The organism is Parasphingopyxis sp. (genome assembly GCF_028279465.1).
Lineage (GTDB): Bacteria > Pseudomonadota > Alphaproteobacteria > Sphingomonadales > Sphingomonadaceae > Parasphingopyxis.
This window is the reverse complement of the sequence record NZ_JANQNS010000019.1, coordinates 57,672-105,016: the sequence shown is the minus strand read 5'-3', so window position 1 is coordinate 105,016 and position 47,345 is coordinate 57,672. Positions and strand designations below refer to the sequence as shown.

Below are 47,345 nucleotides of genomic sequence, written 5' to 3'. Positions count from 1 at the left end.
GTCCGCACGAACCGGTCGAGCCATTTGAGCTCCGTGTCGGAAAAGCCCGAATAGGCTTTGCCGACCGGATAGAGCTCTCCGTCATCCGTCCAGCAGCCGAAAGTATAGTCGGAATAGAAGCTCGAGCGTTTGCCCGAACCGCGCTGCGCATACATGATCACGCAGTCGGTGATCAGCGGATCGCGCTTCCATTTATACCAGAGCCCGATCTTGCGGCCCGCTAGATACTTGCTGTCCCGCCGCTTGAGCATGACGCCCTCGATCGCCGCATCGCGCGCGCCCTCGCGCAAGGCCGCCAGCGCTGCGAAATCATCGGCCTCGATCGTCGAGGAGAGATCGAACCGGTCGTCGGGCAGGCGCGGCATAAAGGCTTCGAGCCGCTCGCGCCGCTCCGTCCAGGGCAGGGCGCGGAGATCCTCGCCGCCGTCGAAGAGAATATCGTAGAGCCGGACAAAGGCCGGATAATCCGCCTGCATCTTTGCCGAGACATTCTTCCGCCCGAGCCGCTGCTGCAGCGCGTTGAAGCTCGCTGCCCCGCCCTCGGCGCCGCCTTGTGCCTCACCGCGGACCAGCAGCTCGCCGTCCAGCGCGCCGGTCTCGCGAAAAGCCTGGGCGATATCGGGAAAGCTGTGTGAGATATCATCGCCCGTGCGGCTGAACAGGCGTGTCTCGCCCGCGACATGGACGAGCTGGATACGAATGCCGTCCCATTTCCATTCGGCGGCGAACTCGTCCATCGACACCGTCGTCTCGCCCAGCGGATGCGCGAGCATGAAGGGCCGGAATACCGGAATGTCTTCGATGGAAGGTTGCGCGCCGTCCTCGGCCCATTCGAACAGTTCGGGGTAGGGCGGCTTCAGCCCGTGCCACACCTCCTCCACGGCTTCGACATCGAGATCGAAAGCCTGGGCGAAGGCGGTCTTGGCGAGCCGCGCCGAGACGCCGACGCGTAGACCGCCCATCGCCAGCTTGAGCAGCGCATAGCGGCCCGGCGGATCGAGGCGGTCGAGCATATCGGCGAGCGCGGCGGGCGCATCGGCGCGACCAAGTGCGAGCAGCCTTTCGATCACCGCCGCAAGACCCAGATCGGCGCCGTCGCCCTCTGCCGGTTCGCGCGCCGGCCAGATCAGCGACACCGTCTCGGCCGTATCGCCGACATAATCGCGACTCATCTTGAACAGGACGGGATCGACACGCTCGCTGACAATGGCGTTGACCGCCGCGCGTTTGACGCCGGGTATGTCGACTGCGCCGGTCAGCGCGGCCAGCGCCCAGCCCCGGTCCGGATCGGGCGTGGATCCCAGATAATCGCCGATCAGTCGCAATTTGGCGTTGCGCGATCGCGTATAGACGAGCCGGTCGAGAAGCTGGGCAAAACGGCGCATGACCGATCATATAGGACCGGCCGAACGCGATCCGCTAGGGCAGGGCTAGTCGATCCGCGTCAGCGTAAAGGTTTCCACCCGCGTTTCGTCGCCGCTGCGCAGCCGCAGATAGATATTCAGCCCGTCCTCGCCGACGCGCTCATAGGTCAGGCTGGAGAAATAGGCGGTGTCGCCCTCGATCGCGACGAGCGGGAATTCGACGGCCGATTCCGCGCTATTGTCCTCCCAGCCCGACAGATCCCGGTTGAAATGTTTGAGCCGCAGCACGAGCGAGCCGTCGCGCTCCACGAACTGTAGGATTTCATAGAATTGCAGTTCGCCGTTACTGCTCTGATGGAAGACGCCGGCCATCTGGCCGTTAACGGCGGGCAGCCACGCCTCATGACTCTCGCCACCCAGCCCCGTGCCCTGCCAACGCCCCTCAAGCCAGGCGATCTGATCCAGCGTGGCGGGCGGCGACGCGCCGTCGCCCAGCGATCGCACATTTTCGGCCAGCAGCGACGACGGCAGCAGCAGCGCCATCAGGACGATAAGCTTTTTCATGATCCACACTCCCCTCGGTCTTGTTTTTATACCTCACCTTTATGCTGGGGCTGCGGTCCGGGCAACGAAAAAGGGGCCAGTCCAACAGGACCAGCCCCTCGGTTCTCGGTGATCCGCCGGTTCAGGCGGCGCGGCCGGCTTCGAACAGGAACCAGGCGCGTTCTTCGGCCTGATCCGTCCAGTCGTCGAGTAAACCGTCGGTCGCATTGTCGCCGGCCGCCTCGGCTGCTGCCTTGGCTTCGCGTAGCGCTTCGACCAACTTCAGATTGTCTTCGCGCAGCTCGGTCAGCATATCGCCGGGGCTGACATAATCTTCGTCATTATCGGCGATCGTCTGGTGCCGCGCGATGTCGCCGATCGAACGCAGCGTCGTGCCGCCGGTCTTGCGCACGCGCTCGGCGATGTCGTCGGTCGTGGCGAGGATCGCGGCCGCCTGGTCGTCGAGCATCAAATGATAGTCGCGGAAATGCGGGCCCGAGACGTGCCAGTGGAAATTCTTCGTTTTCAGATACAGCGCATAGCTGTCCGCAAGAATGCGGTTCAACGCACTGGCGACGTCTCGCAGCTTGTTGTCGTTGAGATCGGTCGGTGTCGCGAGATTGGCTTCGCCCATGATTTGCCTCCTGTTGATATGCGTTTTCGATACTCGGTATCTTCAACGCTCATATAGGCATTCAGGTCCGTCAAAACCCGTGTCTTTTGGGGCAAATCTCTTTCTGGCAGTGATCGACTGATTAGATCAATGCAAAAACATTGATCGCAATAATCGATGATATGAACAGGAACAGCGCGCCAATGGTGCGGCGGATCAGCGTCAGGGGCAGTGTCTCGCGCAGCGCCGTGCCGAGCAGGATGGCGGGTGCGATGCCGATCATGACACCAAGGCTGGCGCCCGCGGCCGTAAAGTGCCAGCTCGGCGAGGTGCCGCCGAAACCGGCGGTGATGAACTGCGTCTTGTCGCCGAATTCGACGGTGAGAAAGGCGAAAAAGCTCGTCAGCACGGCGCCGAGATTCCAATAACCATCGGCATCCGGATCGGAAAATGGCAGAAAGGCCGCGACTCCGGCGAAGAGGAAACCAAGCCCGAGAAAGAGTTGGATCGCGTCCGGCGTGATCATCGCGGTGAGCAGCGACCCGCCGAATGCGGCCAGGCTCATATGCACGATTATGGCCGCGCCGACGCCGATGAAGACCGGGATCGGCCGCGCAAAGCGGGCCGCCAGCAGCATCGCGAGAATCTGGGTCTTGTCTCCCCATTCGGCGAGCGCCGCGGCGAGCAGGGGAAGGAAAAATATGTCCATCGCGGGGCTGGTCTAGCCGGTGAGGCGCACCGAAATCGCCGCGAGCATCGCATCGCGCGCCTTGTCGCTATCCGCTTCGATACAGCCGGTCGCCAGTTTGAGCTGGTCAAAATAGAGGCCGAAGGCGGTCGCGTTGCGGTTGCGGGCGATGGACCGTTCGAACGCATGAGCGATGCCCTCTAGCGCGACGAGGCGATGGGCGACGGCCTGTGCGCGGATCTCGTCGATGGCTTCATGCAGCGCGGGCAGCGTCATCGACCGGCAATCGCGTTCGAGCTGTTCGATCTGCGCGTAAAGATCGGCGCCGATCGGCATCTGTGCGTCATTGTGAAGCTGCATCGCTATCGCTCCTTTATGTCCCGAAGCCCTTTCTGCGCCCTTATGGTTATCCAATCGTTAACGGGATTGGATTTCGGCGTGCTGAGCAGGCGGTCGGGTGCCGTGCTTCATCCGCTCTTTCGCGCCTGATTCATCACGAAAACCGCCCGATCGCCTTGACAATCGCGCCTCTTGCGGGCAGATGGCCGCGCTTCGGGCAGACGATGGCAGAATCTCCATCCGCGCGCCCCCGACATCGATTTTGTTGAAAAGGTAAGGGTCATGGCCAAACCGGCGACCGTGAAAATCAAACTTGTCAGCTCGGAAGGTACGGGCTTCTTCTACGTAACGAAGAAGAATCCGCGCAACCTGACGGAAAAGATGGTGATGCGGAAATATGATCCGATCGCGCGCAAGCATGTCGAGTTCAAGGAAGCCAAGATCAAATAGGCTTGCCTTCCCGGCGAACCCTGTCGGCGCTCAGATCGGTATTCAGGCCAGCGTTTTCACTTCCTCGATAAATTTGACGACCGATATCGGCTTGGAGACGTAGCTCTCCGCGCCCGCTTCGCGTATCCGCTCTTCGTCGCCCTTGGCCGCATAGGCGGTGACGGCCATGATCGGAATCGTCTTCAGCCCGGCATCGCTTTTGAGCGCGCCGATCAGGTCGAGCCCGCTGACATGCGGCATCTGGATATCCATGATAATCAGGTCCGGCGCTTTCGCCTTGGCCGTTGCCAGCGCCTCGCGGCCGTCGCTCAGCGGTTCGGGCTCATAATCATGCGCGCGCAGCAGATCGCAGAAAAGTTTTCGGTTGAGGTCGTTATCCTCGACAACCAGCACCTTTTTCGCCACGTCCCACCCCGATCGATTGTTCGGGAAAATGTCTAGGCGATGACGCAGGGCGATACAAACGCAGATAGCGATGCTGCAGCGCTGGCCCTGCGCGCGCTGGCCTGGACGCTGGGCGAGGAAGATCGGGCGCAGCGACTGCTTGCGCTGACCGGGCTGACCGCCGATCATCTGCGCGGCGCGCTCGGCGAACCAGCGACGCTGGCCGCGATCCTGCGCTTCCTCGAAGCCCATGAACCCGATCTCGTCGCTTGCGCGGAGGCCATCGGATCGCCACCTGAGGCGCTGGTAACGGCCCGAAGGAAACTGGAAGTATGAACCGTCCGCTCGTCATCTGCGATTGCGACGAGGTGCTACTGCACATGGTCAGCCATTTCGGCGACTGGCTGGATGAGGCGCATGATCTCGACTTCGTGCTCGAGGGCGGTAACTTCATCGATGCGGTCCGCCCGCGCGACGGCAGTCCGCCATTGCAGGGTGAGGAAATCTGGCCGCTGCTCAACGGCTTTTTCGATACTGAGATGCACCGCCAGACGATCGTTCCGGGAGCGAGCGAGGCATTGGTCTCGATTTCCGAATATGCCGAGGTCGTCATCCTGACAAACCTACAGGACGAGTTTCGCACCGCGCGCGCCAAACAGCTCCGCCGCTTCGGGATCGAATTCCCGGTCCACACCAACCAGGGCGGTAAGGGCGACAAGGTCGAACAATTGCTGGCCGACCATGATCCTTCGGTCGCCTTATTCGTCGACGATCTGGGCGTGCATCATGAGTCGGTCGCACGGACCGCGCCGGGCGTATGGCGGCTGCACATGATCGCCGAGCCATCGCTCGCGCCGAACGTGCCGCCCGCCGACCATGCCCATGCGCGGATCGACGACTGGCACGAGGCCCGGCACTGGATTATCGATCGGATTACGGAAGGAGAATCGGCATGAGCGGCACCATCGAAGCGCGGCTGGCCGAAATCGGCGTGACGCTGCCCAAGCCGGCAGCGCCCGTTGCCGCCTATGTGTCCGCCGTCGAGCAGAACGGTTTCTTGCACATTTCCGGCCAGTTGCCGTTCGACGATGCCGGCGAACTGATGCGCGGCCGGCTTGGCGAGGATCGCGACATTGCATTCGGCCAGCTGGCGGCGCGCGCCTGCGCTATGATGCTGGTCGCCCAGATGAAGGCCGCGCTTGGCGATCTCGACCGGGTCGAACGGATCGTAAAGCTCGGCGTGTTCGTGAACTCCGATCCCCGCTTCACCGATCAGGCGCAGGTCGCGAACGGTGCGTCGGAATTCATGCAGGAGATATTCGGCGAATCGGGTCGCCATGCGCGCAGCGCGGTCGGCGTGCCGGTGCTGCCATTGGGTGTTGCGGTCGAGATCGACGCGATCGTTGCGGTGACCGATGGCTGATCTTGGCTTCCTCACGCGCACGCCGCATGCCCATCGCGGGCTGCACGGGCCGGACGTGGTGGAGAATAGCCGTGCGGCGTTCGAGGCGGCCATCGCTGCTGGCCATGGTGTCGAAACCGATGTCCAGGTCAGCAAGGATGGCGTCGCGATGGTGTTCCACGATTACGAGCTGGATCGCCTGACGCGAAAATCTGGCCCGGTCATCGAGCGCAAGGCCGCGAAGCTCCAAAAGATAAAGTTCAAGGACAGTGACGAGACGATCCCGCGCCTGACCGAGATGCTGGCGCTGATCGACGGCCGCGCGCCGATACTGATCGAACTCAAGGCGAAGAGTCGCAAGGTGAAGAAGCTGTGCCGCTCGGTGGCCGAAGCGCTGGCCGACTATGACGGCGAGGCGGCGGTCATGTCGTTCAACCCCGAAGTCGGTCGCTGGTTCGCGCGCAATGCGCCCGACATCGTGCGTGGCCTTGTGATTACCGAGCATGACGAGATCGCGCTTGCGGCCCGGCTGAAAGGCGCGATGCAGCGGTCGCTCTCCGTGTTTCGGGCCGAACCGCATTTCCTCGCCTATGACATCCGCGACCTGCCTTCGGCTTTCGCTGATTCATTGCGTGAGAAGGGCGTGCCCGTAGTCACCTGGACGGTGCGGACAGAGGGCGAACGGGCCTGCGCGGCCGAGGGCGCCGACCAGATCATCTACGAGAATCCATGAGCGAGGGCGATCCCGAACCGCTTGTCGCGCGGATCGCCGATGGCGTCCGGTCGCTGGACGCCGCCCAATGGGATGCCTGTGCGGGCGAAGACAATCCGTTTCTCAGCCACGCTTTCCTCTCCATCCTCGAAGAATCGGGCAGCGTCGCGCCGGGCACGGGCTGGCAGGCGCTGCCGGTGTCGATTGCGGGTGCGGATGGAACGCTCGACGCCGTCGCGCCCGCCTATGCCAAGGGCCATAGCCAGGGCGAATATGTGTTCGACCATGCCTGGGCCGACGCCTGGGAGCGGGCGGGCGGACGCTATTATCCCAAGCTGCAAGTCGCGGTGCCGTTTACGCCGGTGCCAGGGCGGCGGCTGCTGGCGAAAGATACGGGCCGCATTCCGGCGCTGATCGCGGCGCTCGAAACCATCACGCGCGACAATGGCATGTCGTCGGCCCACGCGACCTTCATCACCGAAGACGAGATCATCTGGTTCAAAAATGCCGGCTGGCTGATCCGCGAGGGCACCCAGTTTCACTGGGAAAATGACGGCTATGCCGATTTCGACGCGTTTCTCGGCGCGCTCTCCTCGCGCAAACGCAAGACGATCCGCAAGGAACGACGGCGGGCCGTCGAAGGGCTGGAGATCGAGCATGTCACCGGCGCCGATCTCACCGAAGACCATTGGGATATTTTCTGGGATTTCTACCAGGATACCGGCATGCGCAAATGGGGGCGGCCATATCTGACGCGCGCCTTCTTCTCGCTGCTCGGCGAGCGGATGGGCGAGCGGACGCTGCTGATGATCGCCCGGCGCGACGGCGCACCAATCGCGGGCGCGCTTAACCTGATCGGCGCGGATACGCTCTATGGCCGCTATTGGGGCTGCCTCGCCGACGTGCCGTTCCTGCATTTCGAACTCTGCTATTATCAGGCGATCGACGTTGCGATTGCGCGCGGGCTGAAACGGGTGGAGGCCGGAGCGCAGGGCTCACACAAGCTCGCGCGCGGCTATCGCCCCGTCGCGACCTGGTCCGCCCATTATTTCCCGGATGTCGGTTTCCGCAACGCTGTTTCGGATTTCCTCGCCGCCGAACGCCATGCTGTCGAACGCGAAATCGCATTTCTCGGCGAAATGACCCCGTTCCGGAAAGACGGTTAGTCGAAGCCGGTTGCGGTTCGCAGCGGCCACTATGGCGGGTCGCGCCGCGATATGCTTTACGGTCCGGCAAACGGAAAATGGGGATGCCAATGTTCAAGCGATTTTTTGCGGCCGTTCTGCTGTTCTTCGCCGCACCCGCATTGGCGATGCAGGATACGGGTCCGGAACGCATTTTCACCGGCGCGGATCTGTTCTCGCTCGAAATCGCGGCCGATCCGCAGATCAGCCCGGACGGGCGCTGGGTCGCCTATGTTCGTCGCTCGGGCGATATCACGACAGACCGGTTCCGGCCGACCATCTGGATGATCGATACGCGCTCGGGCGATCAGATGCCGATTGCCGCCGGGCCGGGCTCTCATAGCAGCCCGCGCTGGTCGCCGGACGGCAGCCGCCTCGCCTATATCTCATCGGCCGAGGGTGGAGCCTCGCAGCTCTTCGTGCGCTGGATGGCAAGCGGGGAAGCGGTGCGACTCACGGGTCTTGCGAACGCGCCCGGCAGCATCGCATGGTCGCCGGATGGCAGCCGGATAGCCTATGACATGCTAGTTCCCGGCGCGCCGGAGCAAATCGGATCGGCGCCCGATACGCCCGAGGGCGCGGAATGGGCCGAGCCGCTCGAAGTGACGAGCGCGATCCGCTACCGGGCCGACGGGGCCGGCTATCTCCAGCCCGGATACAGCCAGATCTTTGTCATTCCCGCCGATGGCGGCGCGGCGCGGCAATTGAGTTTCGGCGATTTCCACCATGGCGGCCCGCTATCTTGGACGGCGGATGGCGGGACGATCCTGTTCAGCGGCAACCGGTCAGCGGACTGGGAGCTCGATCCGATCGAGAGCGAAATCTATACGCTCGACGTCGCGACGAGTACGATCAGCGCGCTCACGGATCGCGACGGGCCGGACTTTAGCCCCATCGTTTCCCCGGACGGGCGCTATATCGCTTGGCTCGGTTTTGACGATCAGCGGCTCGGCTATCACAATACGCTCTTGCATGTGATGAACCGCGACGGATCGAACCGGCGCGTGCTCACCGGATCGCTTGACCGCAGCGTCGATGCGGCGACCTGGTCGGCCGACAGCCGGTCTATCTATATCGCCTATGACGATCTCGGCGAGACGAAGGTCGCGCGCGTCTCTCTGTCCGGCGGCATCCGCACGGTCGCTGAAGGGCTGACCGGTGCGACGCTCGACCGGCCCTATTCGGGCGGCGCGTTCAGCGTGTCGGACAATGGCACGCTGGTGATTACGGGCGGCCCGGCGACTCGCCCGGCGGACGTGGTGCTCGTGCGCGGCGGCAACAGCCGGCAATTGACGCGGCTCAATGCGAATCTGCTCGAAACCAAGACGATGGGCGAAGTCCGCCGCGTCGAGACGACGTCTTCGGTGGACGGGCGCAGGATCGAATCCTGGCTGACGCTGCCGCCGACCCATGTCGAGGGCCAACGCCACCCGCTGATCCTCGAAATCCATGGCGGGCCGTTCGCCGCCTATGGCCCGCATTTCTCGACCGACAATCAGCTCTATGCCGCGGCCGGCTATGCCGTGCTGTCGGTCAACCCGCGCGGCTCGACCTCCTATGGTGCCGAATTCGCGAACCTCATCCACCATGCCTATCCGGGCGACGATTATCATGACCTGATGAGCGCCGTGGATGGCGTGATCGCCGATGGCTATGTCGATCCGGATCAACTGTTCGTGACCGGCGGTTCGGGTGGCGGGGTGCTGACGTCCTGGATCGTCGGCAACACCAACCGTTTCCGTGCCGCCGCGACCCAAAAACCCGTGATCAACTGGACGACCCAGGCGCTGGTTTCCGACATTCCGGTCTTCGTCGCCCAATATTGGTTCGGCGCATTGCCATGGGAGGATCAGCAATCCTATTGGGCGCGCTCGCCGCTATCGCTCGTTGGCAATGTCGAAACGCCGACTCTGGTGCTGGTCGGCGGCGAGGATGAGCGGACCCCAGTCAGCGAGGCGGAGCAATATTATATGGCGCTGCGGATGGAAGGTGTGCCGACGACGCTGATCCGCGTGCCGGGTGCCAGCCATAGCGGCCTCACCGCCCGCCCGTCGCAAAGCGCGGCCAAGGCGTCGGCGATATTGGCGTGGTTTAACCGTTATCGGACGGGCGAGGCCGACTGACCGGCTTGGGCCCCTAAACCTCCGCTAATGCCTGTGTGAAGTCGGCGATCAGGTCGTCAGCATCTTCCACGCCGATAGAGATACGCACGAGGTTATCGGTGATACCGAGCGCGGCCTTGCGTTCGTCGGGCACGGACAGGTGCGTCATCGCCGCCGGGTGGCTGGCCAGCGTCTCGGTGCCGCCGAGGCTGACGGCGAGCTTGGCGATCTTCATGGCGTCGAGGAAGCGGAAGCTCGCCTCTTCGCCGCCCTTGATGAACAGCGAGAATGTTGAGCCGGCACCCGTACAGTGGCGATCATAGATATCGCGCTGGCTTGTGCCTTCCTCAAGAAATCCGAGATAGCCGACGCCTTCGACTTTGGGATGATCGCGCAGGAATTCGCAGACCTTTTCGGCATTCTCGCCGGCCCGTGTCATGCGCAGTTCGACCGTTTCGAGGCTGCGGAGCAGCATCCAGGCGGTGTTGGGATCGGTGATCGTGCCGATTGTGTTGCGCATCGCGCGGATCGGATCGAGATGCGCCTTGGATCCCATCACGCCGCCCGCGACGAGATCGCTATGCCCGCCGACATATTTAGTGAGGCTGTAGATGGTGATGTCCGCGCCATGCTTGAGCGGCTGCTGCCACAAGGGTCCGAGGAACGTGTTGTCCATCGCGATCGGCGGGCCGTCTGCGCCAAAGGCCGTGTCGCGCGCCTCTTTCACCATCTCGATATCGACGAGCGCATTGGTCGGGTTGGCCGGGCTTTCGAGATAGACGATCGCGACCTTGCCCGATCCCGTCGTCATGCTCTTGGCTTTTTCGAGGATCGCATCGACCTCTTCGCGGCTGGCGCCGGCGGGAAAATCGAGAAAGGTAATGCCGAACCGGCCGAGCACCCGGTTGATCAAGGTTTCGGTCGCCGCATAGAGCGGGCCGGAATGGACGACGACGTCGCCCTGATGGACGTTGGCGAGCAGCACGGTGGCGATGGCCGACATGCCGCTCGAAAAGACGAGCGCTTCCTCGGCCTCTTCCCAGACCGAGAGCCGGTCTTCGCAGATTTCCTGGTTCGGCCCGTTGAAGCGCGAATAGACAAGGCCCTCTGCGCCGCCCGGGCGCTTGCCGGTAATCCCCTCGAAATGCCGCTTGCCGGCCGCGGCGTTCTCGAATGCAAAGGTCGAGGTGAGGAAGATGGGCGGCTTGAGCGAGCCTTCGGAGAGCACGGGATCGAAGCCATGGCCCATCATCAGCGTGGCGGGTTTCAGCTTGCGGTTGCCGATCTTCTCGATCTCGGGCTTGGGCTTGCGGCGCGGGGTCGTGCCGGTGAGGTCGCGCGGATTGGTTTCGGGTCCGTCGGTCATGCGGAGTGGCCTTCCAGTTTACGCTCCCAGGAAGGCAGGAGCTCGGTTTTCGGGCGGTCGGGGCCCGGGCGCCTAACCTCCGCAGGCGCGCATCTCCCTCAACCGGCCATAGCGACTACGCCCCATGTCACGAGGACGATCATCGGTATACCGCAAATATCGAGCAGAAATCCGGATTTCAACATGCTCGGCAGCGCGATGTGATTGGAGGCCCAGGCGATGGCGTTGGGCCCGGTGCCCGATGGCAGCATGAAGCCCCAGCTCGCCGCCATCGCGGCAGGCATGGCGAGCAGCATCGGGTCCGCCCCGGTCGCCACGATCAGCGCGGCGACGACCGGGATGACGGCGCTGGCGGTCGCGACATTGGAGGCGAATTCGGTGACGAGCACGACGAGTGCGGTGACGGCCAGCGCGATGATAATGACGTCCACTGCCTGAAGCGGCTCCAGCGCCTCGCCTAGCCAGCCGCCGAGCCCGGACGCCATGATGCCCGAGGCGAGCGCGAGGCCGCCGCCGAACAGCATGATCACGTCCCATGGTGCGCGATTGGCTTCCGGCCAGTTGAGCATCGGCCGTCCGCTGCCGTCGGGCAGCACGAAGAGCAGCAACCCGCCGAGAATAGCGATCGTGCCGTCATGGATCGCGCCGTCGGGCAGGTAATCCTTGATCAGGGGCAGTGCGACCCAGCCCGCGACCACGAGCATGATCACCGGCATCAGCCGCTTCTCCGCGCCTGACCATTCTCCAGGATCGCCGATGGCGGCTTGCGCGGACGCCGTATCGAATGCCGCCCGGCCGACGCGCTGCATGCGGATAAGGATGAACAGGCATAGCGGGATGCCGATAGCGACCACCGGCAGGCCGAACATCGCCCAGGTCAGGAAATCGATTTCCGTTCCGATGGTGCGGTTCATGAGGCCCGCGGCGATGGCGTTGGTCGGCGAACCGACGAGCGTCCCGATCCCGCCGATCGATGCCGAAAAGGCGATCCCCATGAGCAGCGCGCCCGCGAACCCTTTCGTCTCGCCCTCTGCCACGCCGCCCGCCGCCAGTACGGCGATGGCAATCGGTACCATGATCAAAGTCGTCGAGGTGTTGGATACGATCATCGAGAGGATCGCCGTCGCGGCCATGAAGGCGAAGAGCAGGCCCCAAGCCGTCTTCCCCGCGCGTCCGATAATCGCGAGCGCGAGGCGGCGATGGAGCCCGGTGCGCTCGATGGCCAGCGCAAGAAACGCGCCGCCCAGGATCAGGAACAATATCGGCGAATAATAGGCGCTCGCTACCTCGCCGGTGGTCATCACACCCATAAAAGGGAGGCTAACGAAGGGCAGCAGCGCAGTAGCCGTCAGCGGCAGCGCCTCGGTCATCCACCAACTCGCCATGAGAACGACCAGTGCGGTCACGCGCCACGCTTCGACGGGCATGCCGCTGGGCGCCGGAAGCATCAGTAGGATCGTAAACAGCGTCAGGCCGCCGAAAAATCCCGCTCGTTTCGCTGTCATCCGGCCCTCCGTCGTCGATCGCCTACCATTGTTCATGCCGTTCGCAAAAGCGCGAACGGCACAGGCTTACAGCGCGATCACCGACAATTGCCGGCCATAATCGGGTTCGTTCCGGTGCGTCGCGCGGCGATAGCTGAAGAAACGGTCCTCATCGGCATAGGTGTCGAGGCTCAGCGCTTCGACCGTTTGCACGCCGGTAAAGGCGAGCCAAGCCGCGACATAAGCTTCGAGATCGAAATAATGATGGCCGGGCGCGCCGTCGCGAAAATATTGCTCATTCTCGGGTTCGATGGTTTCGAAGCGCTTGCGGAAATCATCGTCCACTTCATAAGAACCGCGCCCGATACACGGGCCGATTGCCGCCGCGATCCGGCTCCGCTCGGCGCCCAGTTCCTCCATTGCATCGACGACCGATTTGGCGACACCCGTCATTGCGCCTTTCCAGCCGGCATGCGCTGCGCCGATCACGCCGGCATGCTTGTCGGCAAGCAGGATCGGTGCGCAATCGGCGGTCAATATGCCGAGCGCGAGGCCCGGTTTATCGGTGACCATCGCATCGGCCTCGGGCCGGTCATCGTCCGGGAAGGCATGGGTCACATGGACCGCATCGGACGAATGGACCTGATGCAGCGTCACCAGTGTCGCATCGGGCGCAACGGCTTCGACGGCGCGCCGCCGATTCGTATCGACATCCGATTTGATATCGTCCGATCCCAGCCCGACATTCAGGCTTTCGTAGATACCCGCGGATGCGCCGCCCGTGCGCGTCAGAAAGCCATGGGCGACGCCATCGAGCGCCTCGGCGCGAACGACTTCGATTTTTGCGGCCATGAATCTCCTGCCCGCTATGGATCGGGCCGGTCTTCTTAGCGGCGTTTCCCGCCGTTGCAACGCGCGGATTCAGAAAGCGGCGGGTGCGGGCCAGTCCGGACCGATCATCGCCAGCGCCTTGAAAAGCGTGCCCATTTCATCGGGCCGGGTCAGGCGATCGCGGGCCGCGACGAGTTCCGCCTGCCGATGCGGGGCGGCTTTGACCAGCGCCGCCGTCCGCGCGCCGATGCCGAGCGATTCGAGCCATTGGCCCTGCCCGATCGGACCGTGGACGGTTGCGCCTGCCGAGCGTCCGATCGTTTCCAATACGGCAAAATTCACATGGGCCGTCAGATCGCGTTCGCCCGGTTCGGCGAAGATATCGGCATGCGCATGGCGCGATACGGCCTGCAGCGTGTCGCCCGTCGCGAGTCCCTCATAGCCATAATCGACGATCAGTGCGCCGCCGCCCTGTTTGGCGATGCGTTCGGCCAGCGCGCGGGCGGCGCTTTCGATGGCCGGCGAGGTCTCGATCAAGCTGCCCTCTGGCGCGTCGCGCAATGGTTCGGGCACGAGATCGTCGAGGGCGGGGCCGGATGTGACGGGCGTGAAATTCCCGTCCCGGTAATCGACCATCACCTCATGCCATCCGCCATCGGTGCGCATCACCTGCCGGATCGGCAGCGCATCGAAAAACTCGTTGGCGACGACCAGCAATGGGCCCAATTCAGGGAGGCTGTCGATATCGTCATGCCAGCGCGCGGTGGGGAGGCGCGTCGCCTGATTTTGCCGGAGCACAGGGCTCGTTTCGATCAGATGGATCGGCGGCTCGAACCGCGCGGCGCGCATGGCCCTCAGGGCGTCCTCGGCTAGCGTGCCGCGACCAGGGCCAAGTTCCACATAGTGCGCGTTCTGTGACGATCCTGCGCGCGTCCAGAGATCGGCGAGCCACAGCCCGGCCAGCTCGCCGAACATCTGGCTGATCTCGGGCGCGGTCACGAAATCGCCGTCCGCGCCCAGCGGGTCGCGCGTTGCATAATAATGCGCATTGGCCTCGGCCATATATTGCGCGAGCGAGATCGGCCCGTTGGCGGCGATCAGCCTTGTCAGCCGTTCGGCGAGCGGTTTGGCCTCAGTCGGCATCTGCCGCGGGCACGGGCTTGACGGTTTCGGCGCGGCCTTTTGCGGTCGCGATCAGCCAGATGCCGGCGATCAGCATCGGGATCGTGAGCCATTGCCCCATGGAGAGACCGAGGCTGAGCAGACCGAGATGGTCGTCGGGCTGGCGGAAGAACTCGACGATGAACCGCGCGGCGCCAAGGCTCGTCAGGAACGCGCCGACCAGCATGCCTGGGTAGCGGCGCGCATCCGTCTTCCAGAACAGGAACCAGAACAGCAAAAAAATGCCTATTCCCTCGAGCCCGGCCTGATAGAGCTGGCTCGGGTGCCGGGGCGGACCCAGCACGGCATTGCCATTCTGCACCTCCACGAAACGCATCGCCCAGGACACCGTCGTTTCGCGACCCCATAACTCGCCGTTTACGAAGTTCGCCATGCGTCCGAAAAATATGCCGAAGGGGATCGTACAGGCGACATAATCATGGATGCGCAGCCAGCTCAGATTGTTCCGGCGGGCCATGAAGAGGATAGCAAGGCTGACCCCGATCACCCCGCCATGGAAGGACATCCCGCCGTCCCAGACCCGGATGATATCGGCCGGATTTTCCAGATATTCCATAGGCTTGTAGAAGATCACATAGCCGAGCCGCCCGCCGAGCAGGATGCCGAGCGTTGCGTAGAAGACGAGATCGTCGGCATGGCGCTTGGCCATCGGCGCGCCGGGCTGGGCGATCAGCTTGAGCAGATACCACCAGCCGACGATGATGCCCGCAATATAGGCGAGGCTGTACCATCTGAGCTGGAAGAAACCGAGGTCGAGCGCGATCGGTGAAAGCCCGAGATCCTCGAACCTCAGATAGTCGTTCGTCAGTGTCGGTGTTGCGGCGAGTATCGGTGCCAGAAAGTCCAAGGCTTTCCCCCTTGCGTTTTTGCCCTCATAATGGTGGCGGACGAAAACGGAAAGCGCCGTCGGCAATCGGCGCGGGAGAGAGTAAAATGGCAACCCAGGCACCCGAAGTGGAAGCACCGGCCAAATCCTTTACCCGGATGCAGGACGGCAAGCCCGAACATTGGATGGTGATCGCGAAAGAGCATCAGGATCACTATAAGAGCGATGCGCCCAAGCGCATTCTCAAGCATCTCGAAGATTTGGGCGAACTGACGCTCGGCTTCGGTTGCGATCAACTCCAGCACAGCCTGATGACGGCGACGCTCGCCCGGCGCTCCGGCGCGAGCGACGAGGAAGTCGTGGCCGCGCTCTGCCACGATATCGGCAAGACGATGTCGGTGCCCAATCATGGCGCGATCGCCGCGGAAATCCTGAAACCCTATGTGAGCGACGATCTCTACAACGTGATCAAATATCACCAGGATTTCCAAGGCGCCTATTATTACAACTATCTTGGGCGGTCGACGACGCTGCGCGAGGATCACAAGGACAAAAGCTGGTATCCGCTCGCTTGCAAGCTCGTCGACGAATGGGACGCTCCGGCTTTCGATCCCGATTTCGAGGTGGATAGTCTGGAGAGCTTCGAACCCGAAATCATGCGGGTCTTCGGCACACCGAAAATGATGTGACGCAGATCGGACTGCATCGTGCGAGGCTCCGGCAGTCTCGGCGATGATCAAGGGGGTAGCAGTATGTCCAACTTTGCCATTGCCGTCAGTTGCGCAGCAGGCCTCTTAATGCTCGCCGCGTGCCAGACCACCCCTACGGCCGCGCAGCTTGAGCGCGGCTATGTCACCGATTTCGCCAGCTGCGCCGCGGCCGGCAATCCGGTCGTCCGGGGCTATCCGCGCCGCTGCCTGCATAACGGGCAATATTTTATAGAGGATAGCTGACATAGCGACCGAAGCGCCGGTCGGCGGGGATATAGCCTCGCCAGTTGCCGCCCGGCCTGCGGCGCATCACGGTGAAGGCGGCGCGATGGGCAAGACCGGCTTTGCCTGGGCGATCTTCGAATGGGCGCGCAATCCCTATTATATCCTGATCGTCATCTACATCTTCGCGCCCTATTTCGCGCGCGATATCGTCGGCGCGGATATATTGGCGAGCGGCGAACTGGACGGGATGGACGCCGAAACCGCGCAGCAGACGGCCAATGCCCGGGGGCAGGCGGCCATCGCCTCCGTCACCAAATGGGCCGGGCTGATCGCCGCGCTGACCGCGCCCTTTCTCGGCGCCGCGCTCGATCGCGGTGGGCGGCGCAAGCCGATCCTCGCCGTCATGCTCGGCACGATCGCCGTCATGTCCTGGCTGCTCTGGTATGCGATTCCGGGCGAGGAGGGCCTGCCGACCGGTATGGTGATGGCGATCCTCGTCGTCGCCTATGTCAGCTACACCTATTCCGAGGTGACCCATAATTCGATGCTGCCGGCGGCCGGGCGGCCCGAAGCGCTGCCGATGATCAGCGGGCTGGGCCTCGGTCTCGGCAATCTCGCGGCGACGCTGATGTTCATCGCGCTGGTCGGGCTGTTCGCGCTGCCCGGGTCCATCGGCTGGCCGTTTGCCGAGCCGCAATTCGGCTTCGATCTGGAGCGCTACGAGCATATGCGCATTGCCGGCCCGCTATGCGCCGTCTGGCTCGCGCTCTTCGCCATTCCATTCTTTGCCTACGCCAAGGATCCGGGGCGGCCCGGCGCAAGCTGGACGATGGCGACGATCGATGGCGCAAAGAGCGTCGTACGGACCGTGCGTGAGGCGGCGAAATATGCGCAGCTGATGAAATTCCTGATCGCTCGGATGTTCTACGCCGATGCCATGGCGGCTTTGCTCGCGCTCGGTGCGGTCTATGTCTCGCTGTTCCTCGGCTGGGGATTTCTGGAAATGACCGGCTATGCGATTTTCGCGTCGGCCTGGGCCTTCCTCGGCGGGCTGGTTGGCGGCTGGCTCGACAATAAGGTCGGCGTGAAGATGGCGCTGATTATCGAGATTCTCGGCATGGTCGCGGTGCTTGCGCTGCAGCTTTCAGTCACCAACGAGACGCTCTTCTTCGGCTTGGTCGACAATTATCAGGTCTGGGAGGGGCTCGTATTTCAGGACTTGTCCGATCTCGTTTATCTCGGTCTTGCCGCCGTGCTGGCAGTGACCGCGACGGCGAGCATCTCCTCAAGCCGCACGATGCTGGTGACGCTGGCGCCGCCCGGCCGCGCCGGCGAGTTTTTCGGGCTGTACGCTATTGCCGGTACGATAACGGTGTGGCTCGGCCCGCTGCTCGTCCAGGTCTTCACGACGGCGTTCAACAGCCAGCGGATCGGCATGGCATCGATCGCCATACTCTTCGCCATCGGCCTCGCATTTCTGGCCTTTGTGAAAGTCGAGGCGGCGCAAAAGGCGTGATCCCGCGCGGCCGTACCCGCGATGCGTAACCCGTTTCCTGCCCTGTTCTCCGGGGCGGCTAGCGTCATCGTGCGCCAGTCTCTACAGAGCCTTGCATGTCGGAGAAGTCCCGCTTTGGAATCACGCGCCGCCGCGTCCTGATCGGGGGCGGGGTCGGTGCCGGCCTCGCTATCGCCTGGGCCGTCTGGCCGCGTCATTATGTCCATAACCTCATCGCCAATGAGGGCGAGACGATCTTCAACGCGTTCCTCAAGATTGGCGAGGACGGCAATGTGAGCGTCGTCGTGCCGCAGGCCGAGATGGGGCAGGGCGTCTGGACCGCGCTACCGCAGGCGCTGGCCGACGAATTGGGCGCGGACTGGCGCACGGTTGGGGTGGAAACGGCGCCGATCAATCCGCTCTACGCCAATGATTTTCTCGCGACAGGCGAATCCGCGGATGGGTTCTTCGGCTCGGTCGGGCAATGGGCGGTACGCGAATATGCGGTGCGCAACGCGCTGATGATCACGGGAGGATCGACCTCGGTACGCGGTTTCGAACAACGGTTCCGCGAGGCCGGAGCAGCCGCCCGCGCTGTGCTCTGCAAGGCGGCCGCCGCGCGCTGGGACGCGGATTGGGAGGCCTGCGATACGGCAGACGGTTTCGTGGTGCTGGGCGAGCAGCGCCTGCGCTTCGGCGAACTGGCCGCCGAGGCTGCCGACTATTCGCCGCCGGGCACGCTGACCTTGCGGCCACCGTCCGGCCGCCCGATCACCGGCCAGTCCATGCCGCGTATCGATCTCCCGTCGAAAGTCGACGGCTCGGCGCGTTATGCGGGCGATGTGCGCCTGCCCGAAATGGTCTTTGCGGCCGCGCGACAGGCGCCGTCCCGTCAGCATCGGCTCGCGGCGGTGAATCGGGACGCCGCCAATAATGTGTTCGGCGTTACCGCAATCGTTGAAAATCCCCGTTTCGCGGCCTGTGTCGCGACCAACTGGTGGGCCGCCAATCGCGGTGTCGAGGCGCTTGCGCCGGAATGGGAAAGCGAGCGCGATGGCGTCGTCGACGATGCGAGCATCGACACAGCGCTGCAGACGGCGCTCGACGGCGATGGCGGGCGCCGCTTTGTCAGCGAAGGCGATCTGTCGGCCGCGTTCGGTACATCGGGCGCCCATCGCGCGACCTATGATGTCGGCCTCGCGCCGCATGCGGCGATCGAACCGCTTACCGCCACCGCACGTGTCGAGGATGAACGTATCGAAGTCTGGGCGCCGACCCAGGCACCGGGCCTGATGCGCACGGCCGTCGCCGAAGCGATCGGCTATAGCGAGAATCAGGTGACCATCTATCCGATGCTCCTAGGCGGCGCGTTCGGGCGCAAGATCGAGCATGACGCTGCGGTGCAGGTCGCCATCATAGCGCGGCGGATGAATCGGCCGGTACAGCTGACCTGGTCGCGCGAGGAGGAAACACGCAGCGATTATTTCCGCCCCGCCGCGCGCGGGCGGCTGACCGCCAAGCTCGCGCCGGACAATTCGATAGCGGCCTGGCACAGCCGCATAGCCGTGCCGTCTACGAATAACCAGATGTTCGCGCGGATCATGCCGAATATGTTCATGGGCGATGTCGATGAACCGGAGGCCGGCGCGGTCGAAGGCGCGCGCCCGGCCTATGCCATCCCCAATATCGCGGTTGAACATATGCCTGTCGATATCGGCGTCGAAACCGGCATTTGGCGGTCCGTCGGGCATAGCTACACCGCCTTCTTCACCGAATGCTTTATCGACGAACTGGCGGTCAGGGCAGGCATCGAGCCCTTGTCTTTCCGCATCGCCATGCTCGGCGATGCGCCGCGGCTGGCCCGGTGCCTGACGATCGCGGCGACGCTGGGCGGCTGGGACGGCGGCGAACAGGGCGGCGGTATGGGGCTTGCCGCGCATAGCTCTTTCGGCAGCCATGTCGCGATCGTCGTCCGGCTCAGTATCGGCGACGATCAGCGCCCGGTGCTGCAGAATATTGCGGCGGCCGTGGATTGCGGCCGCATGGTCAATCCCGAGATCGTTCGTCAGCAGATCGAGGGCGGTATCATATTCGGCATGTCGCAGGCGTTGGGGCGCGCGATCGGCTATACCGATGACGAGCCGACCGCGATGAACTTCCCCGATCTCGGCTTGCCGGTCCTGGCCGATATTCCGGACATCGAGATTGAGCTGATCGACAGCGACGAGGAGCCGGGCGGCGTTGGCGAGATAGCCGTACCGCCGATCGCGCCGGCGATCGGCAACGCGATTTTTGCTGCAACCGGCCAACGGCTCCGCTCGATCCCCTTCGTCGTAGGCGGGGTGGCATGACCGAGAAACCCGATTTTCATCCGGATATCGCGCCGCCCAAGGTCGGTGTGCTGCTCGTCAATCTCGGCACGCCGGACGAGCCGACAGTCCCGGCCGTGCGGCGTTATCTCGCTGAATTTCTGTCCGACAAGCGGGTTATCGAAATTCCCGACATCATCTGGAAGCCGGTTCTTTATGGGCTGGTGCTGAGCACGCGGCCGCGCCGGTCCGCAGCCGCCTATGCAAAGGTCTGGATGGAGGAAGGCTCGCCGCTCGCAGTCTACACAAAGCAGCAGATGGAAGGATTGCAGCAGAGCCTCGGCGACACCGTGCATGTCAGCTATGCCATGCGCTACGGTCGGCCGGGCATCGGCTTCCGTCTCGAACAGATGAAGCAAATGGGGTGCGAGCGGATATTGCTCGCGCCACTCTATCCACAATATTGCGGCGCGACGACGGCGACCGCCGTCGACGAAGCGGGCGACGAGATTTCCGAGATGCGCTGGCAACCGGCGCTCCGGACATTGCCGCCCTATCATGACCACCCCGCCTATATCGATGCGCTGGCTGAGTCTGTACGTGCTGGTCTCGCGGCGCTCGATTTCGAGCCGCGGGCGCTGATCGCGAGTTTTCACGGCATGCCACGCCGGACGCTCGAGCTGGGCGATCCCTACCATTGCCAGTGCCAGAAAACGTCCCGCTTGCTGAGTGAAAAGCTGGGTCGGCCGCTATTCACCAGCTTCCAGTCCCGTTTCGGCAATGCGAAGTGGCTCGAACCGGCCACGGCTGATCTGCTTGAAGCCTTGCCCGAAAAGGACATTCGCAAGGTTGCGATTTTCGCGCCCGGCTTTTCGGTTGACTGCCTCGAAACGCTGGAAGAACTAGCGATGGAAGGACGCGATCAGTTTCGCGAGGCTGGCGGCACCGATTTCGCCTATATTCCCTGTCTTAACGCGAGCGAGCCGGGCATGAAGATGCTCGAAACGATTATCCGTCGCGAACTGTCCGGCTGGCTAGACTAGCCAGAGGCGGCGCGGAGCACTTTCGGTTTCGATTTCTCCGTCGGTTCCTTCAGGCGCTCGAGATCGAAATTACGGGCGAATTCGATGCCGATCCGTTCCTTGTCCGACCAGCGCACGGTGCTCTTGAACATCTGACCTTCGATAATCTCGATAAGGATGTCTGTGCCGTCTTCGATATCGCCGAGCCCTTCGATCATGGCGCCGGTCGCTGAGATGTTACGAATGACGCCTTTCCGGCTGCCGCCGTCAACTTCAAGATTGGCCGTCCGCAGAATCCGCCGGCGCGGGCTGCGGCTGGCGCGATGGCCTTGAGCCGTGGCGATACCCTTGTCGTCGCCCAGTTGTTTGAGCACGTCTTCATGCGCCATCGGCTTGCCGTAAATATAGCCCTGGATATGCGAGCAGCCGAGCTGTTTGACGAGTTCGATCTCGTCTTCCATTTCCACGCCTTCGGCGGTGGTTTCCATGTACAGCGTTTCGGCGAGCGAGACGATCGCCTTGATAATCGCCGCGTTGCGATTGCCGACGACGGCGGCGCCGCGGATGAAGGATTGGTCGATCTTGATCTTGTCGAACGGCGCGGTTTTCAGATAGCCGAGTGCTGAGTAACCGGTTCCGAAATCGTCGAGCGCGAGGCGTACGCCGATCCGTTTCAGCGTTTTGAACATGGTGATCGGATCGGCGCTTTCGTCGAGGAACACCGATTCTGTCAGTTCGAGTTCGAGCCGTTCGGGCGCGAGATTGGAATTCGCCAGGGCGCTCGTTACGACTTTCGGGAAATTTGGGTTGGCAAACTGGATCGGCGACACGTTCACGGCGACCCGCGCATTGCCCGGCCATTTGGCTGCATCCTCGCAGGATTTACGCAAAATCCACTCGCCGATCTGTTCGATCAGGCGGATATCCTCGGCCACGGGAACGAAATCCTCCGGCGAAATCGCGCCGCGGCTCGGATGGTTCCAGCGGACCAGCGCTTCATAACCGACGATCTTCTCGGTCGTCGTGCTGACCTGCGGCTGATAGGCGACATGGAGTTCGTCTTTGGACAGCGCGATGCGCAGATCGTCTTCGACCCGTTTGCGCTTCTTCGCGCCCGCATGCATTTCCGTTTCGTAGAAGCGATGGACGCCGCGTCCGTCGGCCTTCGCAGCATAGAGCGCCAGATCGGCATTACGAACCAGTTCCTCCGATGTCGTCCCGTTATACGGCGCGATCGCAACGCCAATGGAGCAACCGATCGTCAGCGTCACGCCGTCGATCATATAGGGTTGCGACAGCTCCGATATGATCCGTTGGGCCAGTTGGGCCGTTTTCTTGGGATGGGTATATTCCGGCAGTACGACCTCGAATTCGTCGCCGCCAAGCCGGCCAACCATACCGAGATCGCCGACGACGCGGAACAGGCGCTTCGACACCTGTTTCAACAATTCGTCGCCAACTGGGTGCCCCATGGTATCGTTGACGGCCTTGAACCGATCGAGATCGAGAAGGAACAAAGCAACCTCGTCCGACGTGTCCTCCTTGTCGCCCAGCGCTTTATCCAGGGCGAGCCGCATTTCCTGGCGATTGGCGAGACCGGTTAACGCATCGTACCGCGCCAACCGATTGGCTTCTGCCTCGGACCGGCGTTTTTCGGTAAGATCGGTGCCGCTACCGGCATAGCCGCGGAATTGGCCGATCTGGTCGATGATCGGGCGGCCCGAGATCGACCACCACAATTCTTCGTCGTCGAAATTCGCCTGAACCGTTACGTCTGTGAATGCGCTGCGTGTTGACAGATGGAAACCCAAAGTACGCTCGCCGTCCAGCGAACCACCGTCAGTACGGATCAGAGAGGTAAAGGGTTTGCCGATCAGTTCATGACCCGGACGGCTGAGCGCGCTGACCAGCCGGGGCGACAGATAGACCAGCGTGCCGCTACGATCGGTTTCCCAGAACCAGCCATTGCCATTGGCTTCGAATTCTTCGAGCAGCCGGTTCGCGCGCAGCGCCTTGCGGTCGGTCTTTTCGCGCATCGCGCTTTCGCGAATATCGAATCCGGCATTAACGAGACTCGCGATCCAGAAGCACATGAAGATCACGATACTGACGACCACGATCTGATAATCGCCCGAATGTGCGGCCCCGGTAATGATTGTCGAACCGAAGAACATGAGCGCGGTCGCCTGCAAGGGCATCAGCGCCGTGAGCATGAGGATCGCGCTGAGGCTCAATGCGACGAAGCACACCCAACCCGTCATCGTATCCATCAGCGGTGCGATCTGCCAGCTCAGCAAGGCCAGACTCGCGCCCAATATGACGCCGACCGGCAAGGAGGACAGAATGACCAGATGCGGCTTGGCGCGTTTGAAGATGCGGCTGCGGCTGACCAGCAACATGGTGAGGCTGAAACCGAAGAGTATGCCGGCGTAAATGCCCGCCGGCGCGGCAAGATGATAGGCGCCGCCAGCGATTGTAACGGTCAATGTAACGGCTATGGCCGCCAGCTGAGCGTAGATGGCCGCCGGCCACAGGGCGGTGGCCCGTTGCACCTTGCGCAACTGGTTTTCGATTTCGAACGGACTCTCGGAGGCGGCAAGCCCGAGGCTTACCGCCCAGCTCGGCCGCCGATTATCTTCGGTTTCGCTGACGATCGTTCGCAAATCCATGGGCTTGAGGTAACGAATATTGGTGACCTTTCGCTTGCGGCCTATGGTTAACGCGGCGCTGACGGAATCGCTGTTTCGGGCCTGTGAATTGGCGAAACTGGGTTAGCGCTTGCGCCATGGTGAACCGCTATCCTAAACGGTGCGAAAAGCAGCCAGAACAGGAAGAGGATTGGATATGGAGCGTGTTGCGATTGTAACGGGCGGAACCCGCGGTATCGGCGAAGCGATCAGCGTCGCCCTTAAGGATCAGGGCATGACGGTCGTCGCCAATTATGGCGGTAACGATGAGAAAGCGCGCGCCTTTACGGATCGGACCGGGATTGCGGCCCATAAATGGGATGTCGGCGATTTCGATGCGTGCCAGGAGGGTTGCACTAAAGTGGCCGAGGAAGTCGGCCCCGTCGATGTGCTCGTCAACAATGCCGGGATTACCCGCGACGGCACGCTCGCGAAGATGAGCTATGACGATTGGCACGAAGTGATGCGCGTCAATCTCGGGGGTTGCTTCAACATGGCTAAGGCCTGCTTCCCGGGCATGCGCGAGCGCAGCTGGGGCCGGATCGTCAATATCGGTTCGATCAACGGGCAGGGCGGTCAATATGGTCAGGTCAATTATGCCGCGGCCAAGTCCGGTATTCACGGCTTCACCAAGGCGCTCGCGCAGGAAGGCGCGAAAGCCGGTGTAACGGTCAACGCACTCGCGCCCGGCTATATCGATACGGATATGGTCGCCGCCGTACCCGAGCCGGTGTTGGAGAAGATCGTCGCAAAGATCCCGGTCGGAAGACTGGGGCAGGCGGAAGAGATTGCGCGCGGCGTCGCGTTCCTGTGTTCGGAGGAAGCGGGATTCGTCACCGGATCGACCATGTCGATCAATGGCGGTCAGCATATGTATTAATGCAGTTGGGCGATCAGGCTCCGGGCCGGTACGATATCTATCGGCCGCCGGTAAAGCGCAGCATCACCATTGCCGGGCACCAGACCTCGATCACGCTCGAGCCTCTGTTCTGGAACGCGCTGGAGAACGCCGCCGCCAAGGCGAAACTTCCGCTGAACGCCCTCGTCGCCAAAATCGACGCTGACCGGCTGGAGGCCGAGCATCCACCCAATCTCGCCAGCGCCCTGCGCAGTTGGCTCTACGCCAACGCAATTGGGGGCTAAGCTCTAGCCTTCGCGCTTGAGCAAGATACGAGCCTGCGCGGCAATCTGCGCGAGCATCGCCGCGCTCGGCGCCGGCGCGAGCCGCGCCCGGTCGATCACTTCGGTAAACTGGCGGATGCGGGGTCGCTGGCGCACGAGCCAACTTTCGACATCGGCCACCGGGTCGGTCGTCCGATTCCGCGCGAGAAAATCGAGCCGCAGCTGTTCGAAATCCCGGCTCAGCCCGGCTGCCAACAGGCGTTCCCATGGGTCGCTGGTCCCGAAGCGGACCGCGGCCGCCTTGGCCCAATCGAGCCCGAGCGCTTCGCCGAGCCGCGTATAGGCGCGCGTCACATCCATTTCGCTGACCTCGAGCCGCGCGGCGAGAGCGGAGGTGCCTATCGCACCGTCGAGATCGTAGAGCCGCACGATCCGGTCGATGAGCGCCGGATCGACATCGATATCGGCGAGCCGTTCGCGCATGGCCGCTGACTGGTGGCGCGCTTCTTCCTTGAGCAGATCGTCCGCGGCTTCGTCGAGCCGGGCGATGCCCGGGGCCAGCATCTCGGCGATCGCGCTCGGCATAGTCGTTGCTTCGCTGTTGCGGATGATGTCCGAGAGATGAAGGCGCAGGCTCATCCGTGCGCTCGAGAACAAGCGGAAGCGTTCGGCCTCGCTGATCTGGGCTTCTTCGATGGCCTCCCAAAGCGATTCCAGTTCGAACAGCGTGTCAGCGGCAAAATAGGCATTTGCGACCTGGGACAGGCTGACGCCTTCTTCCTCGGCGAGTTCGAATGGCGCAACGATGCCGATCCGGTTGATCACGCGGTTCGCGATCTTGGTGGAGATGATTTCGCGTCGTAGCCGATGATGCTCGATCGCATCGCCGAACCGTTCACGCATTGCGGTCGGGAAGGCTTGGCGCAGCAACGGCTCGAGGATCGGATCTTCGGGTAGTTCGGTTTTTTCGACCGCATCCTGCAGATTCAGCTTGCTGTGCGCGAGCAGCACGGAAAGCTCGGGACGGGTCAATCCGCGATTGTCCTGGCTGCGGCGCAGAAGCTCTTCGTTGGTGTCCAGCCCCTCGACATCCCGGTCGATCCGGCCATTGGCCTCCAAAATCTCTATGACCCGCACCTGACTCGGCAAAGCGTCATGCCCATCATTCTCCGCAAGCGATAAAGCGAGCGTTTGCAGCCGGTTATCCTCGAGTACGATATCGGCAACCTCGTCGGTCATCGACACGAGCAGCGCGTTGCGATCCTCGAACTCCAGCCCGCCTTCGAGCATCAGCCGGTTGAGCGGAATCTTGATATTGACCTCATTGTCCGAGCAATCGACGCCCGCGCTGTTGTCGATAAAGTCGGTATTGATCCGGCCGCCATATGTCGCGAATTCGATGCGGCCGGCTTGGGTCAGGCCGAGATTAGCGCCTTCGCCGATCGCCTTCGCGCGCACCTGTTTGCCATTGACGCGGAGCTTATCATTGGCTGGATCGCCGACCTCGATATGCGCCTCGCTTGAGGCTTTGACATATGTGCCGATGCCGCCGAACCAGATCAGATCGATCTCCGCCTTGAGGATCGCCGAGATCAACTCCGAAGGGCGCATGACTTCTTCGCTCACGCCCAGCATTTCCTGTACTTCGGGTGAGAGCGGAATTTCCTTCATGCTCCGCGCGTACACACCGCCGCCTTCGGAAATCAGCGCCGCGTCATAATCCTCCCAACTCGACCGGGGCAGTGCGAACATGCGCGCGCGTTCGCCCCAGCTCTTGGTCGGGTCAGGATCGGGATCGAGGAAGATATGGCGATGGTCGAAGGCGGCGACGAGCTTGATCGCCTTGGAGAGCAGCATGCCGTTGCCGAACACATCGCCCGACATATCGCCGCAGCCGGCGACCCGGATCGGGTCCGTCTGCACATCGATGCCCATTTCGAGGAAATGGCGCTGGACCGAAATCCAGGCACCCTTGGCGGTAATGCCCATCGCTTTATGGTCATAGCCATAGCCGCCGCCGCTCGCGAAGGCGTCGCCGAGCCAGAATTTGCGCTCCTGCGCGATCGCGTTGGCGACATCTGAGAAGCTGGCCGTGCCCTTGTCCGCAGCGACCACGAAATAGGGGTCTTCGCCATCGCGTACGACGACGCGGTCGGGATGGACGACGTCATTTTCGACGAGATTGTCGGTGACCGACAGCAGCGTGCGGATGAAGATGCGATAGCTCTCCGTGCCTTCCGCGATCCAGGCATCCCGATCCTCGGCCGGATTGGGCAGCGCTTTCGGGAAGAAGCCGCCCTTGGCTCCGGTCGGAACGATCACGGCATTCTTGACGAGTTGAGCTTTCATGAGGCCGAGAATCTCCGTCCGGAAATCGTCGCGTCGGTCGGACCAGCGCAGGCCGCCGCGTGCGATCGGCCCGCCGCGCAAGTGAATGCCTTCGACCCGCGGGCTGTAGACCCAGATTTCGCGCCAGGGGATCGGCGCAGGAAGGCCGGGAATGCTCGCGCTGTCGAGCTTGAATGCCAGCGCCTCGTTGGCCGCCGACGAGAATGCGTTGGTCCGCAGACACGCGGAGACAACAGCGCGAATCGCACGCAGGATCGTATCGTCGTCGATGGCAGCGACGCTGGTCAGAGCGCTATCGATCCGCCGATTGATCGTCTCGATTTCCGTCCCCCGGTCGCCCTCGAAATCCGGATTATGCAGCGTATCGAACAGAGCAATGATTGCGCGGGTGATATCGGGCTCGTCGCGTAGCGTCTCGACGACCGTCGCGAGGCCGTAGCTCAGGCCAGTCTGCCGCAGATAGCGGAACCATGCGCGCAGCAGCGTCACATCGCGTGGGTTCAAGCCGACCGATACGATCAGCTGGTTGAACTCGTCATTTTCCGCGCGGCCTTCGAGCACGGCCGATAGCGCGCCTTCCTTGATCCCCGCCTTTTCGATCAGCTCGTTGAGGTCAGGGACATCGTCGATCTCGAGCAGGAAATCGTGGATATAGCCAAGCGCGCCGCCATCGAGCCGCGTGGGGATTTCCTCGAGAACCCGGAAGCCGAAATTCTCGAGCACGGGCACCGTTTCCGACAGCGGCATGGACTGGCCGAGCCGGTACAGTTTGAGCCGGAGCTGCGAACCCTTGTCGCCTTCCAGCCGGTAGAGACGAACGCCGCGCTGATGTTCGGTGAGGCCACGCAGCCGCAATATATCCTTGGCGGCCTCGGTCGCGCCATATTCGCTGCGATAGCCGTTCGGAAAGGCGTTGGCATAGGCGAGCGTCAGACGCGCCGCGCGCGCCGATGGCAGTCGTTCGTTGAGTTCGGCCTCGACGGCTGGCGACCAGCCCCGGACCATCTGCTCGATTTCCGCATCGAGCGCTTCCGCGTCCGCTTCGATTGGCTGTTCGCCGATATCGAGCGTATAACGAATGAAAGCGAGATCGCCGTCGCCAAGCTCGATCGACCAGCTCGACATCATCGCGCCGGTCGCCTCTTCCAGACGCCGTCCGATGGTCACGCGCCGTTTCGTCGACATCTCGTCGCGTGGCATCCAGACAAAGGCGAACAGATGGCGGCCCATCGGGCCCTTGACCAAGAGCAGCTTGGGGCGCGGCCGGTCGGCCAAGGACATGGCCGTGAGCGCGGCCTGTTTCATCGATTCTGCATCGAAGGCGATCAGGATGTCGTGCGGCAGGCGCGACAGCGCATGTTCGAGCGCCTTGCCCGCATGGCTGTTCGGCGCGAAGCCGAGATCGGTCTCCAGCGCTTCGAGCCGCTTGCGTAGCACCGGGATCTGATCTGCCGGCGCATTGAGCGCGGCGCTCGTCCAGAGCCCGGCATGGACCGAGAGTTCGGTCAGTTCGCCATCTTTGTAAATCGGCACGATGGCGAGATCGAGCGGGACCCGGCGGTGCACGGTCGAGATACGGTCGGCTTTGGACAGCAAGGGCGCGGCGCCGCCTTTCTCGAAATAGCCGAAAGCCGCCTGGCGCGTGCGCGGGTTCCAGCAGGACGGGCCGGGCGTGCGGAATATACCGAGGCCATGGCCGCGTTCGCCGTCGCGATCTTCAGTATAATGGCCGATCTGCGTGAAATGATGGTCGGCAAACCAGGTGAGCAGCGCCCGGCCTTCGTCATTATCGATGTCCGCGCCGTCCGCCTTCAGCCGGTCCTGCATCGCCGGCCAATCGCGCACGGCCGCGCGGACGTCGAGCAAGACCTGGTGGATATCGCCGAGCAGTTCATGCCGCGTTCGCGCGTCGGCCCGGTCGATTTCCAGATAGACGAAGGACTCGCGAACCGCCGTGTCGCTTTCGGAAGCGAATTCGACGATATGGTGCCGATCGTCGCGCAGGATTCCGACAATCGGATGGAGCAGCCGCAAGACGGTAAGGCCGTGCGCGCCGACCGCACCGGTGATCGAATCCACGATAAACGGCATGTCGTCATTGACGATCGCCATGCGCATGAAGCGACGGCCCATCTCGTCAGTGATCGACTCCAGGCTGACCTGCGCCATGCCGGGCAAACGCTCGGCCGCGGTCGCGGCGACGAAGCGCGCGGCTTCCATGGCCTCGGTATCGCTGAAATTGTCGGTTTCCCCGGGCAGCGCGCCATCGACAAGGGCTTCGGCGATGGCTGCGATAGGGGCTTCGGTCTGCTCGCTTTGCGAGTCGTTCGGCACCTGGTTCATGGGCCGCATATGCGCCCCAAAACCGGCCTACTCAAGCTTTGAGTGACGGTGCGTTTTCAATTGCAATCGGCCGTTTCGGCCGCTGGCAATCTATCCCGCGATCTTGCGGATCGCCTTGTCGGTCAGCGCCCGATCATGCGGCACAGATCCGATCACGGCCAGCCGTCCGTCAGGCAGACGCCGCGCCATCAATAGTGCGAATTCCTCGTCGCTATCGGTTTCGCCATCCAGTTCGACATAGGCCTGGACCGGGGCATTGCGGAGCGCTTCGCGAGCCACCTCCAGCGTGTCGGGTTTCGACGCCGGACGGCGCGCTGCGCGCTCGGCTGCCACGATAGCTTTCAGGCCACCCTTATGACGTTTCAGATAGTCCCCGAATGCGCCGGCGGCGATATGCTCGCGTTTCGCGTGCGACAGGGCGGTGGCGAACTCGGTCAGTCGTGTCTTGTCATAATCGATTCCGAAAACAAGCTTCACGATCGGCGTCATCGGCGCACGATCCTGAACCGTGATACCGGCGTCTTCAAGAATGTCCTGATAATCTTCCGGTTCGGCTTCGGCGGTCAGCGCGAAATCATAGGCGCGGCCCAGCGCTTCGTAGAGCGCAGCGCGGCTGCGTTGGTCGGCGGCCTTGGCCTGTTCGGCGCTTTCACGCGCCGCGACCAGATGGTCCGCCAGGCTTTCGGGTTCGTCCACACTAATTTCGTCCACGCTGTCCGGCGCTATGAAGGCGCCCTCGGAAGGATCGGCCAGCGGCCCGGTATCGGGTTCGAAACCGGGTACCGGGCCGTCCGCCCAGACGGGGGCCATATCGTCGACGGGTGGCAGATTGGCCGTTAACGCCCGGTCGACGGCCTCGTGCAGATCGGCCTCGACATCGGCGGCGGCCACCTCTTTCCAGTTGATGACGCCGTAGATGAAGTCGATCGTATCGTCGTCCGAAGAGAAGGGCATGAGGATACCGCGATACAGCGTGTTCGCGCCATGGTGATTTTCGAATTCGGCCTCGAAGCCAACCGGCGCCTGGTTGGCGATGATCTGCATATAATGGTCGGTCAGCCGCGACAGCAGCGAGCGCGGCGGCACATCGGCGATATTTTCGATACCGTCCTCGATATCGCATTCGGCGCGCAGCGCGCCGCCGAGCCAGGCGATGGACGGATTGCCGACGCCGCCGGTGAAATCGAGCAAGACGCTATTGGGTCCGAAATCGCTGATCGATGCGGGGTCGAGATCTTCGATAGAGGGGTAGGCGCGATCGCGCAGTAAAGACGCCCAGTGATTGTAGGCGCGCACATGCATCCGCCGTTCGTCGGTGCCGATTTCCGGCGGCGCTTCGATCGCGGCATCGTTTTCCGCATCGGCGATACCGGGCTCTTCGGTGTCGAAAGGCCGAGGGTTTTCCATAGCGTTTTGCCCTTGCGCAAATGGTTTACAGAAGCCTTATGCACCGGGATGGTTTATGAATGGTAAATAGGCGCGGGGCCGGACGCGCTTGACACCGGCGCAAAACCCGCTTGTTTCGCCGCGCCACCCTTGGTAAGGCCCACCGCCCGTTCAGGTCATGGGCCGCTTTAGCTCAGCTGGTAGAGCACATCATTCGTAATGATGGGGTCGCGTGTTCGAGTCACGCAAGCGGCACCACCCAGTCTATTGGATATGTGGTGGCACCGATTTATCGTTGACCTCAGACTCTCAACCCGGAAATTTCAACCTCTCTGCGACGTTTTTCTGAGCCGTCTCATCGGCGGAAATCACGCCGACAACGGCCGCTCGGAATCGCTGATAAAAAAGAAGAGAGTGGCGTTCGCTCGGGGCGAAGTCAGCACAGTTAGCAAGTCGGTTTGAAAGCGGGCTTCAGTTTCTCAATCGGATGGTGTTGCCTCCATTTACAGGGCTGACCCGCACGCATTCATCAGCTTCCAGAATAAGCATGGTCGATTCTACTCGGCCATTGCTCTGGCTGATCGAGTCAAATGCACCTGGATGGAAAGCGCGGCAGGCAACGCCAAATCCCGATAATTTCCGCTTAGATAGAACCGAAACAAGAGTGGCCGAATATACGAAGCACCTTTAGATAGTCAGTCTTTATGACGTCTATCGAGGCCGTTAAGCGATAGACGATTGCCGCGTTGGTGATAGGCTAAGCCAAATTTTTCCAAAATAGAAAATTTTTCTTGGATTATCTCTTTTGTAACATTAGGCTCGGGCGATCTCTTAAGCAGTGCATGGTCGTCAAACGGGAGGCGAGGGCTTGTGCCAATAGATTTTTCTGCCGCCGTACATGCCAGTTTAGATGAAACCGTCATACGCTGTGATGCTTTCTGGGGCGGTCAACATCGTAAAGCTCAGTCCGGACAGACCATGTCATGTCATTCGCCGATCGACGGTTCGCGTATCGCCGTCATCGCGGCTTGCGGGCCCGAAGATGTAGAAGAAGCAGTTGCGGTCGCTCGCAGGGCATTCGAATCCGGCATCTGGAGAAATCTTCCGCCGAGCGAACGCAAGTTACGGCTGATGGCTTTTGCCGAAGAAATCGAGAGCCGGTCGGAAGAGCTTTCGCGGCTGGAAACGCTCGATATGGGCAAACCCATCCGCAATGTGCGCGCCGTGGATCTGCCAGAAACGGTGAAAACATTCCGTTACTATGCCGAAGCTCTGGACAAGATTTACGACGAGATCGGTTCCTCGCCGGCCGATGCCGTTTCGATGATCGTACGCGAGCCTTTGGGTGTGGTTGCTGCGATCACGCCCTGGAATTATCCGCTGATGCTGGCGGCCTGGAAAATCGCGCCGGCCCTGGCCGCGGGCAATAGCGTCATCCTGAAACCGGCCGAACAGGCCAGCCTGACGGCCTTGTGGCTCGGCGAACTTGCGGCACTGGCAGGCATTCCCGACGGCGTGTTTGGAGTGCTGCCTGGCGATGGCGAAGTGGTCGGAAAAGCGCTGTGTTTGCACGATGATGTAGACGGTGTGGCGTTCACCGGTTCGACCACAGTCGGCAAGCAGGTTATGGGCTATGCGGGGCAGTCTAATCTCAAGCGCGTGGCGTTGGAATGCGGCGGCAAAAGTCCGCAAATCATATTTGCCGATTGTCTCGACCTTGACGCGGCCGCCGAAGCGGCGGCTTGGGGGTTTCTCTACGATCAGGGCCAGAATTGCACAGCCGGTTCCCGATTGCTGGTAGAAGAGACCATCAGCGAAGATTTTTTGGCCCAGGTTGCCAGCATTGTCGCCGGAATTGCACCCGGCAATCCACTCGATGAGGACACGGTTTTCGGGGCAATTGTCGATGCCGAGCAGATGAATACGATCCTCGACTATGTTGATGCGGGTGAGCAGGAAGGAGCCGTAACAGTTAGCCGAGGCGGTCGTGCCCTAGCGGAAACCGGCGGATATTATCTGGAGCCGACAGTCTTTGGCGGGGTCGACCCATCGATGACGATCGCGCGCGAGGAAATTTTCGGTCCAGTGCTTTCTACGTTTACGTTCCGCAACTTCGATGAAGCGATGAAGCTCGCGAATGATAGTGCATACGGCCTGGCCGCCGGTGTCTGGACGCGCGATATCGACAAGGCCCACCGTGCGGTACGAACTGTGCGAGCTGGCACAGTCTGGCTGAATTGCTGGGACGAGAGCGATATCACCACGCCATTCGGCGGCTTCAAACAATCCGGAATCGGTCGTGATCGGTCCTTGCACGCTTTCGACAAATATACCGAACTCAAGACCGTATGGCTGGCGCTGGGGTCACCGGCATAATGGCGGACCATGCCGGCGATACGAAAGACATTCTTTTTCCGCCGATCGAGGCTCGGGAAACCGGCACTCTGGCGGTCGACGATATTCACACGCTTTACTGGGAAGAGAGCGGGGCGGCCGACGGTGTTCCACTGATATTTCTGCATGGTGGGCCCGGCGGTGCGTTCGGCTCCGATATTCGCCGCTTCTATGATCCGACCTTCTACCGCATCCTCTACATCCATCAGCGCGGCGCAGGGCAGTCCCGGCCGCTGGGCGAAACACGACAGAATACGACACAATTTCTGATTTCGGATCTCGAACAGTTCAGGGTCGCGCGCAATGTCGAACAATGGGTTGTTACGGGCGGGTCTTGGGGATCGACGCTTGCGCTGGCTTATGCCCAAGCGCATCCAGATTCCTGCCTGGCTTTGCTGATATGCGGGATATTTCTCGGTCGCCGTGAGGATATTGACTGGTTCTTCCGCGGGGCACGGGATTTCTTCCCTGAGGCCTGGCAAGCGTTCAGCGATTTCCTGCCTGAAAGCGAGCGCGCGGACTATTTTTCCGCTTATGCGCGGCGGATTATGGACGACGATCCGGCTGTCCATCGCCTGGCTACGCTCGCCTGGTCGGCATATGAGGGGTCGATTGCCTCGCTCATACCCAAACCGGCTGTGCTCGATACGTTTCAGGATCCCGATTTTGCACTGGCCTATGCACGGATGAACATTCACTATTTTGCGAATGGCTGTTTTCTGGACGACGCGCCGATCCTCAGCCGGATCGATCGTATCCGCCATCTGCCCGCGTTGCTCGTCCATGGCCGCTATGATCTGGCGACGGCCTATCGCTCCGCCGTCGAACTCCACCACGCGTGGCCGGAAGCCGAATTGATCACCGTTCCCGATGCCGGCCATAGCCGTTTCGAGGTGGCGAATATGCGCGCGTTGATAGACGCGCAAGAACGGCTCAAACAGCTATTGCCCGCAGGATGAGGATTGATATCGGAGGCATCCGCCTATTCGTCGATATCGGCGGTTTTGCGCTCGTTCCCGATGGTCCGGTCCTGCGAGAGCGTCCAACGTTGCTGCTCGTGCATGGCGGGCCGGGCTTCGATCATAGCATCCAGAAGAGTTTCGCCTCGCGGCTTGCCCGTTTCGCGCAGGTTATCTGCTACGATCAGCGCGGCCACGGCCGTTCTGATCGTGCAGGCCCCGAAAGCTGGACGCTTGACGATTGGGCCGACGACATAGTTCGTCTGTGCGATGCGCTGGAAATTTCGGAGCCTGTGGTTCTTGGCTCGTCCTTCGGCGGCATTGTAGCGCAAGCCTATGCGATCCGGCATCCGGGACATGCCGCCAAGCTGATCCTGCATACGACGACGCCGCGTTTTGCGCTCGATCGGATTGCAGCCCAGTTCGAAGAACTGGGAGGCCCGAAGGCCCGCGCTATTGCCGAAGCACTTTGGAGCGATCCCGGCGATCCGGCGTTACTCGAGCCGTATCTGGAAATCTGTATGCCGCTCTACAATACCGTTCCGCGCGATCTCGCCCTGACGCGCAATTGGGGGATCGTGACGCCGGATGTTCTCACCCATTTCTACCAGTTGGGCGGCGAGGGACATCGTTTCGATTTCCGTACTGAACTACGCACCGTTAGATCGCCAACGCTCGTGCTTGGCGGAGTCGAAGATCCGATCTGCCCCATTGCTGACAGCGATGACATCGCCGCTGCCCTGCCGGCCGCGCTTTGTAGCTATCGACGCTTCGAAAATTGCGGTCATGGTATCAATTGGGACGATCCCGAGGGTTTTGAAACCGTGATACGCGACTTCGTAGTGGAATGAGGCGAGAAATCGCGGATGTTCAGCCCCAAAGCGCCGCATCCGGCACGCTGACGAAGCCGTCGCGATAGCTTAGCCCGGGATTGCGGTCGCCCACCAAAGCCAACGGTCCATCAAGATCGACGAATTTCGCGTATTGGGCAACCAGCAGGCCCGGCGCCATCGCAAGAGATGTGCCCAGCATGCAGCCGACCATGATCTTCATGTCATGAGCCCGGGCCGCCGTTGCCAGTTCAAGCCCAGGCCGTAAGCCGCCTGTCTTGTCGAGCTTGATGTTCACCAGATCATATTTGCCGACCAGGGCCTCCACGTCAGCCGCGACGTGACAGGATTCATCGGCGCATAGCGGGATCGGGCTCGTGAAGTCACGCAAGGCGTCATCCTGTCCGGCCGGTAATGGCTGCTCGATCATTTCCAGGCCAGCGTCCCGCAGGGATCCTACATAGTCGCGTAGCTGATCGATGCTCCATCCCTCGTTGGCATCGCAGATGAGGCGTGCATCGGGCCGTGCGGCGCGGACGGCCGCTACCCGGCCGAGATCCCCGTCCGGCATCCCGAGCTTGATCTTCAACAGATTATAGGTCGGCCATTTTCGCGCGTCCGCCGCCATCTTGTCCGGTGTGTCGAGCGGAACGGTCTTAGTTGTCTGTACCGGCCCTGGTTCTGGTTCGCCCAGTATATCCCAAGCCCGCTTCCCGGCTTGTTTGCACGCCAGATCGACCAGTGCGCAATCCACCGCATTGGCCGCGGCTCCTCGCAGGTCCATGCCCGGCGCCGACGGCTTTTCTTCGCCCTCAAGACGATCCCGACAGGCTTCGATAGCAGCGACCACTCCTTCGCAGCTTTCTCCATAATGATCGGTCGGTGTCGATTCCCCGCGTCCTTCCGCACCGTCCTGGGTCAAACGGACGACCACAACCTCCGCGCTGTGCGAAACGCCGCGGGAAATGGTGAAAGGTTGTTCGAGCGGCCAGTCTTCGACGGAGACCTCGAGGGTGCGATAACGGGTCACAGAAAAGCCTCCACTATTGGTTCCACACCGGTCCGGATCGGATCGACGCAGGGCAGGTTAAATTGCGATTGCAGGTCTTCGATAAGAGTTCGGCCAGCAGCGTCGTCGAGATTCGCCGTATTGATCGAAAGACCCGCACACCGAATGTCTGGACTTGTGGCCCGGCCCAACCGCTCAGTCAGTTCGATTATCTCCGCGATATTGGGAAGCGGCGCCGATACCGCCGTCATCGTCTTGCGTGTGGGTTCGTGACACACGATGAACAGATCAGGTTGGAAACCGTGCAACACGCCGAGTGAAACTGCGGCAAAAGCCGGATGCATGAGCGATCCCTGCCCTTCGATAATGTCCCAATGGTCCACCGCGGCGGCCGGTGATTGGGCTTCTGCGGCGCCGGCGATGAAGTCCGACACCACCGCATCCATCGCCACGCCATGACCATCGATCAGAATTCCGGTTTGACCGGTCGCACGAAAAGTGGCCGCAACACCGCGGCGCAAAAGGGCCGAATGGATTGCCAGAGCGGTAAACTTCTTGCCCACGGCGCAATCCGTTCCGACGGTCAAAAGCCGCTTGCCCGTGCGCCGGGCGCCAGTGGCGACAGCGAAGTTCTCGCGCGGATGTCGGACATCGATCAGGCGACGGCCTGTACGGGCAGCCGCCTCGGCAAGCGCCGGGTTATCGGCAAGGCGGACGTGCAGGCCACTGGCGATATCAAGGCCAGCATCCAGCGCTTGGATAAGCGGTACGACGTACGCTTCAGGCAAAGCACCCCCCGGTGGTGCAAAGCCGATGACCAGCGTATTGACGCCACTCTGTGCTGCTTCGCCGATTGACATATCCGGCAGGCCAATATCGACCCCGCATCCCGGCAGGCGCAGCTGTCCGGCGCAATCGCTGGGTCGCCACTCCACCAGACCGAAAGCGGTCTTGGCCATGATAACGTCTTGGGCATTGCCCAGGAACAGGAGATAGGGAGATTCAATCCGCTCAATCTCCCGCATATCGCGCTCCCATCGCAGTGCCGGTGTTGGAATATTTTTCGCGCAGCGTCCTTTTCAGCACCTTGTCGAGACTGCCGCGCGGCAGTTCTGTCTCGATGAAGACCGCGCTGATGCGCTGAAGTTTGCCGAGACGCGCATTGGCCCATTCGAGCAGTGCTGTGTCTTCCGTCGCCACGCCCTCGCGCAGCACCACGGCCGCAGCAGGCGTTTCCCCCCAGTCGGCGCTTGGCAGTCCGAATACGGCAGCTTCGGCGATATCGGGATGGCCGGACAAAACCTGTTCAAGATCCGACGCGTAGATATTGAAGCCGCCGGAGATGATCATGTCTTTCTTGCGGTCGGTGATCTGCAGGAAACCGTCTTCGTCCAGGCATCCGATATCGCCCGAGCGGAAATAGGACTGGCCCTCCGCATCTCGCCAGAGCAACGCTTTGCTGGCCTCGGGGTCGTTATTGTAACCCTTCATGACGTTGGTCGCGCGGCCCACTACTTCGCCCCGCTCGCCGGTCGGCAACACGGCGCCATCATCGTCAATGATCCGGATGTGGTCAGGCGGGTCGGCCCGGCCAACCGTGTGCAGCTTGTCGGGATGTGCATGCGCAAGCAGCATCGTGAACGGAGCGCCTTCCGTCATGCCGTAAATCTCCAGCAGCCCGCCGGGCCATTGGTCCAGCAGTGCGCGCTTGAGTTCCGGTGACAGATAGGACCCTGCGCTCCACTTCAGCGCGGGCGACAATGTGGCGAGCTCTGCTGCCGCATCGGGATCGCCCAACAGGCGCGCAATCTGGGTTGGCACCAGATAGACGTTATCGGGCTCGAAGGCTCGGCATTTGTCAATCAAAGACGCAGGGGCGAACTTGCCCGACAGGCAGATGCTGCCTCCCGCCCAGAGCGTGTAGATAATCGCGCCAAGGGTCCAGTTGGAATAGAGCGCCGTTGTCACGAGCGTGCGAACGCCAGTAGGGAATGCGATCGGCCCAAGCATTTCGGCCGCACCAGCTCGCAACCCGTGGCTGTGCACGATCCCCTTCGGATGCCCTGTCGTGCCGGAGCTGTAGATGATGTTGAATTCGTCGGCCCGGTTGATGGCGATGCCCGGTGGCGTTTCCGCATGGTCGCGCAGATAATCCGCCATGCTCAAAAACGGCGACACGTCAAAATCCAGCGCCACTATGCTCACATCATTTTCGGCCAGCCTTGGCGGCAAGAGATCCAGACACATCTTTGAGATGAACAGACTGCGCGCGCCACTATCGACGATGATCCGTGCAATAGCATCGGCGCCGACCAGTGTCGGAATCGGGATGGTCGATGCGCCCGCCTTGAGAATGCCTAAGATCGCCAGCACGCCAAATATGCTTTGATCGGAGAGCACGGCAACGCGGTCGCCCTTGCATGTACCATTGGCCAACAGAGCATTGGCAATCCGGTTCGTCCGTCGATCCAGTTCCTGCCAGTCGATGCGGGCTGCAGTATCTTCCAGCGCCAGTTCGCCCGCGCGCTCCACGCCATGCTCATAGAGCCTGTCCGCCAGAGTGGCCGATGACGGTGTGCCAACCATCAGGCCCGCCCCAATATAAGGGCCGAGGTCGGCGCGGGGCCGGGACCGCCGGTGACCAGGCAAAGCGCCGCATTCTCGACTTGGCAGGTCGATGTGCCGCGCATCTGGCGCACACCTTCGACGACATGGTTTAGGCCATGGGCATATGCCTCGGAAAGATTGCCGCCATGGGTGTTGACGGGTATTTCGCCGTTCGGCCACGCGATCGCTCCACTGGCGCAGAAGGGCCCGCTCCCGCCGCGTTCGCACAGGCCGAAATCCTCCATCGCCATCATCGCGACGCCTGTGAAATTGTCGTAAATCTGAGCGACATCGATATCGCTCGGTGAGAGGCCGGCCTTGCCATATAGCGCTTCGGATAGCTGCGCCGCTCCGACACTGGCGAAACTTTCGAGCGGCATATTGAAGCTGCCCAATGGGCCCGACGACCAGCCATCGCTGCTGCCATGTACGGACGACAAGATTGGAACTGCGACGCCGGGAAGATCCCGTGCCCGCTCCCAGCTGGTAACGATCACGGCGCAGGCGCCGTTAGTTTCAAGGCAGCAGTCGAACAATCGGAACGGATCGGCGATCATTCGCGATGCGAGATAGGACGCCATGTCCATCGGACGGCTCCGCATAATGGCGGCCGGATTGCGCTGGGCATGAGTCCGACACGCAATGGCAAAGGCTCCCATCTGCTCCGCTGTCGTTCCATATTCGTGCATGTGGCGACGGACGGCGAGCGCCAGCAGTTGCGGGGCAGCGAACAGTCCGAACGGATGGATGAAGCTCGCGTGCCGCCAGTTCGGATCATATTGACCGAAACGGCCGGCATGACCCTGCGCCAGAGACCGCATCGCGACGACGTAATGCGCCTGCCCGCTCTTGACCGCCATCGCCGCCAGATCAACCGCACCGCATGAGCCGCCGCCGCCGCCGGACCACAGCATCGCGCTCATGCGCAATTCTTCGATACCGAGCGCCGCCTGGATCAGCGGCGGTTCGTTCGCATCCTCGCCGAACGAAGTAATGCCATCGATGTGCGTTACGTCGATCCCGGCGTCCGCGGCCGCAGCCATAATCGCCGTGCAGGCAAGGCCGAGTTCGCTATCGTGTGCGGGGTCGTTCCATTTGGTATACTCAGACTGTCCGATACCGACGATCATGGGCGTATCGGCCTTCATGTGCGCGCATCCCTACTAGGGCGGAAGCGCGGAACGATGAAATCCGGCCGAACTTCCTCCCAGACCAGCGACAGTTGCATCCCGATCGCCAGATCGTCGGGCGCGCAATCGATGATGTTACTGACCAGTCGGACCGATTGCGTCGCCGGGAAGATTACGATTGCGGCATTGTAGGGTGTGACGTCCGCAAGCGCCTCATGGTTCGCCTGATGGATGATCGTGTAGCTGTAGATTTCGGGATCATCGCTCGCCTCGACCCAGGCGATGCTATCGCTCTGACAACGCGCGCAAACCGGCATGGGGGGATGGCGCACAGTTCCGCAATCGGCACATGACTGGAAACATAAGCGCCGCTCAGAGCAATGACGCCAGAACGGTTCCTCCCAAGGCTCAGGCTGCGGACAGGGCGTTTCGATTGGCAGATAAGTCATGCCTGCCCCCATCCAGTCAGGCGGACGCCCTGTTTCTTCAGTTCCGCCAACGCGGCATCGAACGCGGCAATCGCCTCGTCCACAATGGCGTCGTCATGAACAGAGCTCAGCAAGCCGCCCGGCCAGGGATTGGCATCAATGCCATTTTCCAGCAGGCGGATCCTTAGCGCGTTGATGAGTTCCGGATTGCGCATCAGCAGATCGTCGGGCGATGTTAGCGCGGCATCGAAACCGAACTGATCGATCGGCTGACCCTGAGGGTTCAGGAAGATGTGCAAGTCCGAGTCTTCGCCATAAGCAGCCCAGGCGATTTCCCGAGAGCAGAATATCCGATTTAGGCCATCGCGAAGCCGGGCCGCCGCAGCATTGGCGGAATCGATCGCGCGGCCGTCTGCGACAAGCTCCAAAGTCGCAAGGCCGGCTGCCGCTGCCACGGGATTGCCGTTGCCTGTGCCCATATGGGAAACGCTTGGGCGATCCGCGTTGTCTCGTGGCCGGTTGTCCAGGCTATCAAGATGGCTACGCCGTCCGGCAAGCGCACCGCAAGGCAAACCGCCGCCCAAAATTTTCCCGAGGATGGTCAGATCGGGCGCGATGCCGTAAGCACCCTGGGCGCCGCCTGGCGCAAATCGGAAACCGGTAATCGTCTCGTCAAAGATGGACAGGCTTCCAGCATCAACCGCCGCGTCGGTAATGGCGCGCAAATCGGCCTCACGCATCGGGATCTTGCCAAAGCCGGCGCCCGTAGGCTCCATGATTACAGCGGCAAATCGTTGCGTTGCTAGCGCATCGATAATCTCGTCGAGCGACTCCGCCTCGCCAATGACCGTTTTTTCCGTTTGCTTGGATGCGCTTAGAATCTCCCGGATCGGAAGACATTGGAGCAACGCGGGAGCGATCCATCCGTAATAATGCCCTTTTGGAACTAGGATGGCGTTGCGGCCTGTCACCGTCCTTGCGACAGCGAAGGCGAGCGCGACCGCCTCATTGCCGGAAGCCGTGAAGACAATCTGTTCGGCAGCGGGCATCAGTCGGCGGATCGTTTCCGCCCAGCGAATCTCCATGACTGACGTTGCGCTAAAATTGACGCCGGCAGCTAGCGCTTCGCTTGTTGCATTCAGCACATCGGGATGACCGTGGCCCAGCAACAGGGCACCGTTACCGCATTGCAGATCGATATAGCTCCGCCCCTCTTCATCGGCCTTGTACGCGCCACTTCCACTGCGAACGAAGATGCCATGCGGCTCCAACTGCCTACCGTCATGGCTTGCTCCACCGGGCAGGATATTTGCTGCCCGCGCAGCGAGCTCCGCGGAACTGCGAGGCAAAGATCGGCCCATGCCATTCATCGCCGCGGCGCACTTCGCACTTCAGAATTCGCCAAATTGGAAAATTTTCCGATTAAGCGATCCAATCTCAGGAACGCGCGTTCATGCATCTCAGAGCTGCTCATGGAGATTTTGGCGCTACGCGAGAGCAAGGCACGAAACCGCTGGAATACAGTCGATTCTCCAGTATCATTCTGATAATAAACCGGTATTAGGTGAAAGCCCCCCGATAGCCATCGCAAATGTGTTGCGCTCATGAGACACTCCGGAGGGCACCAAGTTTTTCCATTTAAGAAAACTATTGCTAATTAGTCAATATTGTCAGATCATGAAATTGAAGGGGTCGCAAGCAGACCGCCGTATTGCTGCAATCCTCTTGGCGACGGCGGGGCTGGGCTGCGCTCTGAGACGGGAAATCGAGACGGGGAGGAACAGTCCATGACCGCGAGAAAACAAGGGCGGAAACTGATTCGGCGCGCGGCGTTTGTCACAACGGCCATGGGAGGGCTCCTGACGTCCCAGCCGCTATGGGCGCAGGTCGATAGCGGAGGCAGCGCGGATGTCACGACCAACTCTCAATCGAACAATCCTCCGATTATCGTAACGGCCTCGCGCCGCGATGAAACGCTGGCGGAAATCCCACAAGCGATCAGCGTGCTCGGCGATAACGTGCTCGAGGATGTGAATGTTGACGACCTATCAGGATTTGCCGCCTACGTTCCCGGATTGGAAACGCAAGCCTTTTCGCCAGGCCGCAACCGGATCACAATTCGAGGCATCTCGCCCGATGAGCAAACCGGCGTCACCACCATCAGCTACTATCTCGACGAAATTCCATTGACTGCCGCTGGCCAGCGCAGTCAGACGACCGTGCGTCTCTACGATATCGAGCGTATCGAAGTCCTGCGAGGACCCCAGGGCACGCTTTATGGCGAGGGAGCGATGGGCGGCACGATCCGGATCATCACCAACAAGCCCGATACCAATGATTTCGAAGCCTCAATGCTGGCCGATGGTCATTTCGTTGATGGCGGTGAGTTCGGCTGGATTCTGAACGGCATGGTCAATGTGCCGATCGCGCAGGACGTATTTGCGGCACGGGTTGTGGTCCAGACGCGCGAAACGCCGGGTTGGATTGACAATGAACTGTTGACGATCACCAATTCGTTTTTGCCGCCGCCGGACCGCTATTCAACCGACCGGACAATCGAGGACGCAAACAGCTCGACCAACACATCGGTTCGGGCGGCGCTTCGGTTTACGCCGGTTTCCGATCTGACGATCGATCTGACCTACATCTATGACGAACTCGATGTCGACACATCGAACATCGCCAATATCGATCAGCGTAACCACCGGGATCTCGGATTGCGTCCGAGCACGAGCGATACCGAGTTGTTCAATATCACGATCAACTACGACTTCGAGGCCTTTTCCGTGACGTCCGCCACGTCGTTTACGGATCGTGATACCACACAAAGAGACCCGCAAGAGCCGTTCCTGCTGGGTTCGCCTTTGGTGACATCGAACTTTATCGATCAGCAGTCGATGAGCGAGAGCCTGACCCAGGAACTGCGCATCGTTTCATCCCCCGAAAACCGCTTCCGCTGGACGATCGGCGGCTATTATCGTGACGGCAAGGTGCAGGAAAGTTTCGTTTCGACGGGTTTTGTGCCGCTACTCGGTGGCACCACGGAATTCTTTTCCTTTGCCAATCGCTCGGACTTCGAAACCTTTGCGCTTTTCGGTGAAGCGGAATTCGACATCACCGATGCGCTCACCGTGATCGCCGGCGGGCGCTGGTTCCACGAGCGCGAAGAGCTCAACAATACTTCCGCCCGCAATGCGAGCGGTTTTACGCCAAGATTCACCATACGCTTCTTCCCCACCGAAGAATTTATGACCTACGCCACCTATTCGGAAGGCTATCGGTCCGGCGGCTTCAATGCCTTCGCAGGGCCGCCGACCTTCGCGCCTGATACGACAGAGAATTTCGAAATCGGCGGACGGTACACATCGGCAGATGGAAGCCTCAGCATCGGCGGTGCAATCTACCATATCCAATGGGACGACATGCAGTTCATCCAGCTCGATGCGGGCGGTTTTTTCACCTTTGTCGGCAATGCCAACGAGGCGTCGAGCACCGGCATCGAGCTTGAGGTCGATTATCGCTCCGACTCTGGTTTCTGGGTGCGCGCTGGCGGCAATTACACCGACGCCCAGCTGGAGTCGGATGTGTTTGGTGGTCTTACCGGCGTCATTCCTGAAGGCCGTGAACTGCCCGCTGTTCCAAGCCTGCGCCTCAGTGCGATCGTCGGTTACGACTTCGATATTTCCTCTGATCTAACGCTCGGCCTTTCAGCAGGCGTCACCTATACAGATGATCAGGAATCCAAGCTGGAGGAGGGCGGTGTCGCAACCGATCCGCTGTTCGGCAACATGTTCGTGATCGGCAGCAGCATCCCATCCTATGCGACAGGCACATTGCGGGCTGAGCTTAGGAACGACACATGGTCCGCTGCGCTGTATGTTAACAATATCTGGAACGAGGACGCGGTTATCGCGAACGACAATTTCCTTCCGACGTTCGGGCAACCTCTCTATTATCTACAACCGCGAACTGTAGGAATGCAGCTGGGTCTTCGTTTTTGATACAGCGCGGCTGGAGTGGAAGCGGCAAAGCGGGCGCATCGCCCGCTTCTGCCTTCCGCTCTTCTGCAAGGTGACCCGATGAATGGCTGACGCCCACACTGAAACTCGAACACACAGCAGGAGCGGCCCGACAATCTGGTCGCTCATCGCTTTTGGCAGTCCGGGCGTCGCTGCGACACTGCTGATCTCACCGGTCTACAGTATATTACCCACCTATTATGCGATGAATACGAACGTCACGTTGGCGCAGATCGGTGTCGTCTTCCTCGTTGCCCGCATCGCCGATGCTTTCACCGATCCGCTGGTTGGCGTACTGTCGGATAGGACCCGGTCTCGGCTCGGCGCTCGCCTGCCCTGGATGATAGCCGGGGCGGTCATGGCCGTTCCGTCAGCTTTCCTGCTGTTCCTGCCGCCGGGTAATGCCACGGCGATCTATTTCTTCATCTGGTCGTTCTTGGCGATGTCCGCCTGGACGTTGCTCAGCATCCCGCACAATGCCTGGGCGGCAGAGTTGACCGATGACTATGACGAGCGATCGCGGATCTTCGGCATCAAGAACGCCATGGCGACATTGGGCGGTTTCGCCTTCTTCCTGCTGCCGCCGATCCTTGCGCCCTTTACCGGAACGACAGAGATCGAAGGCTCGGTCATGCTGGCCTTTGTCATCGTCTTGGCCGTGTTGATTCCACTCTCGGTTGTTTGGGCATCTTTCAAGGCTCCAATCAAAAGCACCGAGACGAAGGCTTCGATGCCGCCTTCGTCGCTATGGACGGTATTTCGCTCATTCAAGACAAACAAACCGTTCGTCAATTTCTTCGCCGTCTCAACAATCTCGGGCATCGCCGTAGGCATGACCTCGACACTGTCGTTCCTCTACATCCAGGACTATATGCAACTGGGCGCCTACTTCTTTGTTATCGGCGTATTGGCGCCGGTCGTGGCGATCATCTCCGTGCCGTTCTGGCTGCGGGTGAGCCGTCGGTACAGCAAGCACAAAGCGTGGTCTGTCGGGATGGGCATAAGCGGCAGTCTCGGGCTTTTCATATTGCTGCTCGAGCCGGGTCCACAGGCCTTAATTCCATTGCTTGTGCTGACCGGCGTGTCGGCGGTGATGCAGGGCGCCCTTATTCCGCTGCCGCCATCGATATTGGGTGATGTCGCGGATTATGAGGCGTGGAAGGAAAACACCAACGCCACGGGCAATTATTTTGCGATCCTTGTGCTCATGGCCAAGGTCACGGCTGCCGTCGGCTCCTCGCTGGCGCTGCTGATTAGCGGTGCGCTTGGATATATTCCCAATACCGATTCCCCTGAGGCATGGGCACTGCTGATCCCGCTAGCCGTCATACCATTCTTTCTGCAAATGATTGCGGCCGTCATATCCTGGTATTTCCCAATCGATCGCCGGCGTCAGGCCACTATCGCCAAGCGGCTCGAACAACGAAAGAAACGCGCATTGGCGGCAACCGTCTCATGACACAGCCAGACGCGGCCGACCTTCAGGTACGCATCGAGCTTGCTGCGAAAACCGCTCACGTTCCGGGCCTGGCATTCGCCGTAAGTCTGACGGGCGAGATGGTTTCGGCGGCAACCGGTGTGGTAAATATCGAAACCGGCGTCGAAGTGCTTCCCGACAGCCTATTCCAGATAGGGTCGATCACGAAGAGCCACACAGCAACGTTAGCCATGCAGGCGGCGGAAGACGGGCTAATCGATATCGACGCGCCGGTCAGCCAGTATATTCCCATACAACTGGGAAGGGGGCCTGAGGCAGGACCATTCACTGCACGGCAGCTGATGGCGCATATCAGCGGTCTGGACGGCGATCTCTTTATCGATACCGGGCGGGATGACGATGCGCTTGCACGGCTGATGGTGCTTTGCAAGGATCTCGATTTCCTGACCGCGCCCGGCCGTTACTACAGTTACTCCAGCGCTGGCTATGCCATTCTTGGCCGGATGCTGGAGGTTGTGTACGGCCAGAGCTACGAGCAGATACTCAAGGACCGGCTTCTCGATCCGATAGAGGCCACTCGCTCGACATGCTTTGCCGAGAACGCCGCGTTTTGCCGCACGTCCGTAGGCCATGAAGTCGATGAGGACGGGAAAGCCAGGGTGGTGTCACTCACCCTGCTGCCGCGCGCCATGGGAGCTGCCGGGCTGTCGCTCTTCTCGACCGTCGAAGAACTGATCGCCTACGCGAATGTGCATATTTTCGGACATGACGTACTCAACAGGGCGTCCGCAGAGGCGATGCGCGCGGTCCAGACCGAACTGCCGGATGGCAGCGAATGGGGACTCGGCTGGAAAGCGATCCGCAACGGTGGCACGCGCTTTGTCGGCCATGATGGCGGAACGATCGGACAGGCTGCCGCTCTCTGGTTTGTGCCGGAGCACGAACTGGCCATCGCCATGTGCGCCAATGGCGGCGATACGCAGCATGCCTGGCAAGACCTGGCCTATCCGATTTTCCAAGAGGTTTGCGGCGGTGTGCCCGAGCCGGACATTCCGGAACCCGTCAAGAATGTCGCCGACCTGTCCCGCTATGTGGGTGTCTACGACAATATCGGCGTGACGATGCATGTCACGGCCGAAAGCGATCGACTGAAGGTGGTCGCAAAATCGAAATTCTTCGGTTTCGACGATGTCGTTTTTCCTCTCCACCCGATCGGGGAGGGACGTTTCCGTTGTGAGCTGTACGGCAACGACAAGATCGTCAACGCGTTTTTCGATCCTGACGAACAGGGCAGGCCAGCGCTCTTTTACGCGGGCCGCCTGCATCGCCGTGTCGACGGAGCCGTTGTATGATCGCGCGAAACAGTGCCGAAGAGCTGCAGGCGGTGCTGGACGCGGCCTGCGCGGATGGCCG

At 61.4% G+C, this 47,345-nt stretch carries 41 protein-coding genes and 1 tRNA gene (1 of these 42 only partly in view); 22 read left to right on the top strand and 20 right to left on the bottom strand.

Features of this window, described 5'->3' with window-relative positions; genetic code table 11:
* The 5 genes from Q0974_RS15900 to Q0974_RS15880 all read right to left on the bottom strand — a co-directional run.
* A partial coding sequence (locus Q0974_RS15900) for a cisplatin damage response ATP-dependent DNA ligase (protein ID WP_299329598.1) occupies positions 1-1,385 on the bottom strand: 1,385 nt, incomplete at its 3' end.
* A gap of 45 nt (positions 1,386-1,430) precedes the next feature.
* A complete protein-coding gene (locus Q0974_RS15895; protein ID WP_299329597.1) occupies positions 1,431-1,928 on the bottom strand; it encodes a DUF6265 family protein in 498 nt (165 codons plus the stop codon).
* A 121-nt stretch (positions 1,929-2,049) separates the two neighbouring features.
* Positions 2,050-2,541, bottom strand: a complete 492-nt coding sequence (locus Q0974_RS15890; RefSeq protein ID WP_299329596.1) for a DNA starvation/stationary phase protection protein — start codon at positions 2,539-2,541, stop codon at positions 2,050-2,052.
* Positions 2,542-2,662: 121 nt separating this feature from the next.
* Complete coding sequence (locus tag Q0974_RS15885; RefSeq protein ID WP_299329595.1) at positions 2,663-3,229, bottom strand: TMEM165/GDT1 family protein; 567 nt, start codon at positions 3,227-3,229, stop codon at positions 2,663-2,665.
* A gap of 12 nt (positions 3,230-3,241) precedes the next feature.
* Positions 3,242-3,568, bottom strand: a complete 327-nt coding sequence (locus Q0974_RS15880) for a hypothetical protein (protein WP_299329594.1) — start codon at positions 3,566-3,568, stop codon at positions 3,242-3,244.
* Positions 3,569-3,829: 261 nt separating this feature from the next.
* Between Q0974_RS15880 and rpmG the strand changes: the two genes are divergently transcribed.
* Positions 3,830-3,997: a 50S ribosomal protein L33 gene (rpmG, locus tag Q0974_RS15875; protein WP_299329593.1), complete on the top strand. Its 168-nt coding sequence runs from the start codon at positions 3,830-3,832 to the stop codon at positions 3,995-3,997.
* Between the two features lie 42 nt (positions 3,998-4,039).
* Here the strand turns inward: rpmG and Q0974_RS15870 are convergent, their stop codons facing one another.
* Positions 4,040-4,402, bottom strand: a complete 363-nt coding sequence (locus tag Q0974_RS15870; protein ID WP_299329592.1) for a response regulator — start codon at positions 4,400-4,402, stop codon at positions 4,040-4,042.
* 39 nt (positions 4,403-4,441) lie between these two features.
* Here Q0974_RS15870 and Q0974_RS15865 point away from each other — a divergent pair, with 39 nt between their 5' ends.
* The 6 genes from Q0974_RS15865 (at position 4,442) to Q0974_RS15840 (ending at position 9,802) form a co-directional block, all read left to right on the top strand.
* A complete protein-coding gene (locus Q0974_RS15865) occupies positions 4,442-4,717 on the top strand; it encodes a DUF3572 family protein (protein WP_299329591.1) in 276 nt (91 codons plus the stop codon).
* Entirely contained in the window at positions 4,714-5,337 is a 624-nt protein-coding gene (locus tag Q0974_RS15860; RefSeq protein WP_299329590.1) for an HAD family hydrolase, read from the top strand. Before Q0974_RS15865 ends, Q0974_RS15860 begins: the two co-directional genes overlap by 4 nt.
* On the top strand, positions 5,334-5,804 hold the full coding sequence (locus Q0974_RS15855; protein ID WP_299329589.1) for a RidA family protein: 471 nt from the start codon (positions 5,334-5,336) through the stop codon (positions 5,802-5,804). The genes Q0974_RS15860 and Q0974_RS15855 overlap by 4 nt, the downstream gene beginning before the upstream one ends.
* Complete coding sequence (locus Q0974_RS15850; protein ID WP_299329588.1) at positions 5,797-6,516, top strand: glycerophosphodiester phosphodiesterase family protein; 720 nt, start codon at positions 5,797-5,799, stop codon at positions 6,514-6,516. Before Q0974_RS15855 ends, Q0974_RS15850 begins: the two co-directional genes overlap by 8 nt.
* A complete protein-coding gene (locus Q0974_RS15845) occupies positions 6,513-7,661 on the top strand; it encodes a GNAT family N-acetyltransferase (protein WP_299329587.1) in 1,149 nt (382 codons plus the stop codon). The genes Q0974_RS15850 and Q0974_RS15845 overlap by 4 nt, the downstream gene beginning before the upstream one ends.
* A gap of 146 nt (positions 7,662-7,807) precedes the next feature.
* Positions 7,808-9,802: a S9 family peptidase gene (locus tag Q0974_RS15840; protein WP_299329600.1), complete on the top strand. Its 1,995-nt coding sequence runs from the start codon at positions 7,808-7,810 to the stop codon at positions 9,800-9,802.
* A 13-nt stretch (positions 9,803-9,815) separates the two neighbouring features.
* Here the strand turns inward: Q0974_RS15840 and Q0974_RS15835 are convergent, their stop codons facing one another.
* The 5 genes from Q0974_RS15835 to lgt all read right to left on the bottom strand — a co-directional run bounded on the left by Q0974_RS15835 (position 9,816) and on the right by lgt (position 15,473).
* Positions 9,816-11,147 carry a cystathionine gamma-synthase family protein gene (locus Q0974_RS15835; RefSeq protein ID WP_299329586.1) on the bottom strand — a complete coding sequence of 444 codons (1,332 nt, stop codon included), beginning with the start codon at positions 11,145-11,147 and terminating at the stop codon, positions 9,816-9,818.
* Positions 11,148-11,245: 98 nt separating this feature from the next.
* The gene (locus tag Q0974_RS15830) at positions 11,246-12,652 is read right to left on the bottom strand and encodes a DASS family sodium-coupled anion symporter (RefSeq protein ID WP_299329584.1); all 1,407 of its coding nucleotides are present in this window, start codon (positions 12,650-12,652) and stop codon (positions 11,246-11,248) included.
* A gap of 66 nt (positions 12,653-12,718) precedes the next feature.
* A complete protein-coding gene (gene pgeF, locus Q0974_RS15825; protein WP_299329582.1) occupies positions 12,719-13,483 on the bottom strand; it encodes a peptidoglycan editing factor PgeF in 765 nt (254 codons plus the stop codon).
* A 69-nt stretch (positions 13,484-13,552) separates the two neighbouring features.
* Positions 13,553-14,605: an SAM-dependent methyltransferase gene (locus Q0974_RS15820; protein ID WP_299329581.1), complete on the bottom strand. Its 1,053-nt coding sequence runs from the start codon at positions 14,603-14,605 to the stop codon at positions 13,553-13,555.
* On the bottom strand, positions 14,595-15,473 hold the full coding sequence (gene lgt, locus Q0974_RS15815; protein WP_299329599.1) for a prolipoprotein diacylglyceryl transferase: 879 nt from the start codon (positions 15,471-15,473) through the stop codon (positions 14,595-14,597). The genes Q0974_RS15820 and lgt overlap by 11 nt, the downstream gene beginning before the upstream one ends.
* Before the next feature lie 104 nt (positions 15,474-15,577).
* Here lgt and Q0974_RS15810 point away from each other — a divergent pair, with 104 nt between their 5' ends.
* The 5 genes from Q0974_RS15810 to hemH all read left to right on the top strand — a co-directional run bounded on the left by Q0974_RS15810 (position 15,578) and on the right by hemH (position 21,252).
* A complete protein-coding gene (locus tag Q0974_RS15810; protein ID WP_299329579.1) occupies positions 15,578-16,159 on the top strand; it encodes an HD domain-containing protein in 582 nt (193 codons plus the stop codon).
* A 63-nt stretch (positions 16,160-16,222) separates the two neighbouring features.
* Positions 16,223-16,423 (top strand): hypothetical protein, encoded by a 201-nt coding sequence (locus Q0974_RS15805; protein WP_299329577.1) that lies wholly within the window; start codon positions 16,223-16,225, stop codon positions 16,421-16,423.
* Between the two features lie 85 nt (positions 16,424-16,508).
* Entirely contained in the window at positions 16,509-17,921 is a 1,413-nt protein-coding gene (locus tag Q0974_RS15800) for an MFS transporter (RefSeq protein WP_299329575.1), read from the top strand.
* Positions 17,922-18,016: 95 nt separating this feature from the next.
* On the top strand, positions 18,017-20,251 hold the full coding sequence (locus Q0974_RS15795; protein ID WP_299329573.1) for a molybdopterin cofactor-binding domain-containing protein: 2,235 nt from the start codon (positions 18,017-18,019) through the stop codon (positions 20,249-20,251).
* Positions 20,248-21,252, top strand: coding sequence for a ferrochelatase (gene hemH / locus Q0974_RS15790; protein ID WP_299329572.1), 1,005 nt, complete (start codon positions 20,248-20,250; stop codon positions 21,250-21,252). Before Q0974_RS15795 ends, hemH begins: the two co-directional genes overlap by 4 nt.
* Here hemH and Q0974_RS15785 read toward each other — a convergent pair.
* Positions 21,249-23,900 (bottom strand): EAL domain-containing protein, encoded by a 2,652-nt coding sequence (locus Q0974_RS15785; protein WP_299329571.1) that lies wholly within the window; start codon positions 23,898-23,900, stop codon positions 21,249-21,251. The two genes, hemH and Q0974_RS15785, sit on opposite strands and share 4 nt — an antisense overlap.
* 175 nt (positions 23,901-24,075) lie before the next feature.
* Here Q0974_RS15785 and phbB point away from each other — a divergent pair, with 175 nt between their 5' ends.
* Together phbB and Q0974_RS15775 are read left to right on the top strand one after the other, a co-directional pair.
* Positions 24,076-24,798 carry an acetoacetyl-CoA reductase gene (phbB, locus tag Q0974_RS15780; RefSeq protein ID WP_299329569.1) on the top strand — a complete coding sequence of 241 codons (723 nt, stop codon included), beginning with the start codon at positions 24,076-24,078 and terminating at the stop codon, positions 24,796-24,798.
* Positions 24,798-25,061, top strand: a complete 264-nt coding sequence (locus Q0974_RS15775) for a ribbon-helix-helix domain-containing protein (protein ID WP_299329567.1) — start codon at positions 24,798-24,800, stop codon at positions 25,059-25,061. The genes phbB and Q0974_RS15775 overlap by 1 nt, the downstream gene beginning before the upstream one ends.
* A gap of 3 nt (positions 25,062-25,064) precedes the next feature.
* On the opposite strand, the gene Q0974_RS15770 is transcribed toward Q0974_RS15775, so the two are convergent.
* Both Q0974_RS15770 and Q0974_RS15765 read right to left on the bottom strand, forming a co-directional pair.
* Entirely contained in the window at positions 25,065-29,732 is a 4,668-nt protein-coding gene (locus Q0974_RS15770) for an NAD-glutamate dehydrogenase domain-containing protein (protein ID WP_299329565.1), read from the bottom strand.
* A gap of 90 nt (positions 29,733-29,822) precedes the next feature.
* Entirely contained in the window at positions 29,823-31,139 is a 1,317-nt protein-coding gene (locus tag Q0974_RS15765; protein WP_299329563.1) for a hypothetical protein, read from the bottom strand.
* A 161-nt stretch (positions 31,140-31,300) separates the two neighbouring features.
* Here Q0974_RS15765 and Q0974_RS15760 point away from each other — a divergent pair.
* The 4 genes from Q0974_RS15760 to Q0974_RS15745 all read left to right on the top strand — a co-directional run bounded on the left by Q0974_RS15760 (position 31,301) and on the right by Q0974_RS15745 (position 35,322).
* A tRNA-Thr gene (locus tag Q0974_RS15760) sits at positions 31,301-31,376 on the top strand.
* A gap of 612 nt (positions 31,377-31,988) precedes the next feature.
* Positions 31,989-33,494, top strand: coding sequence for an aldehyde dehydrogenase (locus tag Q0974_RS15755; RefSeq protein WP_299329561.1), 1,506 nt, complete (start codon positions 31,989-31,991; stop codon positions 33,492-33,494).
* The gene (gene pip / locus Q0974_RS15750; RefSeq protein WP_299329559.1) at positions 33,467-34,471 is read left to right on the top strand and encodes a prolyl aminopeptidase; all 1,005 of its coding nucleotides are present in this window, start codon (positions 33,467-33,469) and stop codon (positions 34,469-34,471) included. Before Q0974_RS15755 ends, pip begins: the two co-directional genes overlap by 28 nt.
* A complete protein-coding gene (locus Q0974_RS15745) occupies positions 34,468-35,322 on the top strand; it encodes an alpha/beta hydrolase (protein WP_299329557.1) in 855 nt (284 codons plus the stop codon). The genes pip and Q0974_RS15745 overlap by 4 nt, the downstream gene beginning before the upstream one ends.
* A 19-nt stretch (positions 35,323-35,341) precedes the next feature.
* On the opposite strand, the gene dgcA is transcribed toward Q0974_RS15745, so the two are convergent.
* The 6 genes from dgcA to Q0974_RS15715 are packed head-to-tail and all read right to left on the bottom strand — an operon-like array spanning position 35,342 to position 41,824.
* Positions 35,342-36,331 carry an N-acetyl-D-Glu racemase DgcA gene (gene dgcA, locus Q0974_RS15740; RefSeq protein ID WP_299329555.1) on the bottom strand — a complete coding sequence of 330 codons (990 nt, stop codon included), beginning with the start codon at positions 36,329-36,331 and terminating at the stop codon, positions 35,342-35,344.
* A complete protein-coding gene (locus Q0974_RS15735) occupies positions 36,328-37,335 on the bottom strand; it encodes a DUF1611 domain-containing protein (protein ID WP_299329554.1) in 1,008 nt (335 codons plus the stop codon). The genes dgcA and Q0974_RS15735 overlap by 4 nt, the downstream gene beginning before the upstream one ends.
* Positions 37,322-38,896 (bottom strand): class I adenylate-forming enzyme family protein, encoded by a 1,575-nt coding sequence (locus Q0974_RS15730; RefSeq protein ID WP_299329552.1) that lies wholly within the window; start codon positions 38,894-38,896, stop codon positions 37,322-37,324. Before Q0974_RS15730 ends, Q0974_RS15735 begins: the two co-directional genes overlap by 14 nt.
* On the bottom strand, positions 38,896-40,065 hold the full coding sequence (locus Q0974_RS15725) for an acetyl-CoA acetyltransferase (protein WP_299329550.1): 1,170 nt from the start codon (positions 40,063-40,065) through the stop codon (positions 38,896-38,898). The genes Q0974_RS15730 and Q0974_RS15725 overlap by 1 nt, the downstream gene beginning before the upstream one ends.
* On the bottom strand, positions 40,062-40,496 hold the full coding sequence (locus Q0974_RS15720) for an OB-fold domain-containing protein (protein WP_299329548.1): 435 nt from the start codon (positions 40,494-40,496) through the stop codon (positions 40,062-40,064). Before Q0974_RS15720 ends, Q0974_RS15725 begins: the two co-directional genes overlap by 4 nt.
* Positions 40,493-41,824 carry an aminotransferase class III-fold pyridoxal phosphate-dependent enzyme gene (locus Q0974_RS15715; protein ID WP_299329546.1) on the bottom strand — a complete coding sequence of 444 codons (1,332 nt, stop codon included), beginning with the start codon at positions 41,822-41,824 and terminating at the stop codon, positions 40,493-40,495. The genes Q0974_RS15720 and Q0974_RS15715 overlap by 4 nt, the downstream gene beginning before the upstream one ends.
* Positions 41,825-42,262: 438 nt before the next feature.
* Here Q0974_RS15715 and Q0974_RS15710 point away from each other — a divergent pair, with 438 nt between their 5' ends.
* The 4 genes from Q0974_RS15710 to Q0974_RS15695 all read left to right on the top strand — a co-directional run.
* The gene (locus tag Q0974_RS15710) at positions 42,263-44,476 is read left to right on the top strand and encodes a TonB-dependent receptor (RefSeq protein WP_299329544.1); all 2,214 of its coding nucleotides are present in this window, start codon (positions 42,263-42,265) and stop codon (positions 44,474-44,476) included.
* An 82-nt stretch (positions 44,477-44,558) separates the two neighbouring features.
* Complete coding sequence (locus tag Q0974_RS15705; RefSeq protein WP_299329542.1) at positions 44,559-45,953, top strand: MFS transporter; 1,395 nt, start codon at positions 44,559-44,561, stop codon at positions 45,951-45,953.
* Positions 45,950-47,284 (top strand): serine hydrolase, encoded by a 1,335-nt coding sequence (locus tag Q0974_RS15700; protein WP_299329541.1) that lies wholly within the window; start codon positions 45,950-45,952, stop codon positions 47,282-47,284. Before Q0974_RS15705 ends, Q0974_RS15700 begins: the two co-directional genes overlap by 4 nt.
* Positions 47,281-47,345, top strand: partial view of a serine hydrolase gene (locus Q0974_RS15695; protein WP_299329539.1) — the 5' portion only. Its footprint extends 1,267 nt past the window's final position; the window shows 65 of its 1,332 coding nt (coding positions 1-65); the start codon lies at positions 47,281-47,283; its stop codon lies beyond the right edge, outside the window. The genes Q0974_RS15700 and Q0974_RS15695 overlap by 4 nt, the downstream gene beginning before the upstream one ends.

Excerpts from the sequence above, each read along its gene's own strand:
- phbB (WP_299329569.1), top strand. The coding sequence starts at position 24,076 with ATGGAGCGTGTTGCGATTGTAACGGGCGGAACCCGCGGTATCGGCGAA.
- Q0974_RS15800 (WP_299329575.1), top strand. The coding sequence starts at position 16,509 with ATGGGCAAGACCGGCTTTGCCTGGGCGATCTTCGAATGGGCGCGCAAT.
- Q0974_RS15745 (WP_299329557.1), top strand. The coding sequence starts at position 34,468 with ATGAGGATTGATATCGGAGGCATCCGCCTATTCGTCGATATCGGCGGT.
- Q0974_RS15865 (WP_299329591.1), top strand. The coding sequence starts at position 4,442 with ATGACGCAGGGCGATACAAACGCAGATAGCGATGCTGCAGCGCTGGCC.
- rpmG (WP_299329593.1), top strand. The coding sequence starts at position 3,830 with ATGGCCAAACCGGCGACCGTGAAAATCAAACTTGTCAGCTCGGAAGGT.
- Q0974_RS15880 (WP_299329594.1), bottom strand. The coding sequence starts at position 3,568 with ATGCAGCTTCACAATGACGCACAGATGCCGATCGGCGCCGATCTTTAC.
- Q0974_RS15890 (WP_299329596.1), bottom strand. The coding sequence starts at position 2,541 with ATGGGCGAAGCCAATCTCGCGACACCGACCGATCTCAACGACAACAAG.
- Q0974_RS15775 (WP_299329567.1), top strand. The coding sequence starts at position 24,798 with ATGCAGTTGGGCGATCAGGCTCCGGGCCGGTACGATATCTATCGGCCG.
- pip (WP_299329559.1), top strand. The coding sequence starts at position 33,467 with ATGGCTGGCGCTGGGGTCACCGGCATAATGGCGGACCATGCCGGCGAT.
- Q0974_RS15850 (WP_299329588.1), top strand. The coding sequence starts at position 5,797 with ATGGCTGATCTTGGCTTCCTCACGCGCACGCCGCATGCCCATCGCGGG.
- Q0974_RS15735 (WP_299329554.1), bottom strand. The coding sequence starts at position 37,335 with ATGCGGGAGATTGAGCGGATTGAATCTCCCTATCTCCTGTTCCTGGGC.
- Q0974_RS15785 (WP_299329571.1), bottom strand. The coding sequence starts at position 23,900 with ATGGATTTGCGAACGATCGTCAGCGAAACCGAAGATAATCGGCGGCCG.
- Q0974_RS15860 (WP_299329590.1), top strand. The coding sequence starts at position 4,714 with ATGAACCGTCCGCTCGTCATCTGCGATTGCGACGAGGTGCTACTGCAC.
- Q0974_RS15710 (WP_299329544.1), top strand. The coding sequence starts at position 42,263 with ATGACCGCGAGAAAACAAGGGCGGAAACTGATTCGGCGCGCGGCGTTT.
- Q0974_RS15705 (WP_299329542.1), top strand. The coding sequence starts at position 44,559 with ATGGCTGACGCCCACACTGAAACTCGAACACACAGCAGGAGCGGCCCG.
- Q0974_RS15855 (WP_299329589.1), top strand. The coding sequence starts at position 5,334 with ATGAGCGGCACCATCGAAGCGCGGCTGGCCGAAATCGGCGTGACGCTG.
- Q0974_RS15725 (WP_299329550.1), bottom strand. The coding sequence starts at position 40,065 with ATGAAGGCCGATACGCCCATGATCGTCGGTATCGGACAGTCTGAGTAT.
- Q0974_RS15840 (WP_299329600.1), top strand. The coding sequence starts at position 7,808 with ATGCAGGATACGGGTCCGGAACGCATTTTCACCGGCGCGGATCTGTTC.
- Q0974_RS15770 (WP_299329565.1), bottom strand. The coding sequence starts at position 29,732 with ATGAACCAGGTGCCGAACGACTCGCAAAGCGAGCAGACCGAAGCCCCT.
- Q0974_RS15765 (WP_299329563.1), bottom strand. The coding sequence starts at position 31,139 with ATGGAAAACCCTCGGCCTTTCGACACCGAAGAGCCCGGTATCGCCGAT.
- Q0974_RS15845 (WP_299329587.1), top strand. The coding sequence starts at position 6,513 with ATGAGCGAGGGCGATCCCGAACCGCTTGTCGCGCGGATCGCCGATGGC.
- Q0974_RS15835 (WP_299329586.1), bottom strand. The coding sequence starts at position 11,147 with ATGACCGACGGACCCGAAACCAATCCGCGCGACCTCACCGGCACGACC.
- Q0974_RS15895 (WP_299329597.1), bottom strand. The coding sequence starts at position 1,928 with ATGAAAAAGCTTATCGTCCTGATGGCGCTGCTGCTGCCGTCGTCGCTG.
- Q0974_RS15720 (WP_299329548.1), bottom strand. The coding sequence starts at position 40,496 with ATGACTTATCTGCCAATCGAAACGCCCTGTCCGCAGCCTGAGCCTTGG.
- pgeF (WP_299329582.1), bottom strand. The coding sequence starts at position 13,483 with ATGGCCGCAAAAATCGAAGTCGTTCGCGCCGAGGCGCTCGATGGCGTC.
- Q0974_RS15700 (WP_299329541.1), top strand. The coding sequence starts at position 45,950 with ATGACACAGCCAGACGCGGCCGACCTTCAGGTACGCATCGAGCTTGCT.
- Q0974_RS15820 (WP_299329581.1), bottom strand. The coding sequence starts at position 14,605 with ATGCCGACTGAGGCCAAACCGCTCGCCGAACGGCTGACAAGGCTGATC.
- Q0974_RS15805 (WP_299329577.1), top strand. The coding sequence starts at position 16,223 with ATGTCCAACTTTGCCATTGCCGTCAGTTGCGCAGCAGGCCTCTTAATG.
- hemH (WP_299329572.1), top strand. The coding sequence starts at position 20,248 with ATGACCGAGAAACCCGATTTTCATCCGGATATCGCGCCGCCCAAGGTC.
- Q0974_RS15810 (WP_299329579.1), top strand. The coding sequence starts at position 15,578 with ATGGCAACCCAGGCACCCGAAGTGGAAGCACCGGCCAAATCCTTTACC.
- Q0974_RS15795 (WP_299329573.1), top strand. The coding sequence starts at position 18,017 with ATGTCGGAGAAGTCCCGCTTTGGAATCACGCGCCGCCGCGTCCTGATC.
- Q0974_RS15885 (WP_299329595.1), bottom strand. The coding sequence starts at position 3,229 with ATGGACATATTTTTCCTTCCCCTGCTCGCCGCGGCGCTCGCCGAATGG.
- Q0974_RS15730 (WP_299329552.1), bottom strand. The coding sequence starts at position 38,896 with ATGGTTGGCACACCGTCATCGGCCACTCTGGCGGACAGGCTCTATGAG.
- Q0974_RS15830 (WP_299329584.1), bottom strand. The coding sequence starts at position 12,652 with ATGACAGCGAAACGAGCGGGATTTTTCGGCGGCCTGACGCTGTTTACG.